Source organism: Flavobacterium poyangense, from assembly GCF_011751075.1.
Classification (GTDB): domain Bacteria; phylum Bacteroidota; class Bacteroidia; order Flavobacteriales; family Flavobacteriaceae; genus Flavobacterium; species Flavobacterium poyangense.
Genome location: NZ_JAALLN010000001.1, coordinates 1,047,828 through 1,105,498 on the forward strand (window position 1 = coordinate 1,047,828; position 57,671 = coordinate 1,105,498).

Here is a 57,671-nt window from a genome sequence, read left to right on the forward strand (position 1 = left end):
AACCAAAAAGCCATGAAACCACAATAAAAAACTACTTTTTATTTTTTCATTTCTTCTTTAGCTGCTGCCGGTTTAGCTTCTGCTTTTTTCGCTTTTTTATCTGCTTTTTTGTCTTTTTTAGGAGCTTTTGCTTCTTTTACGGGGGTTGTTTGAGCTGGGGCTGTCTGAGCGTTTACCATTCCTACTGTTCCTAAAACTGCTACTGCTAAAATTGCTAATTTTCTCATGACCTTAATTTTTATAGATTATTATTATTTGATTATTTATAGGTCAAAGATAGAATCACCAAATGAAGATTGAATGAAGATTTGTAGTACCAAAAAATTTTAACTTTTAATTGGGTTTTGTTATTTCAGGCAGCAAGAGTATAAAGGTCGTTCCGGAATTAATCTCTGAAACAACATCAATTTCGATATGATGAAAAGAAGCAATACTTTGGGCAATAGCAAGCCCCAGCCCTTGCCCATCCTGATCGGAACTGATACGGGTAAATCTGTTAAACACTTTCTCGATCTGCGAAGCACCCATCCCAATACCGGAATCTTTGATGGAGATAAAATACTGTTGGTTCACAAATCCGTCAGAGACTATAATTTCGCCTTTTACTTTATTGTACTTAATTGCATTTGTTATTAAATTGTAGATTAAAATATGAAGCAACGTTTTATTGCCTTTAAAACGAAAATCATGCTGCATGGCATTTCTAAAAATCAGCTCTTTGTCTTCAATTCTATCCTGAAGATCCTCCTGCATATCGTTTATAATTTCACCAAAATGAATTTCCTCATCTGCGGCATACTGATTGTTTTCTATGCGGGAAATCAACAACAGATTATTGATGATTTTTTTCAGCATATCTAAAGTCCGTAGCGAACCTGCAATTTTATCAACTGCCGTATCATCTAAAGATTCATTTTGCAATAAGTTTTCAAACTTATTCTTCAGCAGTGCAATGGGAGTCAGAAGTTCGTGCGAAACATTGGAAATAAATTGTTTTTCTTTTTTGAAAAGTTCCGCAATACGGTCCATCATTTGATTCAGCACAAAATCAAGTTCCCTAAAATCCCTTGATGTCGCTTTTATTGGAGTATGATCAAAGGCCTCGGGTTCGTTTACCCGTCTGATTTTGGTATCGATAATTTTATAAAAAGGCTTTAATAAATATTCAATAAAAAAAGTATCCGCCAAAAATGTAATTAGAAGAATCACCACAAACACAATGATAATAAAGAACCTGATAATAAAAGTAAGGTCTTTTATTTCGGCAAGACTGCTTCCAATCTCCAGTTTATAATTTTCATTGGCGTAGGTAAAATGATGCTGTAGAATTCGATATTCGTTTTCTTCACCTTCAATGACCCTATAATCATTACTAAAAGTCGATTTCTTTTGCGGAGACTTCGTTGCGGTTCTCGAAAGCACCAAAAACTCGCTGTGCAAAGTAGAAAACTGCGAATAAGTATCTGTCGTATCGGCCGTATTCTGAATAAAATCATTGATTTCTTCCTTATCCAAATGGTCCAGGAACTTTTTTTCCTTTTCAACTAAACTATTGTTGATGTGTCTGTAAACCACTTTCTCCACCAAAATAGGCAACATCAGCCACAAAATAACGATCAGTAATAATCTTGACAGCGCGTTAAAAATAGCCAGTTGGTGTTTTATTTTCAAAGTCGTTTCTTTTTAAACGTTAATGCGATATCCGACATTTCTAACGGTTTCAAACCAGCTGATATCGGTATGTTTGTCTAATTTTTTTCTAAGATTCCGAACGTGAACATCAATAAAATTCGAATCTGAATTTACCTCCAGAATATCACCCCAAATGTGTTCTGTTAATTGCAATCTGGTAATCACCCGATTTTTATTCAGCACCAAATACTGAAAAATGTCAAACTCTTTTTTAGTCAGATTGATTGGAATAGCATCGTAACTTACTTTATAATCCTGCAATTGCAGCGAGAAACCGTGCACTACCAAATCATTTAAGGTAAAACCATGCATCCTTCTGATCACCGCATAAAGACGTGCACTCAGTTCTGTTAAAGCAAAAGGTTTGGTCAGATAGTCATCGGCACCCAGATGCAAACCGTTAATCCTGTCGTCTAATTCTCCACGTGCTGTAATGACAATAACCGCCATTTTTGATTTTGTTTTTCGCACGGCGGTCAGAATTTCAAAACCATCCCCATCCGGCAAACCAAGATCCAGCAACATAGCGTCATACTCGTTACAACCAATTTCGTCTAAGGCATCTCCACAATTATGAACTACCTTGCAAACATAACCACCATTACATAAAAAATCATAGACCTCTACAGCCAGTTCTTTATTATCCTCAACAATTAAAACATTCATACTCTCCAATTCTTAAAGCAACTAAAATTAAGCATTTATAAAAAAATTAGTCCCCTATTATTTAAAAATTTAACGAATAAAAAAAGCTGATAAATTTCTTCATCAGCTTTCCCCATAATTATCCTTTCTGTTTTGCCTCCTTTACAATTCTTAAAAAGCAAAACAAAAACAACTTTTATTTTTTCATGTTTGATGCTTCAGCTTTCGGAGTTTCTTTTTTTCCGGATTTTGCTTTTTTTGCAGCTTTACTTTTTGGGTGTTTTGTTGCTTTTACCTCTTTTGCATGGCTGGTTTTAATTTCTTTAGCAGGTCCAACTTTTACAGGAGGAAATGCATTAACCATTGCTGTTGTCCCTAAAACTGCTACTAGTAACATTAAAAAATTTCTCATGATTTCTATAATTTAAATTAATAACCTTGTTTAATTACAGATCAAAATTACATCCGTCACATGAAGAGAAAATGAAGAAACCCACCTTCTTAAAACTTTAACCTGACCTTAACAGTCTAATGCATATTGGTAATTAAACCATATAAGTTATAGAAGTCCATTGAAGCAAATGGATCGCTACAAAAATTAAAAGTTACAAAAGAGAAAAACCTAATCTACAAGCCTCATTAAGTCCTGCAAAATAAAAATACCCCAATTATATGAACTTCTATAACTTATATGGTTTAAAAAAAAGTTCATTGAAGCAAATGGATCACTACAAAGATCAAAAATTACAAAAGAGAAAAACCTAATCTACAAGCCCCACTAAGTCCTGCAAAATAAAAACACCCCAATTATATGAACTTCTATAACTTATATGGTTTAAAAAAACTTTCCCCAATGCAAATCGTTTTTTAAACCCCAATTGATTATTTTTACAGACTAATATTTTTTCTATGTCAACTCAAAAACGTCTTTTTTTACTGGATGCTTACGCTTTAATATTTCGTGGTTATTATGCCTTCATAAAAAACCCAAGAATTAATTCCAAAGGAATGGATACATCTGCCATTATGGGTTTTATGAATTCCCTTTTGGATGTTATTAAAAGAGAAAAACCGGATCATCTGGCTGTTGCTTTCGACAAAGGAGGAAGTGCGTTGCGAAACGAAATATTTCCGGAATACAAAGCCAATCGTGATGTAACACCCGAGGCTATAAAAATTGCAGTTCCTTATATCTGCGAATTATTAAAAGCCATGCATATTCCGATTATTGAAGTTCCCGGTTTTGAAGCCGATGACTTAATTGGAACGATTGCCAAACAAGCCGAAAAACAGAATTACAAAGTTTTCATGGTCACTCCTGATAAGGATTTTGCTCAATTGGTTTCGGAGAACATTTTCATGTACAAACCGGCCCGAATGGGTAACGGAATAGAAATTTGGGGCGTTCCTGAAGTTTTGGCAAAATTTGAAGTTGAAAGACCGGAACAGGTAATTGACTTTCTGGGAATGATGGGCGATGCTGCCGATAATATTCCGGGACTTCCGGGAGTTGGTGAAGTAACTGCTAAAAAGCTTTTAAAAGAATTTGGCACCATGGAAAATCTTTTGGCTAACACCGATAAGCTGAAAGGAAAAATGAAAGAAAACATCGAGGCAAACAAAGAAAAAGGATTGCTCTCTAAAACTTTAGCCACTATTTTACTGGATTGCCCTGTTACTTTCGACGAAAATGACTATGAGTTAACACGGCCTGATATTGAAAAAACAGATGCTATTTTTCAGGAATTAGAATTCCGAAGAATGGCGGAACAATTTGATAATTTGTTTAAAACCGACGGAACACAAACGACAGTTGAAACTCCTGATCCCAAATTATACAAAAAACCACAACCTAAAAACGAAGATCAGTTTGACCTTTTTGGAGCTGGTGATGCTACCGAAAATCAGGAAACCACAAGAACTTCTTTTTATAATACTTTAGAAAACACACCTCACTCCTACCAAGCTATTCAAGGGGATTTGGGGATAAAATTGCTTTTACAAAATTTACAAAACCAAACTTCTGTTTGTTTTGATACCGAAACTACCGGTTTAGATGCTTTGCATGCCGAATTGGTTGGTATTTCATTTTCTTACGAAAAAGGAAAAGGACTTTATGTTCCGTTTCCGGAAAACCAGGAAGAAGCAAAAGCTTTGATCGCCAAATTTATTCCGTTTTTCGAGAATGAAAATATTGAGAAAATAGGTCAGAACTTAAAATATGATTTAAAGATCCTTTCTAATTATGGCGTTACGGTAAAAGGAAAACTTTTTGATACGATGATCGCGCATTATCTGATCAATCCGGATATGCGTCATAATATGGATATTCTGGCCGAGACCTATTTGAAATACTCCCCTAAACCCATTGACGATTTAATTGGTAAAAAAGGTAAAAATCAAATCTCGATGCGAGATGTTCCTCTTGAAGATATCAAGGAATATGCTGCTGAGGATGCTGATGTAACCCTACAATTAAAAGAAATTTTCACCACCGAATTAGACAAAACGGAAACCAAAAAACTATTTGACGAAATCGAAATCCCATTAGTAAGTGTTCTGGCTGCTATGGAAACAGAAGGTATTCGTCTTGACGTTGAATTTTTAAAATCAATGTCTGAAGAAATGGATGTTGAAATTAAAGCTTTAGAACAAAAAATATACGAAACTGCGGGCGAGAAATTCAATCTGGCATCACCTAAACAATTAGGCGATATCTTATTTGAAAAAATGAAAATTGGAGGTGCCAAACAAAAGAAAACCAAAACGGGTCAATATGCGACCGGCGAGGAAGTATTAACCTATTTGGCAAACGACAATCCGATTGTAAAAGAGATTCTGGAGTGGCGTCAAATGGTGAAATTGCAGAGCACTTACATCCTTGCTTTACCGGAACAGGTAGACAAAAAAACGTTGCGAGTTCATACCGATTATATGCAGACTGTTGCCGCAACGGGACGTTTGAGTTCTAACAATCCGAACTTGCAGAATATTCCGATTCGTACCGAAAGAGGCCGTCAGATCCGTAAAGCTTTTGTCGCTCGTGACGAAAACTACACGCTGGTTTCTGCCGATTACTCTCAAATAGAATTGCGAATTATTGCCGCTCTAAGTGGTGAAGAAAATATGATTAAGGCTTTCCAAAACGGAGAAGACATTCACAAAGCAACTGCCGCTAAGGTTTTTGATGTTCCTTTGGATGAAGTGAGCCGCGAACAAAGAAGTAATGCCAAAACAGTAAACTTCGGAATTATCTACGGTGTTTCTGCTTTTGGATTGAGCAACCAAACTTCGTTATCCAGAAGCGAAAGTGCCGCTTTGATTGAGGCTTATTACAAAACCTATCCAAAATTGAGATCTTATATTTCAGAACAAATTGAATTTGCACGTGAAAAAGGATATGTTCAGACCATTTTAGGGCGTCGTCGTTACCTGAAAGACATCAATTCAGCCAATGCTGTTGTGAGAAGTGCAGCAGAACGAAATGCCGTGAATGCTCCTATACAAGGAAGTGCTGCCGATGTGATTAAAATTGCCATGATCAACATTCATAAAAGATTGACAGACGAAAACTGGAAATCAAAAATGTTGCTTCAGGTGCATGATGAGCTTGTGTTCGATGTTCACAATGATGAACTCGAAAAAATTCAACCTATGATCAAACACGAGATGGAAAATGCTTTTGTAATGGCAGTACCGTTGGAAGTAGAATTGGGCTTAGGTAAAGATTGGCTAGAAGCGCACTAAGGGATTTTAGATTTTAGATTTCGTGATTCCTAGCGGTAAAACAAAATGACAGACAATTTTAAGCCTCCTATAAAAACACGAACAACACAGGAATTACTAAAAATTATTCGTGCTCCTAAAAAATGGAATCCGGAAGCGGTTCAACTGGCCAAATCTGAATTATCGAATAGAAATGTTACGGTTACAAAAATTAAAAATGTTCTTAAAAAAACAACCAAAAGAAAAGGAAGGGAAAGACCTAAAAAAGCAGACGAAAGCTATCGTATTTCAGATTTTCTTTTCGACCCTTTAGACACATTAATCGAACTTTTACTCTCTTGGGAATTACGGAAAAATGGCTATCTTTTGAAAGCAGAACAACAGAAAACATTTAGAATTATACTAATCCTCTCTATTCTGGCTATTTTTCTAATCTCACTATAAACTACAAAAAAACCATCAGTTAATGCTGATGGTTTTTTTATAATTTTATTTTTTTCTGGTAGATTCTCTCTCTTTTAAAACGGTTTTAATAACGATGGTTTCGTAATCTGAAGTTTCTTCTTCATCTTCTTCCAGTCTTTTGATTAACCTTTTGGCAGCAACTTCGCCAATCTCAACACCGTGTTGACTTACCGTTGTTAGACTTGGTGACAAACGTCTTGAGGCCAAAATTCCGTCGGCAAAACCAATAATCGAAATATCTTCCGGAACTCTGTATCCTTTCTTTAGTCCGATACGCAAAGCGGCAACAGAATCATTTTCATCCAAAGCAAAAATTCCGTCGATTTTTTGTTCAAAAATAGCATCGATTTTACTTTTCATATCCTCTTCAGAATCTGTTCTGAGAATGATTTTTTCATTGACCGGAATATTATTAATCTCTAAAGCTTTCAAATAACCATCAGCTCTCAATTTTCCAACGCTTAAATTATCTACAGAAGAAATTAAGGCAATATTTTTACATCCTAAATTAATTAAGTGCTGGGTCGAATCTAAAGCAGAATCATAATCATCAACCACCACTTTATCACATTCTACTCCTTCGGCAATTCGGTCAAACATTACGATTGGTGTTCCGTCATTTATAATAGCCGAAAAATGACTGTATTCCTGCAATTTTTGCGCCTCTTCTGAAACTGACAATATAAAACCGTCAATCGTTCCGTTGCTCAGCATCTCCAGTGTATGAATTTCTTTTTCTAAAGATTCATTAGAAATACAGGTGATTACATTATATCCTTTTTTATCTGCTACTTTTTCAATACCGCTAAAAACCTTCGCAAAAAATGAGTTTAATATATTAGGTATAATAACTCCAATTGTTTTTGTTTTGCGATTCTTCAAATTCAGACCAATAACATTCGGTTTGTAATTTTTCAGTTTCGCATACTCTTTAATTTTAATTTTAGTTTGCTCACTAATTTCAGGACTATCATTAAGCGCTTTAGAAACTGTTGATACAGAAACATTGAGTTCTTTTGCGATTTGCTTTAAAGTTGCTTTAGCTTTCATTCTATCATATTTTATGGAATTAATACAAATATAGTAGAATTACTGAAATTACAATAAAAATCATCTCAGACTCCATTAAAATCTTAACATGTTTTCCTTTATATTAAAGGAATTGTAAAGAAAATAAAAATTAAATCCAATTTTTAAAACTACTTCTCCAAAAAGCTCGTAAGTAACTTAATACGCAAAAATGCTATTCCTATTAACAACCATTTAAAAAGTAGTAATTATGAAAAACGAAGTACGAGTTCAAGAGGTTGACACTTCACTGAACAACAGAAGGAATTTTCTCAAACTTAGCGGACTAACAATTGCCAGTGCCGGATTACTTATGGCCGGGTGCAGTGACAACAATGACAATGACGATCCTATTGTAGACAATATGCTGCCGGGTATCAGAAACGGAAAATTTGATTTAGGAGCCGGAGACTTTGGCGTCTTAACTTACGCATACGCATTAGAACAATTAGAAGCTGACTTTTATACCAAAGTGGTAAACGCTTCCAATTTTAACACCACTTTTAATGCTATAGAAAAACAAGTACTTACTGATTTGTATTATCACGAAGTAGTACACAGAGATTTCTTTAAAGCTGCTTTAACCGGAAGCCTGCCAAATCCCGCTTCACAACTACTCCCAACATTGGCTTTTAATTACGGCGCTTTAAACTTTAATAGCCGTACAGAAGTTTTAGCTACTGCTAAAGCCCTTGAAGATACCGGCGTAGCGGCTTATAACGGAGCAGGAAAACTGATCAAAAATGCAGACTACTTAGTATTAGCCGGAAAAATTGTTTCTGTAGAAGCCAGACATGCCTCTGCTATAAGAAGTTTAATTAATCCGAATTCTAAAGATTTTGCCGGAGATGATATCGTCAATGCAACCACCGGATTGGATGATGCAAAAGATCCTTCTAAAATTTTAGCCATTGCAGGCGGATTCATCACAACAGAATTTACAGCTAAATTTTTACCTTAAATAATTACCCAACTTAAAAACTAGAAATTATGAATATACTAAAATTTATAGAGTCTTTTACCAACGAGGGTATGATGACTGCGACAAGTTCAAGAAGAGACAGTTTTACACAATTTGGAAATCTTGGAAAAAATTTAGCATTTGCGTCCATTCCGTTCGGACTATCGGCATTGGCTAACAAAGCGATGGCTCAGGATATAACTCCAACTCCGGCAACACCAATTGGAGCTTTACAATTTGCACTGACTTTAGAATATCTTGAAAATGAATTTTATGCGATGGCATTAGATTCAGGCGTAATTCCCGCATCAGAAAATAGTGGTCGCGATCTGAAAGTTTTTCAGCAAATTGCCGATCATGAAGCCGATCATGTAAAATTTCTAATTGCAGGATTAGGCGGAACAATGAGTCCGAATTTTGTTCCTAAACCCACTTTTGACTTTACCGTGGGTGGTGCTTTTGATCCTTTTGGAGATTATCCGACCTTTTTAGCCTTAGCACAGGCTTTTGAAGATACAGGTGTCAGAGCCTATAAAGGACAGGCCAAAAATCTGATTTCTACTCCCGATTTATTAACAGCTGCACTACAAATACACTCTGTTGAAGCTCGACATGCGTCGGAGGTAAGACGACTGCGTGGTTTAAAAGGATGGATTTCTAACAGCGATCGAGGTGCCGGAATGCCGGCTGCAACACAAGCTGTCTACGATGGCGAAGGCCTTACGACACAGGCAGGATTTAATACAGCTACCCTATTTGGTGCCGCAGCAGGATCTGAAGCGTATGACGAACCACTTACTACACAACAAGTTGTAGATATCGCCAATATATTTATCGTATAATTTACTTTTTTCATACCTCTAATCAGAAACCATCTTTACAAAATTAAGTAAAGATGGTTTTTTAATGTTTTAGATAAAAAAATAGCTCCTGAAAATCAGGAGTTAAAATAATCTTTTCAGGTATTTGGTTTTAAAATAATTAATTGTACTTTTGCATCCCCTTTATTGGGGATGGAATGTTTAATTAAAATAATATTATGGACGCATTAAGCTACAAAACAGTTTCAGCTAACAAAGCCACTGTAACTAAAGAGTGGATTGTTGTTGACGCTGAAGGTCATAACTTAGGACGTCTTGCTTCAAAGGTTGCAATGATCTTAAGAGGTAAGTACAAGCCAAGTTACACACCACACGTTGACTGTGGAGATAACGTAATTGTTATCAACTCAGAAAAAATTAACCTTACAGGTACAAAAATGAATGACAAAATTTACATGCGTCATACAGGTTACCCAGGAGGACAAAGAACTTTAACTGCTAAAGTATTGCAATCTAAAAACCCTGCATTATTAGTAGAAAAAGCTGTAAAAGGAATGTTACCTAAAAACAAATTAGGAGCTGAACTTTTTAGAAATCTAAATGTTGTTGTAGGTGCTGAGCATACTCACGGAGCTCAAAAACCTAGAACTGTTAACCTAAACGATCTTAAGTAATGGGAGTTATTCACAAAATCGGTAGAAGAAAAACCGCTGTTGCACGTGTATATGTTTCTGAAGGAACAGGTAAAATCACTGTAAACAAAAAAGAATTCGCAACTTACTTTCCAACTGCAACTTTACAATACAAAGTTTTACAACCAATGTCTATGACAGAAAATGTAAACAACTTTGATGTAAAAGTAAACGTTTACGGAGGTGGTTCAACTGGTCAGGCAGAAGCTGTAAGAATGGCATTAGCACGCGTTATGTGTGAAGTAAATGCTGAAAACAGAGCTATCCTTAAACCAGAAGGTTTATTAACAAGAGATCCAAGAATGGTTGAACGTAAGAAATTCGGTCAGAAGAAAGCTCGTAAGAGATTCCAATTCTCTAAACGTTAATATTACCTGTCTTGTTCATTTGGGACAAGGCATTATCAATTATTTATTGAAATTAAAAAACACAGTTGTTGTTGCTCTCCTATCGAGGTAGGAAATAGTTTAGCATCTAAATGGGTTAAGCGATTAAACGATTGAAAGAGTAAGGTTGAAGATTGAAAAATCTGAAATCTAAAATCTAAAATCTAAAATCCAAAAAGACACATTGCTAATCAACAGAACGTAAACTAGTACAAAAATGGCAAACAAAATAGAAGTAAAAGAATTACTAGAAGCAGGTGTTCACTTCGGACACATGACTAGAAAATGGGATCCAAACATGGCTCCTTACATTTATATGGAGCGTAATGGTATTCACATTATCAATCTATATAAAACTGCAGCTAAAATTGAAGAAGCTAACGAAGCTTTGAAAAAAATCGCTGCATCAGGTAGAAAAATATTATTCGTAGCTACCAAAAAACAAGCAAAAGACATCGTTGCTGATAAAGCAAAAGCTGCAAACATGCCTTACATCACTGAAAGATGGCCAGGTGGAATGCTAACTAACTTCGTAACTATCAGAAAGGCAGTTAAAAAAATGTCTTCTATCGATAAAATGAAGAAAGACGGTACTTTCATGACACTTTCTAAGAAAGAGCGTTTACAAGTTGATCGTCTACGTGCTAAATTAGAGAAAAACTTAGGTTCAATCGCTGATATGTCTAGACTACCTGCAGCATTGTTCGTAGTAGATATCAAAGCTGAACATATCGCAATAAAAGAAGCACAAAAATTAAACATTCCAGTTTTCGCAATGGTTGATACGAATTCTGACCCAAGAGAGGTTGATTACGTTATTCCTGCAAATGATGATGCTTCTAAATCAATTGACAAAATTTTATCTTTAGTGACTACTGCTGTAATCGAAGGTCTTTCTGACAGAGGTTCTGAAAAAGAAGTTGAAGTAGCTGAAGAGGCTGCTCCTGCTGCTGAGGCTGAGGCTGCTGCTACTGAAGAATAAATCAAATTTTAAATTCCAATTTTAAATCCCAAAATCCAAAATAAAATTAAAAACATTATGTTGATAATTTAATAAAATTGGAATTTGGAATTTAAAAATTGGAATTTTTACTTTTAACATTAAAATTCAAAATATTATGGCAACAATTACTGCTGCAGACGTAAATAAATTAAGACAATCTACAGGTGCCGGAATGATGGACTGTAAAAAAGCTTTAGTTGAAGCTGAAGGAGATTTCGATAAAGCTATACAAATCCTTAGAGAAAAAGGACAAAAAGTTGCTGCTAACCGTTCTGACCGTGAGTCTTCTGAAGGAGCTGCTGTTTCTTTTATCAATGCAGACAACACTAAAGGAGCTATCATCACTTTAAACTGTGAAACTGACTTCGTAGGTAAAAATGAAGCTTTCGTAACTTTAGCTAAAGATTTAGTTGAAAAAGCAATCAATTTCTCTTCTAAAGAAGAATTTTTAGCTTCTGATTTCAACGGACTTACTGTTGCTGAAAAATTAATCGAGCAAACAGGTGTTATCGGTGAGAAAATCGAAATCGGTGGTTTCGAAATTTTAGAAGGTGCTTTTGTTGGATCTTACGTTCACGTTAACAAAATTGCTGCATTAACAGCTATTTCTGCAAAAATTGACAACGCTGAGACTTTAACTAAAGACATCTCTATGCAAGTTGCATCTATGGGAGCTGATACATTATCTTACAAAGATTTTGATCCTGCTTTTGTTGCTTCTGAGCTTGCTGCTCGTATTGCCGTAATCGAAAAAGAAAACGAAGAAGCAGTACGTTTAGGAAAAACATTGAAAAATGTTCCTAAATATATCTCTTTCTCTCAATTGACTGAAGAAGTTTTAAAACAAGCCGAAGAAGATGCTAAAGCTGAATTAAAAGCTGAAGGTAAACCAGAACAAATCTGGGATAAAATCATTCCAGGAAAAGTACAACGTTTCATCTCTGACAACACTACTTTAGATCAAGAGAAAGCTCTTTTAGATCAAAACTTCATCAAAGATGACAGTAAAAAAGTAGGTGATTACGTTAAAGGATTCAACGTTGAAATTACAGGTTTCAAAAGAGTTACTTTAGGTTAATATATTATTTTTCAATACAAAAAAGCCCGAATATTAATTTATTCGGGCTTTTTTATTATAACTAGCTTTTGTTTTATGTGAGAAGTGAAATGTAAAAAGTAAGTACCAAAAGGGATGCGTTTTGATTTTTAGACTAGTCTATGTCCTAAAACTTACATTATTTATATTAAGATTATAATCAAACCAAATAACAAACCAGCAACTTGAATTAATTAAATTTAAGATGAACCAAGCCTTCAACTCAAAGTGACATTTTATAAATCAAGCCCAAATAACTTCAGACTTGATTCATTTCACTTTTTACTTTTTACTTTTTACCAGCAACAGGAAAATTTCTGGCTCTCATTAAAGCATCAGACTTAGGAGCTCTTCCTCTAAACTTTTCATATGCTTTTTCCTGATCAATTGTATTTCCAATACTAAACACATTATCATAAAGTCGTTTTGCAACCTCTTTATCATAAGGCCCTTTTCCTTCTAAGAAAGCTTCCCAGGCATCTGCATTTATGACATCTGCCCACAAATAACTGTAATACCCTGCCGCATATCCATCACTTGAAAAAATATGCCCAAACTGTGGAATTCTGTGACGCATTACAATCTCTGACGGCATATCCAGCGCGTCTAAGGTTTCTTTTTCAAATTTATGAGGATCAATAGTCCCTGTTGCTAAATGAAGCTTCATATCGATCAATGAGCTTGAAATCGTTTCAACTGTTGCAAAACCTTCACCAAAATCAGCCGCTTTCTCTATTCTGTCTACTAATGCCTGAGGCAATGGCTCATTTGTTTTGTAATGTAACGCAAATTTATTCAACACTTCAGGAGTTGCTAACCAATGCTCCAACAATTGAGAAGGAAACTCTACATAATCTCTGGCAACAGCTGTTCCTGCTAAACTCGGATAGGTAACATCTGAACACAAACCATGAAGTGCATGACCAAATTCATGGAATAAAGTAGTAGCATCTGACCACGAAATTAAAACCGGCTCGTTTGCAGTTCCTTTAATAAAATTACAATTGTTAGACACAATTGTCAGAACATCTTCGTCTAATTTCTGTTGATCACGGTAAGCATTCATCCATGCACCGGAGCGTTTACCTGCACGTGCATAAGGATCAAAATACCATAATCCCACAACTTTACCCGTTATTTTATTACTCACTTCCCAAACACGCACATCCGGATGATAAACCGGAACATCTGTGATTTGCTTGAATTTTAGATTAAACAATTCACCTGCAACCCAAAACATTCCCTCACGTAAATTTTCTAACTGCAGATAAGGTTTAACTTCATTTTGATCTAAGTCATATTTTGCTTTTCTAACTTTTTCAGCATAATAGCGATAATCCCAAGGCTCAATTTTAAATTTACCTCCTTCTGCATCAACAATTTTCTGCATTTCAGTCACATCCTCCTGCACTTTATTTACAGCCGGTTTCCAAACCGACATCATTAAGTCTATCGTTTTCTGCGGATCTTTTGCCATTTTATTAGACAAACTCCAATGCGCGAATGATGGAAAACCTAGTATTTTAGCTTTTTCTGTACGTAATTTCAAAATCGAAACTAAAGTCGAATTATTATCATTCGCATTCCCGTTATCACCACGTTTCACAAAAATAGCAAACGCTTTTTCTCTTAAATCTCTGCGATTAGAGAACGTCAGAAAAGGTTCAATAGAAGAACGCGTGTTCGCAATACAACCCAAAACATCTAATTTTCTTTCTTTCGCTTCTGCTATAGCAGCATTTTTTAGTTCAGCAGGAAGACCATCAAAATCTGCTTCGGTTTTTAAAGCCACATATTGATTATGTTCTTCTGCCAGTAAATTTTGGCTGAATCGGGTAAAAAGTGTTGCCAATTCTTTATTGATTTTAGCTACTTTTTCTTTGTCTGCATTATTTAACTTCGCCCCTTCACGAACAAAATCAGTATAGTACAACCAAATCAATCTTTGCTGCTCACCGCTAAGTTTTTTACTTTCTTTTGAGTTATACAAAGTCTCAATTCTTTCGAAAAGCTTTTTATTCTGATTGATTTTATCCGAAAACTCAGAAAATTTTGGAGACAATTCAGTATCCACAGCACTAAATTCCGGACTGCTAATGTTAGATCTGTAAATCCCATAAACCGTAAAAATTCTCGTGATGGTTTTTCCGGAACGTTCCAGAGCCGCAATAGTATTATCAAAAGTTGGCGCTTTTGGGTTATTGGCAATAGCATCAACTTCATTCAATTTTTCCTGAATGGCAAACTGAACTGCCGGTTTAAAGTCCGAAACCTTATACTCATTAAAAGCAGGAACACCTCCATAAGGACCTGTCCATTTTTTAAGTAACGGGTTTTCCGTATTGGTCTGTGCGTTCGACGCAAAAAAGGTTGTACTCATAAGAACAATTCCAATTATTTTTTTTGTAATCATTAATTTGCTGTGGTATTAAGTAAATTTTGTAATTCCTCCAAAAATAACCAAAAACAACATTGAAAAGAAAAATTTAACTTCTCACCTACTTTATGCTCTTATTTAATTCAAGTCGTCGGTTGTGAAATGTAAGATGATGAATATGGTAAGTTTTATTTGAATTGCCTCCCGTTTTAACTTGGAGGCAATCGATGTAAATCAAAATTTCTCATTTTTTGACACGGACTTTTTATTTTTTTAGACCAACAACTTAAATTAATTAAAATTTGACTCCCGTAAACAAAACTGACCTCTTCCCAGCCTTACATTTCACATTTTACATTTTACATTTTACATTTCACATTTTACAGCTCACAACCCACAACCCACAACTCACATCCCCCCACAACCCGAATTATTTAATTTAAATTCAAACGATCCAAATTTTAAAGAAATAACTTAAATTTGACACATTAATCACAAAACACATGTTTAAAACCCGAAAAGAAATTGTCTTTGTTGTTCTTGCAGGAATTTTTATCACCAATGCTGTAGTCGCTGAATTAATTGGAGGAAAACTAATCCAGATTGGTCCCTTTGTAATGAGTATTGGGATTCTGCCCTGGCCAATTGTCTTTCTTACCACAGATTTGATCAATGAATATTTTGGAGAGAAAGGCGTTAAAAAACTTTCTTTTATAACAGCCTGCCTGATTGCTTATGCTTTCCTTATCTTGTTTATGGCTATTGTAGTTCCGGCTGCAAAAGGCATCAGCCCTGTAAACGACCAACAGTTTCAAGCCGTCTTCGGACAGAGTATGTGGATTATTGTCGGTAGCCTTATCGCTTTTATGGTTTCTCAGCTGATTGACGTCTGGATCTTTTGGTTTTTCAAAAACAGAACAGGTGAAGGAAAAATATGGCTCAGAGCTACCGGTTCAACTGTAATCTCTCAACTATTTGATTCTTTTATTGTTCTTGGAATTGCTTTTTGGTTACCCGGAAAAATTGATTTTGATACTTTTATTTCATCGGGACTAACGGGCTATATTTTCAAACTTTCGGTTGCCATTTTGTTAACTCCGTTGATTTATCTGGGGCATCATTTAATTAAAAAATATCTCGAAAAAGACCACTCTGAACAACCATACAAAAAATAAGAAAATACAGGATTAACCTTTGGGTACGATTACTTTGTCAATTAGCTTCACTCGGGTCATAAAAATTATACTTAACATATAGAAACATAGATTTTATTTCTAAAAAAAAGAGTACAAAAAAAGAATGGAAAACAAAATACGATGTGGCTGGTGCTCTGCCAGTGATTTATACAAAAAATACCATGACGAAGAATGGGGCGTTCCCGTTTATGACGACGCATCCTTATTTGAATTCTTAATTCTTGAAACTTTTCAGGCCGGTTTAAGCTGGATTACCATATTAAATAAAAGAGAAAATTTCAGAATCGCATTTGATCATTTCGACTATAAAAAAATTGCCAATTATCCCGAAGACAAAATCGAATCTTTACTTGAAGATACAGGAATTATTCGCAATAAATTAAAAATTCGTTCCGCCGTTACAAACGCCCAAGCCTTTATAAAAATACAGGAAGAATTTGGCAGTTTTTCAGATTATATCTGGAAATTCACAGACGGAAAACCTATCATAAATACGCCAAAAACCTTAAAAGACGTTCCCGCCACCACTCCGCTATCTGACGAAATCAGTAAAGATTTAAAAAAAAGAGGCTTTAAATTTGTCGGTTCCACCGTGATTTACGCCCATATGCAAGCCACCGGAATGGTCAACGACCATGTCGAAGACTGCTGGACAAGGAATCGATAAAAAGGAAATTTGCAGTAGGTTTCAGGTTTCAAGTTTCAAGTTTCCTAACTAGACGTAATTGAGATATAAAACTTAACGTTCCCACAACCCACAACTCAAAACCCACAACTCAAAACTTTACCCCCGAAACCTTTTTAAACAAATTTTTATTATATTTGCTTCACACTTTAGGGGTGTCTGCAACATTGCAGGCTGAGATTTTACCCTCTGAACCTGATCTAGTTCATACTAGCGTAGGGAAAAGTAAGATGACTTTCTGATGCACTCCTATGTGCAATAGTGGCCATTCCTAGAGTAAGGAAACGCAGTAATACGTTTCTGTAACACACTAAATCTAAAAGGAATGGAACTAAAAATCAACCAACAAATCAAACATTTCAATGCTGAAACTCTTAGCATTCAGTCATTGCTCGATCTCGAAATTCCGAACAAACAAAACGGAATCGCCATTGCTATAAACAGCACCGTAATTCCAAAACCGGACTGGAATACTCATTTCATTCAGGAAACCGATGATATCCTGATTATTTCTGCTACACAAGGGGGATAAAAATTAAAATTCCAATACTGATTCTATCGGGGATAAATTCCAAATTCCAATCGTAGAAACGCACGTAGAGACGCACGTAGTAGAGACGCACTGCTGTGCGTCTCTACAGGAAACATCTCACAACACACAACACACAACATTTCACACATAAAAAAAATGACAAACGAAGAACAAATATCCAGAACGCCATTTCCAAATTCCAAGAAAATATATGTAAATGGTGAAATACACCCTATAAAAGTAGCTATGCGTGAAGTCTCTTTAAGCGACACACGACTTTCTAACGGTGGAACAGAAAAGAATCCGGCAATAACTATTTATGATACGTCTGGTGCTTATACCGATCCGGATATCAACATTGACATCCGCAAAGGTTTACCTCGTTTAAGAGAAGAATGGATTTTAGAACGAAATGATGTAGAAATCTTGTCTGAGATAACATCCGATTACGGGCAAATGCGATTGAAAGACGGAAACTTAAACCATTTACGATTCGAATATTTACATCAGCCGAAAAGAGCCAAAAAAGGAGCAAACGTAACCCAATTGTATTACGCCAAGCAAGGAATCATTACACCGGAAATGGAATATATCGCGATTCGTGAAAACCAACGAATCGAGCTTTTAAACGAACAAACTAAGGCCATGCAATGTCAGCACGCAGGACATAGCTTTGGGGCCAATACGCCGAAAAGCAAAATCACACCGGAGTTCGTTCGCAGTGAAGTAGCTATCGGACGTGCCATTATTCCGAACAACATCAACCATCCTGAAAGCGAACCGATGATCGTAGGCCGAAATTTTCTTGTAAAAATAAATGCCAACATTGGAAATAGTGCCGTGACTTCAAGTATCGAAGAAGAAGTAGAAAAAGCCGTTTGGGCTTGTCGTTGGGGAGCAGATACGATTATGGACTTATCTACGGGAAAAAACATTCACGAAACCAGAGAATGGATTATCCGCAACTCTCCCGTTCCGATTGGAACGGTGCCTATTTATCAGGCCTTAGAAAAAGTAAAAGGAATAGCCGAAGACTTAACCTGGGAAGTTTTCCGTGATACATTAATTGAGCAGGCAGAACAGGGAGTTTCATATTTTACGATCCATGCCGGAGTTTTATTGCGCTACATACACTTAACCGCAGACCGCGTGACCGGAATTGTTTCCCGAGGCGGATCTATTATGGCGAAATGGTGTTTATTTCACCACAAAGAAAACTTCTTATACACCCATTTTGAAGAAATCTGCGAAATCATGAAACAGTATGATGTGGCTTTTTCTTTAGGAGATGGTTTACGTCCGGGTTCTATTGCCGATGCCAATGATGCGGCACAATTTGCCGAGCTGGAAACTTTGGGAGAACTGGCAAAAATAGCCTGGAAACACGATGTACAAGTTTTTATAGAAGGCCCTGGTCACGTACCGATGCATATGATTAAAGAAAACATGGACAAACAGTTAGAACATTGTAACGAAGCTCCTTTTTACACCCTAGGCCCTTTAACAACAGATATTGCTCCGGGTTATGATCACATTACATCTGCCATTGGCGCTGCTATGATTGGTTGGTACGGTTGCGCCATGCTGTGTTACGTTACCCCAAAAGAACATTTGGGTTTACCAAATAAAAAAGACGTAAAAGACGGTGTAATCACCTACAAGATTTCAGCCCATGCCGCCGACTTAGCCAAAGGACATCCGGGTGCACAATACCGTGATAACGCTTTGAGTAAAGCCCGTTTTGAATTCCGTTGGGAAGATCAGTTTAATTTATCTCTGGATCCGGATACCGCCAGAGAATTTCACGACGAAACACTTCCCGCCGAAGGTGCTAAAATTGCCCATTTCTGCTCGATGTGTGGACCAAAATTCTGCTCCATGAAGATATCACAGGAAATTCGCGATGTTGCCGCTGCAGAAAAAGGCATGCAGGAAAAATCAGAAGAGTTTATCGAACAAGGAAAAGAAATCTACATCTAGAGCTTCTTGTGAAATGTGATTTGTGAGATGTCATTTGTGAGATGTAAAATGTGAAAAACGAGAGACTAATTAATTATCACGCTATCTTCACATCTTACATTATACATTTTACATCTTACATCTTACATTTTACATCTTACATTTTACATTATACATTATACATTTTACATTAATCAAAAATGATCGTCATATCAAATCCAGTTGCCGTAGCAAACGAAATCAGCATCATCCATTCTCTTTTTGAGGAAGGGCTATCGCTATTTCATGTTCGAAAACCGGAGTTTACTGAAATTGAAATGACTCATTTTATTCAGCAAATAAAACCTGAATTCAGGTCAAAGTTGATCTTGCATACTCATCATCAGATTGCCGGCGATTTTGGTATTGATAAAATTCATTTTTCTGAGAAAGAGCGAAATCGGGTTTTAGCTTTTCCTTTTAAAAATAAGACGGTTTCCACCTCTTCTCATTCGATTACCGATTTTAATCAATTGGATTCAAATTTTGAATATGCATTTTTAAGTCCTGTTTTTAAAAGTATATCGAAGAACAATTACGCTTCTGAAATTGATTTGTTTGAAGCAATAAAATCAAGAAGAAACCTTAAAACTAAGCTTATTGCCTTAGGCGGAATCTCTCCCGAAAATAGTAAAACAACGCTCGAAAACGGTTTTGATGGCATTGCACTTTTGGGCGCTATCTGGAATCATAAAAACCCTGTAAACCAATTTAAATCATGTCAGAAAATCGTCCTTTCGTACTCACTATAGCCGGCTTTGATCCCACTGGCGGTGCCGGTGTTCTGGCAGATGTTAAAACTTTTGAACAGCATCAGGTTACGGGTTTTGCTATTTCAACTGCCAATACCATTCAGACCGAAAGTCAGTTCTATCAAATTCAATGGACCGATTTAAGTTTTGTACTTCGCTCTATTGAAACTTTGTTCGAAAATTATAAAATCAAAGCAGTAAAAATCGGAATCACGCCAAGTTTACCTTATTTAAACCGCATTCTTTCGACCATAAAATTACTGTCCCCAACGACAAAAATTGTTTGGGATCCGGTCCTGAAATCAACTACAGAATTTGAATTTATGGAAGTTACAACTGATTTGGATTTTCATAAAATCTTATCTAAAATAGATTTAATTACGCCCAATTACAATGAAATCGAACTGCTGTTTCCCGGTTTCTTATCCAACAATCTTTGGATAAAAAACGAGATTGCAACAGCTATTTTACTCAAAGGAGGACACAATTCCACCAGAATTGGTACAGATTGCCTTTTTCTAAAAAATGAAATAATTGAGTTACCCCCTTCTGAAAAAAAATGCTTCGAAAAACATGGCTCCGGCTGTATTCTTTCGGCTGCTATTGCCTCAAATCTTGCATTGTGTCAAGATGAAAAAGAAGCTTGTATAAATGCCAAAACCTACATAGAACAATACCTGAGTTCAACTTCAACATTAATCGGATATCATTATGTACAATAAATTACAATACATCTCGCAGGGAAATACAATCGAAAAACAATTGTATAACATTCACGAAGCACTGGACAGTGGTTGTGATTGGGTTCAGATGCGTTTCAAAAATCAAAATACTAAAAACTGTTTTGCGCTGGCTGAAGCAGTAAAATTTTTATGTGAAGAATACCTGGCCAATTTTATTGTAAACGACAATGTATATCTCGCGCAACAAATTGCTGCCGACGGAGTACATCTTGGTCTTTTAGATACCAAAATCGAAGAAGCGAGAGCCATTTTAGGAGATACCAAAATCATTGGAGCAACAGCCAATACATTTGAAGACATTCAAAATCATATTACAAACGGTTGCGATTATATTGGTTTGGGACCACTCCGATTTACCACAACAAAAGAAAAATTAAGTCCTATTCTGGGCTTTGAAGGTTATGCTGAAATCTTTCAAAAATTAAAAGACAACCATTCTGAAATTCCGGTTTATGCTATTGGCGGCATTGTTTCGACAGATATTGAGAAATTAATGGAAATTGGGGTTCACGGCATTGCCGTTTCCGGACTCATCACAAAAAGCGATCAGAAAGAAAAGCTCATTCAACAATTAAACGAAAAATTATATGCAAACGTCGTTATTTAATATTGGTGATAAAACCTTAAGCTCCCGCCTATTTTTAGGAACAGGGAAGTTTGGTTCCAATCTCGAAATGGAACGTGCAATTCTAGCCTCAGAAAGCGAATTAGTAACCGTTGCCTTAAAACGAATTGATTTAGAAACCGATACGGAAACTATTTTAACGCATTTAAAACACCCGGGGATTCATTTGTTACCCAATACATCGGGTGCCAGAAATGCCAAAGAAGCCATCTTTGCTGCACAATTAGCACGTGAAGCCTTAGAAACAAACTGGCTGAAACTCGAAATACATCCAGACCCTAAATACTTAATGCCCGACGCAATTGAGACTTTAAAAGCAACCGAAGAACTGGCAAAATTGGGTTTCATCGTTCTTCCCTACATTCATGCCGATCCGGTTTTATGCAAACATTTAGAGGATGCCGGAACTGCCGCCGTCATGCCTTTGGGATCGCCAATTGGAAGCAATAAAGGATTAAAAACTATAGATTTCTTAGAAATAATAATAGAACAAAGTACGGTCCCAGTAATTGTTGATGCCGGTATTGGTGCTCCCTCTGATGCCGCAAAAGCAATGGAACTGGGTGCCGATGCTGTTTTGGTTAATACTGCTATTGCCGTAGCCGGAAATCCGGAACTAATGGCCGAAGCGTTTAAAGAAGCTGTAATCGCGGGCAGAAAAGCTTTTGAAGCCAAACTGGGAAAACAATACAATCATGCCATTGCTTCCAGTCCTTTGACTTCTTTTTTGTATGACTAATTTATTTATCACGCAGATTTTGCAGATTAAGCTGATTTTTTTATCTGCAAAATCTGCGTGTAACAAATTTCATTTAAAAAGAAAGAAAATTCTTAATTTTATGTATTGATATTTTAAATTTAAGAAGATGTTAGAAAATGAAATTTCATATAGAATAAGAGGATCAATTTTTAAAGTATACAATACGTTAGGGCCAGGTCTATTAGAATCAGTCTACGAAAGCGCTTTATTTTATCAATTAAAAAAGGATGGATTAAAGGTTACAAAGCAAATAGAATTGCCTGTTAAGTATGATAATATTCATTTGGACATTACACTTCGACTTGATTTATTAATTGAAGATAAAGTAATTATTGAATTGAAATCTGTTGAGGAATTAAAAGCAATTCATTTTAAACAATTATCGACTTACCTGAAATTAACAAACAAGAAATTAGGTCTATTAGTCAATTTTAATTGTGTAAATATTTTAGATAATATTAATCGAATAGTAAATAAAATCTAATCTGCTAAATCTGCGTGAAAAAAGAACAAAATGAAAACATTTAAATCGGTATTTAAAGACTACGATTGGAATTCCATTCAATCCAAAATATACCAAACTTCGGCCCGTGAAGTCGAACAGGCATTGGCTAAAACCAAACGCAATCTCGATGATTTTTTAGCATTGATTTCACCTGCCGCGCTTCCTTATTTAGAGGTAATGGCACAACAATGTCATGAGCTCACCAAAAAACGTTTTGGCAAAACGATTCAAATGTATGCGCCTTTGTATTTAAGCAACGAATGTCAAAACATCTGTACCTATTGCGGTTTTAGCTTAGACAACAAAATCAAAAGAAAAACACTTTCAGACGCTGAGATTAAAATTGAAGTAGAAGCCTTAAAAAAAACCGGTTTTGATCATGTTTTACTGGTGACAGGTGAAGCTAATTATACGGTAAACATTAACTATTTCCTAAATGCTATTTCGCAGATAAAAGAGCAATTTTCGATTATTTCGGCAGAAGTACAACCCCTTTCTACCGAAGAATATGAGCGTTTGCATGAAGCCGGTGTGTACTCGATTTTAGTCTATCAGGAAACCTACCATCAGGAAGTCTACAAAAAATACCACACCAAAGGAAAAAAGTCCAATTTCGATTTCAGATTAGAGACTCCCGACCGAGTGGGAACGGCTGGAATTCACAAAATAGGATTAGGAGTTTTACTGGGTTTAGAAGACTGGCGAACCGATAGTTTTTTTAATGCTCTACATATCGATTACCTACAGAAGAAGTATTGGCAAACGAAATACTCTGTTTCCTTCCCGAGATTACGCCCTGCCGAAGGAATTATCGAGCCTAATTTTATCATGGACGACAAAGACCTTACGCAACTAATCTGCGCTTACCGCTTATGGAATGAGGATCTGGAAATTTCCATTTCGACCCGTGAAAACGAAAAATTCAGAAATAATATCATCCCGATTGGAACAACAAGCATGAGTGCCGGCTCCAAAACCAATCCCGGCGGTTATGTGGTCGACCCACAATCCTTAGAACAATTTGAAATCAGTGACGAAAGATCAGCAGAAGAAATAGCCCAAATCATAAAAAAATCAGGCTACGAACCGGTTTGGAAAGACTGGGACCGAACCTTCAGCCAAACTTTCTAAACCCACTCCAAGTTTCACATCTCACATTTCACACTCCACATTTCACAAAAAAAATGAGCATCATACAAGAATTTCTACGTTACAACAGACAAACCATACTTCCGGAAATCGGCGATGAGGGTCAGGAAAAAATCAAAAATGCAAAAGTACTGGTTATAGGTGCGGGTGGTTTAGGCTGTCCGATTCTGCAATACATTGCAACGGCAGGAATTGGAACAATTGGTATTGTCGATTTTGACACCATTGAAATACACAATCTGCATCGTCAGATTTTGTATACCGAAGATCAGGTTGGACTGTCAAAAGCCTTAACCGCTAAACAAAAATTGGAACAGCTAAATCCTTTAATTAAGGTTATCGCTTTTGAAGAGAAACTTACTCCCAAAAATGCCTCGTCAATCCTTTCTCAATTTGACCTTATCGTGGATGGTTCCGATAATTTCACTACTCGTTATTTGGTCAATGATACCTGTGTCGACCTGGGAAAAACATTGGTTTACGGCAGTATTTTAAAATTTGAAGGACAACTTGCTGTCTTTAATCATAACGGCAGTAAAAATTTACGCGATTTATTCCCTGAAATGCCCGATCCTAAAGATGTCCCTAATTGCGATCTAAATGGTGTTTTGGGAACATTACCCGGAATGATTGGTACTATGATGGCGCATGAGACTTTAAAATTGATTTTAGAACTACTTACTTTAAGGAATGAATTGGTACTTTTTGATACCACAAACTGGAGCTTTACTAAACTGAAGTTTTGAGGAGTATTTCCATAAACACCTCCCGATCAATTTCACGGCAGCCCAAACTTTCTAAATGCGAATTATAAACCTGACAATCGAGGAGTTTATAATTTTCTCTTTTTAAATATTCAACCAAAGCAATAAAGGCAACTTTTGATGCATTGGATACTTTTGAGAACATACTTTCGCCGCAAAAAACATGTCCCATATCAATTCCGTATAAACCCCCAACCAAGACCTCATCCTGCCAAACCTCAACAGATTTTGCTATTCCGATATCGTGAAGAGTACAATAGGCATCAATCATTTCATTTGAAATCCAGGTTCCGTTTTGACCGTCTCGTTTTATCTTTTGGCAATTTGAAATAACCGCTCTGAAATCTTTATTAAGGGTCACTTTAAACTGCTTCCTGTTTAAAACATTCCGCATGCTTTTGGACACAATCAATTCATCCAGAAACAAAACCATTCTGGGATCCGGTGACCACCAAATAATAGGTTCACCTTCATTAAACCAAGGAAAGATTCCGCTTTTGTAAGCTAACTTTAAACGTTCCGGACTTAAGTCTCCTCCAATGGCCAGAATCCCCTCTTCGTCGGCTTCTGAGACCGGAGGAAAAACTAAATCTTTAGTTATATAATACATCTTTTTCAAAAAAAATCAAAACAAAAATTCCAAATTCCAATTATATGAATGAATTGGAATTTGGAATTTATTTTCTATTGGAATTTACTTTCTTTTAGAAAGGTAAATCGTCCGGTTCGTTGTCGTTTATGCTTGTAGCAGGAGCAAAAGATTCTGCAGCTGGCATTGGTGGCGCTTGTGAAGGTGCTTCATTACCTACTCTTTCGATTCTCCAACCTTGAATACTATTGAAATATTTAGCCTCTCCTTGTGGATTAACCCATTCTCTTCCTCTTAAATTGATAGAAACTTTTACTGCTTCTCCTTGCTTATAGCTACTTAACAAATCGCATTTATCTTGTGTAAATTCGATTAAAATATGTTGTGGATATTGCTCATCAGTAGTAACAACTAATTCTCTTTTTTTAAATGAGGCACTAACTTGTTGCTCCGGGTTAATCACTTTTACTCTTCCTGTAACTTCCATCTTCGTTTATATTAATTATTGTTTCTTTCTTATTTCTTAGCCAAAAGCACTTTCCAAGCTGATGTTATATCATCCTCATTTAGGTATTTTTTAGCCTCTAAATGTACTTTTTCCACATCATCAGAGCTTAAAACTCCTTTCACCGAAAAGTTTTCTTTTACAAATATACTAACTTCTTCTATTGTAGGCAAGGTTTCTATATTCCCGAGTTTACCCAGATCATTTCCATCAAAAACAGCACTTTCTTTGATAAAATCCGGAATCATATCTACTCCGATCCCTAAAGTGGTTAGGGGTTTTGGCACTTCAAAAAGTCCTTGGTTTGATCTTGAATACCAATTACTTCCCAGTCTTGAAACCAGGTCAATTTTATGTTGATCAATAGCACCATTTTCATCTAAAACAGCTTCGTGAATATGCATTTTCACTACTTCACATAAAATCAGATTCCCTGCTCCGCCTTCGGTTCCTAACGGAATTATCTGCGTGACTTTGCACTCAAATTGCACCGGAGATTCTTTTACGCGGTATGGTTTTACCAAATCTGACGGAATTTGTGTCAATCCGGCCTTTATAAACTCATTTACCCCTTCTCCATATTCTGTACTGGACAGAGATGTTTGTTGCACTAAATCATAATTCACCACATTGATTACCACTTCACGGGTTGCTTCAGCATTGATTAAAGTATGTTTAATCGTATTGTCGCGTACACGTCTTGAAGGTGAAAAAACCAAAATTGGCGGATTGGCACTAAACACGTTAAAGAAACTAAACGGTGACAAATTCGGAATTCCTTTTTCGCTAATCGTACTTGCAAAGGCAATAGGTCTTGGCCCAACGGCGCTCTGCAAATAACCATGCAATTTTGCTGTCGGAATCTCTTTTGGGTTAATACTAATCATATGTTTTTGTTTTAACCGAATCTCTTTTCGGGCGAGTACAAAAGTATAGAAATCGTTTTTGCCAAAGAAATACTTTAGACTTAAAAACAAAAAAACTTTTAAGCATCGCAAAATATTAAATGTGTTTATTTCGTTATATTTATACCACAAAAATTAAAATATGTTTTTTTCTGAAAGAAGAAATACTACCCGTTGGGTTATTATCTGCATCTCCTTTTTAATCATTTCCCTGATTCTCTGGAACACTTATACTTTTTTTCAAATTTTTAAAAATGAAGAAAGGATAAAAATGAAATTATTAGCCAATGCTCAGATTGCATTGATTAACGCCGATGAAAATACAGATCTTGAACTTCCGCTTCAGATTTCCAGTAACAACAATTCTATTCCGGTTATTCTCACCATGTATGACAAAATCCTGACGACAAGAAATGTTCCCGAAGCAGTCTTGCAGGATGAAAAAAAGTCAATGGCATTTTTAAATGGCTTAAAAAATGAAAATGAGCCTATTGTCTTTGAATATGCTCCCGGGAAATACCAAAAATTATATTATGGTAATTCGTCCTTACTGAATAAACTTAAGTACTATCCGATTGCTTTATTGCTCATTATCTTTCTTTTTGGCGCTCTGATTTATAATTTCTACAGAAGTACCAAAATGGCTATTCAGAATAAACTTTGGGCCGGGATGGCAAAAGAAACAGCACATCAGATTGGTACACCCTTGTCTTCTTTAATTGGCTGGGTCGAGATTTTAAAAACAGAAGAAATTGATCAGTCCATCACATCAGAAATCGAAAAGGATGTGGAACGTCTTCAAACTATTACAGATCGTTTTTCAAAAATAGGATCTGTTCCCGTTTTAGAAGTGCACGATATTGTTACAGAGACTTTAAATAGTTACAAATACTTAGAATCTCGTTTTTCTAAGCAGGTTGCTTTTTCACATCAGGTTCCGAAAGAACCCATTTTAGTTTCAATAAACCCTATTTTGCATAGTTGGACCATTGAAAATTTGGTCAAAAATGCAATTGACGCCATGAAAGGAAAAGGAAGTTTAGAGCTTCAAATTGAACAGGACGCTCATAACGTAAAGATAAATGTAAAAGATTCGGGTACAGGAATTCAGAAAAAACAATTTAAAACTATCTTTGAACCCGGCTATACTACTAAAAAACGCGGTTGGGGACTCGGTCTCTCTCTAACCAAAAGAATTGTAGAGGAATACCATAACGGTAAAATAAAAGTTTTACATTCTGAACTGGGAAAAGGAACTACTTTTCAGATTCAATTAAATAAAAAAGTGCAGTAAAAACTAAATTCAACTGCACTTTGACTATTTTTAAGACCCATTATAAATTCGCCTGAATACTTTTGGCTAAAGCTTCAAATTCTTCTTTAGAAAGTGATACTTTGTTTTGAAAACGCATTTCATCCATTTCATTCAATGGAATTAAATGCACATGCGCATGAGGTACTTCCAGACCTACTACCGCCATTCCGACTCTTTTGCAAGGAACTGTTTTTTCTAAAGCAATCGCAATTTTCTTAGAAAACTTCATTAAGCCTAAATACAATTCGTCTTCCATATCAAAAATCTTATCGATTTCCTGTTTCGGAATACAAAGTGTGTGTCCTTTGGCATTTGGATTTACATCTAAAAATGCCAAATAATTATCATCTTCAGCAATTTTATAAGCCGGAATTTCTCCGTTAACGATTTTAACAAATATGCTCATTCTTTACTATTCTTAAAGGGTTCAACAATTAGAACTAGTCTCTTGAGATTTCAAGAATCTCAAATTTCAAAACACCATTAGGTACCGTGATTTCTGCAACCTCTCCAACCGATTTTCCAAGCAACCCTTTCCCAATAGGAGATGTTACTGAAATTTTTCCGGTTTTAAGATCTGCTTCACTTTCTGCAACTAACGTATATTTCATTTCCATTCCGTTGCTTTGGTTCTTGATTTTAACATTTGAAAGCACCAATGCTTTAGAGACATCTAATTGTGATTCATCTATTAATCTTGCGTTTGAATATACTTCTTCTAATTTAGCAATTCTCATTTCTAACAGTCCTTGTGCCTCCTTAGCGGCATCATATTCTGCATTTTCAGATAAATCGCCTTTGTCTCTTGCCTCTGCTATATCCTGAGATGCCTTTGGACGCATTACACTTTTTAAGTGCTCCAATTCATCTTTTAGTTTTTTTAATCCTTCTGCGGTATAATAAGATACTTTACTCATAACTTCATCGTTTATATAAATACAAAAAATCCCATCGGAACGGGATTTCTTATTACAAATATACTATTATTTTTTATAGTACATAATTATATGTTAATCATATGGAATTCAAATCTAAATAATTTAATTTTGTTTCACTAATTCTTATTTAAATAATGAAAAAAATCTGGCTATTAACCCTCCTGGTTTCTGTACTTTTTTCCTGTAGTGACAGCGGAAGAAGCAACAAAAACCCAAACATACCAAATTACTCTGTAAATGCGTATCTGGACACTAGTTTGCCTTTGTACAGCAATTTGAAATTTGTTAGCAATCCTATTTTTGTTCCCAATTACGGTGCGCAAGGATTAATTGTTATCAAAACCGGTGAAGGAACTTACAATGCTTTTGATGCCGCTTGTCCTAATGAGCCTTTAAATGCCTGTACTGCCATGAAAATTGAAGGAATAAATGCTATTTGCTCTTGTGACAAAAGCTCCTACAATTTGTTCTCCGGACTTGGAGACAAAGAATACCCACTGAAACAATATCGTGTTCAACTAAACGGAACCGTAATTCATATTTATAATTAACTCAAGTTGTTAGATGTGAAATGTAAAATGTGATATGACAGTATGAAAGGGTACATGTTTTGTTTAGCGGATTCTTCTTGCCTTTAGACAAGCCGATAGAATCTAGATGAATTGTTACTGTATTTCAGTGATCCGCAGTAACTATACGTTCGTACAAAGTAAGATAGTAATCAATTAAACAAAACCTATTACTTTTCACATTTTACATTTTACAACTAGTAACCAGCAACTTGAATTAATTAAACTAAAAAGCCTGAAATAAAAACTTTCAGGCTTTTTGTTTTTTTGATCTCTAATTAGAATTTCAGCGTTAATCCTGCTAAGAAATTAATTCCTGCCTGAGGATAATACGATGGGTAAATATCCCACATTGCCCCATTCGACACATACTGTTTGTCTAAAATATTATTTACCAAACCGGTAATCATAATTGATTTAAAAACCGATTTTGGTTTTATTTCATAAGAAACATTGAAATCGTTTACAAAATAATCAACCAATTTAGCTTCCGGCAATTCGATGTTATTCATGTATTGCTCTCCGACAAATTTCTGTAATAAAGAAAGATGCAAACTTTTAATCGGGCTATACACAATAATGTTTCCTGCAATAACTGACGGAGAATAGGCAATATTTTTTGTTCCGTAATTTTGTCCGTCTACAGCCAAATCAACATTTTTGTTACTGCTCAAAGTAAAGTTCGGACGAAGAATTAATTGTTCCGAAAGCGCAATCGTTGCATCTACCTCAAGACCTAAGCGGTAGCTTTTCTCACTGTTTGAACGAATAGGAGCTCCAACATCATCTAATCTTCCTGTTAGAATCAATTGATCTTTGTAAGCCATATAATATACATTCGTATTCAGTTGGAATTTCTCGGAATTGAATCTCCATCCCAATTCGAAATCATTTAATTTTTCCGGTCTCACTTTTCCTCCTTCATAATCATTTCTGTTTGGCTCACGATTTGCTCTTGCATAAGAGAAGTACAAGATATTCTTATCATTGATTTCAAAATTCAAACCCGCTTTTGGATTGAAAAAATTAAAATCATCGTCAACTATACCGGTTTCCTTACTATTGGCTTTGTAAGTCACTCTTCTGTATTGTAAATCACCATAAAAACTCAATTTATCTGTTATTTGATAATTGGCTTTGGCAAAAACATTACCGTCTGTTTTTGTAGAAAAATTATCATAGTAACGATCTCCTAACTCTGTCTGACCTGAATTTCTTGCCCAGATTACTTTTCCATAATGCTCTCCATCGTATTTATTCCATCCGCCACCAAAGATAACATCGAGTTTTTCGTCTTTATATTTTGCAGAAAAAGTGGTTCCGTAAAAATCATTATCCAACCATTTCTGACGAATTAGGTCTGTCCCCGGAACTAATACCCCCATGTCATCTTCAACCATTTTAGTTGGATTAATTCCTCCATAACCTGCAACAGGCGTATCGTATTTATAATTCTCATAATACCCTAATCCTTTTGTATAATGAAATGCTAAATTAGTGCTCCATTTTTCAGAAACTGATTCACTCCAATGCAACTGGAAATGATCTTGTTTGTAATTGTCTGTTTCATTATCATAAAAATGAGTAATTCCTGCTGCATCCTTATATTTTCCTGCTGAATTGTAGGTACGATCTTTCTTTAATGTTTCACCATCAATTCCGTTCCATGACTGGTATGTTTTTTCTGTTCCACCAAAAACTAAGGCTTTAACTAAAGTAGTTTTACCAACATAGGTACCCTGCAAAAAGTACGATTTTAAATCTGAACTTGCTCTGTCTACATATCCGTCAGATTTTAAGACAGACAAACGTCCGGCGATTTCAAAATGATCATTAAGAAGTCCTGTACTGAATTTTACAGTATGTTTACGAGAATTAAAACTTCCGAAAGAATTTGAAATTTCTCCATTGGCTTTCGAAGCATACTTGTCTGTCAGCATATTTAAACTGGCACCAAAAGCTCCGGAACCATTGGTTGAAGTTCCAACCCCACGCTGCAATTGCAAACTTTCAACTGATGAGGCAAAATCGGGCATATTCACCCAGAATGTACCTTGACTTTCGGCATCGTTATATGGAATTCCGTTGATAGTAACGTTAACTCTTGTAGCATCACTACCACGCACTCGAATTCCGGTATAACCCATACCATTTCCGGCATCAGAAGTGGTAACTACTGAAGGTAAATAATTCATTAGAATAGGAATGTCCTGACCAAGATTTCTAAATTGAATTTCCTTTTTATCCATATTACTAAAGGATACCGGTGTTTTTGTGGTAACACGAACAGCCGAAACTAACACATCATCCAGCTGATTGACTTTGGTTGAATCTTGTTGTTGGGAAAAAGAAATCTGAGAAGAAAATAAAATAAAGGAAAAGAGCTGAAAGCTTCTTTTTCTTAAAAACTTAGAGCCTTTACAACTTAGTACCTCAGTACCTTTTTTAAAACTTGAAATAGTTTTCATCCGTAAAAAAATTACGAATAAAAGGGGGAATTATTCTTTTGTTAAATTAATAAAATTGTTTCACGCCAAAATAGAGTATTCACACTAAAATTTGTCGTTTTTCCCTTAGCAACATTACTCGCTCAGGTTCTTTGGGTATGATCTCAGCTCGTTATTTAGAGCACCCCTTTGAGACGGGGCAAATGTAGGGCTAAAAAGTTAAATTCCAAATCATAAAATTCCAAATTCCAACAAGGATAAATCAACACCCGTGTCATCCTAAGCGAAGCCGAAGGACAAATTCCAACAATGATAAATCAATAACCGATGTCATCCTGAGCGAAGCCGAAGGACAAATTCCACCAAAGTCAAATCAACGCCCGTTGTCATCCTGAGCGAAGCCGAAGGACAAATTCCACCAAAGTCAAATCAATACCCGATGTCATCCTGAGCGAAGCCGAAGGACAAATTCCAACAAAGGCAAATCAATACCCGATGTCATCCTGAGCGAAGCCGAAGGATTACTCTAAATTAGGTTTTCTTCTGGACTGCTTTATCTCTGAGACATTTTTTTTGTCTTTGATTCTTTTTTTAATAACGGCTTTAGGAATCTTAGTCGCTTTTCTTACTTTCGGAACAAACAATCCTTTTTTAATGATTTCTAAAAAGCGCTTTACAACGATCTCCTTATTCTTAATCTGACTTCTGTCTTCATCACAGTTTAAGATCAGCATATCTTCTGATGTTAAACGTGTAGCCAAATTAGTCTTTAAAAGCATTTTTTCTTCTTCAGACAAAGCACCGGATGCATTCAAATCAAAGGTCAAAACTACCTTTGAAGATACTTTATTTACATTTTGCCCGCCGGCACCACTACTTCTAACGGCTTTAAAATGTAATTCTGATTGTATTTTTTCGGTATTCATTACTGTGGTTGATGTGCCGGTTTTAATAAATCGTTTACTGTTTTTACAGGATTAAAAGTTATTAAAGGAACTGCAACAAAAATAGTCAGCCAATTTGCCATTGCACCATTCCACAAACCTGGCAGCTCATAACTCTTTACGGCTTTCCCATCCACACTTTTTTCGACTATAAAACCCGCTTTTGAATCTACAAACTCATTCAGATTGAATTTTTCGTTTTTATAATTCTTTATTCCACAAACCAAATCAACCGGATTGAAATGGGTCGCTTCTGCCAGAATTTCAAGTTGTTTTTTATTGGTTAAATCTACTTGTGATGCTTCTACAATCTGCAGCGAAACTTTCCCTTTCGCATTCATAACCCAGAATGGTCCGCCTCCGGGCTCTCCTTCATTTTTAACCATTCCGCAAACCCTGATCGGTCTGTTTAACAAACTTTCAATTTTAATAATTTTGTTTTCAAAAGTAAACTTATCAAAATCTTTGGTCATCTGAATATTGAGTTTTTGAGTTAAAAAATCAACCATTTCCGAAACCTCATTTTCTTTTATTTCCTGACTTTCAATTACTTTTAAATAACCAAAAACTTTTTGCTGAATTTCAAGTAAAATCCCCGCCAAAGCCTTTTTGTATAAGGTAATTTTATCAATATGATTTTGAATTACGTTGTCTATGTTTTTTATAAAGATAATATCCGCATCCAGTTCATTTAAATTTTCAATCAAAGCTCCATGTCCACCCGGTCTGAAAACCAATGCTCCTTTACTATCTCTTACAATCTTGTTTTTAACATCAACCGTAATCGAATCTGTACTTTTGTTTTGGTAACTATAACCGATATTAATTTGAACCCCAGATGCTTTTTCTACTTTCTCTTTGACTAAAGCAACCTTTTTTTCAAACTGATTCTGATGCACTTCTGAAACCGTAAAATGCAAATTTGAAACTTGATTTGCCGTAGCATAATGCACACATTCATTTAAATGCTCTTCTATCGGATTGGCAATATGGGTTGCATACTGATGAAACGGCAGAACTGCTTTGGGTTTATTTGCAAAATCAAAATATTCAGCTGAGAGTAACAATTTTATAAAATAATAGTTTTTATAATCTCTCTCTAAGGTTTCAAAATCAGGATAGATTTCCCGAAGCTTTTTATCTAAAGTCTCAAAAAAAGGAAACTTATCCATCGCTACAATAAAAATGGACAAATTACTGTCTTTCTTTCTATTTATATAAGCATTTATAGTTTCTGTTCGAATATCAAAATCATTCAGAAAAGCAGTCAAAAATTTAAACATCCTACTCGCAGCCCCTGAGGCCGGAACAAATTTCTTTAATTTCAATTCTGATTTTTGAAGGTCAAAAAAACTGGCTTTCTCTTCAAAATCCTTTTCCGTAAGGCTTAAAATGCCTTTATTTACGGTTGCCGGACTTATTAAATTACTCTTTGCAATTCCGTTTTTAAAAATTTTCAGTTGTTTCAAAATTTTCTCAAAAGGAATTCCATGCTCGTAAATCTCTACAAAATCAGCAGACGAAAATCCTCTTCCTTTAGCAATTGTCAGATTATTAATGATAGCTGTCGCTTTTGCTAAACGACTTTCTTTATCCCCCGAAAGTGTAATAAATGGTTTTTTAGTATCAATTAAAGTTTGTTTAAAAACAGAAAACACCGTTTCTCTTCCGTCAGCAGTATCTCTTAAGTCGTCTTTTTCCCATGGTACATCAATATCGGTCAGGAAAAACAGATCGTAATCGTGCTCCAATGCAGCTTCATTTAAAAGCACATCACAAAATCCGTAGTACATTTCAGAAAAAACCTTGGTAACCATCAGATTGGTATCGCAGAACAAATATTTGTTAGCCGCAGCAAGCTTTTCGTTTTCCAGCGCTACCTGTCCATAAGCAATGGGCATCATATCTTCAGCTACACAGATATGCTGATTCTCCTCCCATTTTTCCTGCAAATAATCGCGCGCAAACTCAGGAACCCACTCGGTGTCATAATACTGAGCAAGTTGTTTTGCCAATGTTGTTTTGCCTGTACTTTCAGGACCAAACAAAGCAATTTTTATGATAGTTGTTTTTTGCTGTCTAAGATTTTTCTCCATTCTAAATAAGCTGAAATAGCTAAAATTGTAAAAATTAAATACTGAAGTGACAACATCCCTAAACCACGATAAGCATAGAGAGGCACTACAATAATATCACCAATAATCCAAAGTGTCCAGTTTTCGATTTTTTTTCTGGCCATGTACCACATTCCTGCAAAAAATATTCCTGACGCAATCATATCGACATAATTGTCCTTTTTGATTTCATAATCGAAATATTTATAAATCCCGAAAACTACAAAAACAGTTATTAAAAACAATATAACTCCTATTATTTTTTCTTTAAAACTAGTTCGTGTAATGGGCAGATTATCCTCAACAGTTCCTCCTTTTCCCCACACATACCAGCCGTAAATACTCATTATAGAAAAATAACCGTTAATGATCATATCACCAATATAACCTGCAACGTATAACAGGTAAACCGAAATTACGGTGGCGATTAAACCCGTTGGATAGACCCAAATATTTTCTTTTTTGGCAAACCAAACACTCAAGATTCCACACACAAAAACCAAAAACTCCAAAGCGATGTGCCATTGCGGAACATTTTTATAACTCTCAAGAAAAAAATCAATCATTTTAGCAGGTTGTTTCCGTTTGTTATTTTTTACTTTTTAGGCTTCAAAAAAGTGGCTATTATTCTCAAAAGCAGTTCCAATTACTACTAAATCTGCACCTGCGGTATACGCCTTTTGAATTCCTTGCAAATCTACAATTCCTCCGCCAACAATAACCGGAATTTCAACATTTTGAGCCACTAACGTTATCATTTCTAACGGGACAGCTTCTTTTGCTCCACTTCCTGCTTCCAGATAAATTAATTTATTCCCCAGCATTTCGCCAGCCTGTGCTGTTGCCAAAACCAAGTCCAGATCCTGACGATCCAAAGGTTGTGTTTTGCTTACTCGTGCTACAGCTGTTTCATTACCGCTTTCTATTAAAATATATCCTGTTGAAATGACCTCAAGATTTGTTTTTTTCAGAATTGGTGCCGCCTGAACCTGATATTCGATTAGATAATCTGCATTTCGTCCGGATAATAAAGACAAAAACAAAATAGCATCGGCCTGAGAAGAAATCTGAGACGGATCACCCGGAAATAAGACAACGGGCAAATTTGTTTTTTGTTTTAACTCTGTCATTAATTCTTCCAGAATAGTAGTCTGAACAACACTACCTCCAACAAAAATGTGTGTTGCCGGTGATTGCTTTATTTTAAGTAAAAGGTGACCCAAATTCTCCCAAACAATCTTATCCGGATCCAAAAGTATGGCAAGTAATTTTTGTCCATCAATCTTGGCCTGAATAATTTGTTGGTAAATATCAGTTGTTTTTTGTTTCATAATCGGCAGTAAAAGTAAAAGTTTTTTAATCCAGAAGAACTATTTTGAATAAATTATATTTGCGTAACGGCTTTTGAAACAAAAGAAACAACTTATGATAGCTACTCCTCTTTTAGAAAAATATGGCGCCTCAAAGAAATTCTACGAAAAAACTACTACCGTTTTTGAAGAAGGAAAATTACCGACACATTATTATCAAATTGTTTCCGGCGAGATAAAAATGAACAATTACAATGATGAAGGACGGGAATTTATTCAGGGAATCTTTTACAAAGACCAATCTTTTGGTGAACCTCCTTTATTTTTAAATCAAAAATACCCTGCAAGTGCCGTTGCCGTTGAGGATACAGAAATTCTTTGCCTGTCTAAATCGGGTTTCATGAAGCTTCTGGAAGAAAATCCATCAATCAGCCTTAAAATAATTGAGAATTTAGCGCAGCGTTTGTATTACAAATCGGTTATGGCAGCAGAAATGTCGACTCAGGAACCCGAGCATCTAATTTTAAAATTGATGGATCACGGAATTGCTTATTTTAACTTCAAAAAGGAGGCCAATGGTTACCTCATCAATTTTACAAGACAACAAATTGGCGATTTAACAGGACTACGTGTCGAGACCGTTATCAGGACGATTAAAACCTTAGAAAAGAAAGGACTTTTAAAGATTATTAACAGAAAAGTATACCGCTAAAAAAGTTCTTATTTTATGATTTAAGTCATAAACCCATGGTGTATCATGGTCGTAAATTTGTTACTATAAAATTATACATCATGACACTTTATAACGCAACATTCGAAAATTTCAACAAAAGTTACTTTGGTTCTGCTACTATGGCAATAATTGGACAAAGCTGTCTGGGAGCTACCGCAGCGATGTTTGTACTTTCTAACGGAACATCAGTAACACAAATGATTCAGCTGGCTGTTATTGTATTTACCAATATATTTGCCAATACTTCTATCTTAGCTCAAATGAGTCACAAAACCGTTTTTAACTTAATCCTTACAAGTGTGTTCTTTAGCATCTTATTTATAATTATCAACAACATCATATCATGAGAAAACAACTAGAAAACAGAGCCGATATTGCTCTTTTGGTACAAACTTTCTATACTAAAATTAGAGCCGATGATGAAATTGGTTTTTATTTTAATACCATGATAAAAGACTGGGATGCCCACCTGGAAAAGCTGACGGACTTTTGGGAAACAAATCTGTTTGCCGTTAGAAAATACGACGGAAATCCTCTTGCAGTACACAATGAAGTTGACACCTACTTTGAGGGTAAAATCACATCAAATGAATTTGGAATCTGGCTCAACTACTGGTTTCAGACTCTAGAGGAGCTTTTTGAAGGCGAAAATGCAGAAATCCTAAAAAGACGAGCCAGAAAAATGGGAACATTTCTTTTTATGAGCATGTTTGAACATCGGAAAAAATTGGCCGAGGATAAAACTTACTGCTCAAAAGCATAAACGAGCGTAAAATTTTGCCCCGAAGCATTTGATTTGATCTCTTTGTAATGTACATCAAAATCTTTTACCAAATCGTCAAAATGAAGACTGGCCTGTGCGCTGTCTTCTTTTAAAGAAAAAGAATTTACCCGGATATGGTCTTTGAAACTAATCCCTTTTTCATTTCTAATTTTAAAGATAGCTTCTTTTGCTCCCCAAATCACCGTAAGCTTTTTTATATATTTTAATGTCGAGTCCGGTTTTAAATAACTGCATTCATAATCTGTAAACTTATCTGCAATGCGAAGGATTTTTTCGCGTTGCAGTTCCATATCAATCCCCACGGTTTCTTCGCTGATAATGATGGCAGCGAAGTTGTGCGAATGCGTAATCGAAATATAATTATCACAATAAAAATAAGGTTTCCCGAATTCGTCATAGTGTAAATCATGATCGGTAAAACCCATTTCCTGAATTAACATACGAACGCTCAAAAAAGCACGTTGATGCATCAGGGACTTCATTCCGTTGAGTCTCAATTGCGTTTTTTCTTTCAACACAACTTTATCCAGTAACTCTTCTAAAGATTCTGTTATTTCCCAAATTAAAATTTTGGTTGTTTCGTTGTGCTGTATGGTCTGAAATAAAGGCATTTTTTTATTATGAATTATAATTTGTAAATGATATGTACTGAACTATTTTGAAATCTCAGGATAAAATCCGTTACAGAATTCGAAATTCTTACAAAAACTTTACTGAGAACAGCATTCTTTTGTAACATCCGGATAAGTTGTCGGGAGCAGTAAAAGATACAATAGACAGCAGGATTAGCTGCTTACTCTGACTATGCCTGACATGACAACCAAATATTTATCTAAGACACAAAAGATTAAGTAATTAAACATTTCACAAATCTTACAGAAATTAGTAAAAATTTAAAGTTATTACGTAAATTTGCCAAAAATTTACAATTACAAATATACTATAAATGAGTACTACAACTACGCCTTTTGTGGCTTTCAAAGTAAAAGACATTTCTCTAGCAGCTTGGGGAAGAAAAGAAATTGAATTAGCTGAGGCTGAAATGCCAGGTTTAATGGCACTTCGTGCTGAATACAAAGACGAACAACCTCTTAAAGGTGCGCGTATTGCAGGATGTTTACACATGACAATCCAAACTGCAGTTTTGATCGAGACTTTAATTGCTCTTGGTGCTGAAGTTACTTGGAGTTCTTGTAACATTTTCTCTACTCAGGACCAGGCTGCTGCTGCTATTGCTGCTGCCGGAATTCAGGTTTATGCCTGGAAAGGTCTTGACGAAGAGTCTTTTGACTGGTGTATTGAGCAAACTTTATTCTTTGGTGAAGACAGAAAACCATTAAACATGATCTTGGATGATGGCGGGGATTTAACCAACATGGTTATAGACCGTTACCCGGAATTAGTTCCTGGTATCAAAGGTTTATCTGAAGAAACTACAACTGGTGTTCACAGACTTTACGAAAGAGTAAAAGCCGGAACTTTACCAATGCCTGCAATCAACATTAACGACTCTGTTACTAAATCTAAATTTGACAACAAATACGGATGTAAAGAATCTGCTGTAGATGCTGTACGTCGTGCTACTGACTTGATGTTGGCCGGAAAAAGAGTTGTGGTTTGCGGATACGGTGACGTTGGAAAAGGAACTGCTGCTTCTTTCAGAGGTGCAGGATCTATTGTAACGGTTACTGAAATTGACCCAATTTGTGCTTTACAAGCTGCAATGGACGGTTATGAGGTTAAAAAATTAAACACTGTAATTGCTAATGCTGATATCATCATTACCACTACAGGAAATAAAGATATCGTTCTTGGAAGTCATTTCGAACAAATGAAAGACAAAACTGTTGTTTGTAACATCGGACACTTTGATAACGAAATTGATATGGCTTGGTTAAACAAAAACCACGGTGCTTCTAAAATCGAAATCAAACCACAAGTTGACAAATATACAATCGCAGGAAAAGATATCATCATTCTTGCTGAAGGTCGTTTAGTTAACCTTGGTTGTGCTACAGGTCACCCAAGTTTTGTAATGAGTAACTCATTTACAAACCAAACTTTGGCACAAATCGAATTATGGAACAACAGTGCTGCTTACAACAATGACGTTTATATGTTACCTAAACATTTAGATGAAAAAGTAGCGGCTTTACACTTAGCTAAATTAGGAGTTGAATTGGAAGTTTTACGTGAAGATCAAGCTGCTTACATCGGTGTTGAAGTTCAGGGTCCATTCAAACCGGAATACTACAGATACTAAATAATTGTAGATTTAAGATTTACGATTATAGACTTAAACCCTTACAGCAATGTGAGGGTTTTTAATTTATAATTGTTGATTTTATTTATATATTAGCCAAGAAACGGTGAGAGAATAAACCCCATTAAAACGACAAGCTTCAAAAAAATATGGTTGAAAAAGTTCTATGTGAACAACATGGTTCACAGGATATGTCTTTTACCTGTGTTCATATTGCAACGGCAATAGACGCGAAAAGAAAAGTTGGTTTCTTTTATTCAGAAGCCGAAGAAGACCTTCCACAAATTGCCTGGTGCGGAGCATGCGAACAATGGTTACTGGATAATGGAGAAGAATGGAATGCCGCATTTGAATCACTAGCCGATTTTAAAATGTTATGCGCGAATTGTTATGACGAAGCCAAAGAAATTCAGTTTGGCACTGATAAAACTTAACCAAAAACATGATTTTTACGTCTTTACAAATACTAAATAATTGTAGATTTAAGATTGTTGATCTTAGATTTTATTACCTATTCAAGTCAGACAGCTTTTAAAACCTGTCGGGGCATCTTTATAACATTCTCCAAAAAAATTGTACTTTTATACCCTACTGCTTACTTTTAAGAATCAAGATAAGTCACCATTTCTCAACGACATAAATACTATAGCCTTGAAAAAAACATCTTATTTATTTGCCTTCTTATTTTTGCTAAGCTTTCCGCAAATTACTTTTTCTCAGGAGAAGAAACCAAAAGTTGTATTGGTATTAAGTGGTGGTGGCGCAAAAGGAATTGCGCATATCCCGCTTTTACAAAAACTCGATTCTCTACACATTGTTCCCGATCTGATTGTTGGAAATAGTATGGGAAGCATCATCGGAGGTTTGTACGCGATGGGGTATTCAGGAGATAGTATCGAAAAAATAACCAAAAACATTTATTGGGACAAATTACTTGGCGGAGGCCAGTCCTTAAAAGCCGTAAGCGCAGAAGAAAAAAGAGAGTTTCAGAGATATTTGGTTGGAATTGGCATTAAAGATGGAAAACTAAACAGTGTGGGCTCGCTCTTAAATGATCAAAATCTACGGGATTACCTCTCTGAATTGACCTTTCCTGTATACAATGTGAAAAATTTTGACAGTTTACCGATACCGTTTAGAGCCATGGCTACTGATCTGGTTGAAGGAAAAGAAGTGATCTTAAGCAAAGGCAATTTAGCCTATGCCATGCGAGCCAGTATGTCTTTGCCTGCTATTTTTAAACCTATGCCCTATGAAAAAACGGTATTGGTTGATGGAGGTGTAATGAATAATTTCCCAACAGATGTTGCTAAACAAATGGGGGCGGATATCATTATCGGTAGCGATGTAGGTGGAGGAATGCAACCCATGGATAAACTGAATAATCTTGCAACCGTATTGATGCAAACCAGTATGTTTCCGAGTAACATTAAAAATCCGGCTAATCGGGCACTCTGTACGATCCTGGTAGATCATCCGCCGAACTTACGTTTCTCGACCGCTGATTTTGGCAAAAGTAACGAAATATACAAAGATGGTAAAATTGCAACGGAACAAAACCTACCGGCTTTAATTGCACTGGCAGAAAAATTAAACGCATATCCGCAACGGATTCATGTGTTACCAAAAATGCCGCAGGAATTTATTCTTGATACCATTGTTTATAGAAGAATCAGCGAGGAAAATCTTCCTTTAGTAATTGCCCGGGCAAACCTCAAACCACATATAAAATATACCAACAAAGATTTAATAGCGGGTATAAACAGAGCCATGGGCACCAACCTCTTTGATCAAATATCATACACCTATTTCATAAAAAACAAAGAGAAACTCGGAATTGCATTAATTGGATATGAACGTGCCAAAAACCAAATTAACACATCTGTACATTTTGATAATTACAGAGGTGTGGGGCTTATTTTTAATTATACCGCCAGAAATGTTCTTGCGGAATCATCTCGTCTTCTGGTAACATTAGACATCGCGGAGCAACCCAAAGCGAGAATCAATTTTCAGAAAAATTTTGGAAGAAAAAAAGACTGGTGGTGGACCTCTGAACTTTATGCTGCGTTTTTAGAGCAAGAAATTTTTATAGGTGGAAAATCTACAGATAACTTACTTTATAATACTTTAGAATTTAACAATGAGGCGAATAAAAATTTAAATTCACTTAAAAGTTACGTAGGTTTTGGTTTATACTACCAATACACCCAATTAAAACCAAAATACAAAACCGAATATAATCCTAATGTATTTACTCTTAACAATTACCATTTTAATTCGATAGAGCTAAACATGCATTATTCGTACAATGACATGAACAATGTTTTTTTCGCAACCACCGGAACTATTGTAAAGGCCAATATAAACAGATCCTTTCTTGCGGATGTTTCTTTTTCTACCGCCGATCCAAACAGAATAAATATTTCCAGCCCAACAAATAGTTACACCAGATTTGGCTTTGCATTTGAAAAAAGAATGTTTTTACGAAAAAGAATAACAGGACTAGTGGGGTTTGATGCTAATTTTACATTCCTGGACAAACTTAAAGGCAATCAAGAGTACTTTCCTGGTTATGGAGTTGCCGCAAAATATTTTTTAGGAGGTGTCATACCTAATTCCGGCAGTAATCGCTTTTGTTTTCCCGGACTACATGAAGACGAACTCGCAGTTACTCAATTTATGGGAATGAAGCTTGGCGCTCAGGTAAACCTAACAAGAAAAGTCTACCTAACCCCTCATTTTAATTTTGCAACTGTTGGTTTTGACGAGTTTAATAATTACATCGATAAAGCACTTACCCCAAAAGGAAAATGGGATCAAAATGAAGAACCCAGTCTGATCCTTTCAGGTGGAGCCACCATTTCTTATCAATCTATTTTAGGACCTATTCATTTTGATGCTTCATGGGTCAATGATATAGACAAGGTGAGATTGTTTTTTAGTGTTGGTTTATCACTCAATCCATAAAAAATTAGACGGTTTTAAAGCCGATCGGGGTTATTTTTTAAGAAAGCTTAACTTTGTAAAAAACAGAAATCATGAAAAATTTTATATTTTTAGGCATTGCCATTATCTTCGAAATCATTGCAACTTCTGCATTAAAAAAATCGGAAGAGTTCACAAAACTCATCCCCAGCATTATTACGGTTATCGGATATTGTGGTGCATTTTACTTTTTAAGTTTTGCCATCAGAACTATTCCTGTCGGAATTGCATATGCCATTTGGTCCGGAGTCGGAATTGTTTTAATTACTATTATCGGAGCTGTTTTTTTTAAGCAAATCCCCGATTTACCTGCTATTATTGGTTTATTATTAATTCTTATTGGTGTTGTTGTTATTAACGTTTTTTCTAAAACTGTGGCACACTGATTAAAAAACAGTACTTTTGATAGTATCAAATGATACTATCATGAAGCCCCCTTATGAAATAACACCGGCCATTCTAAAACTTGTAAGTTCTATATCTGAAAAAATTGGTGAAATAAATGCGACCTATTTAAATAAGCAATCACCACAACTTAGAAAGCAAAACCGCATAAAAACAATACATTCTTCCTTACAAATTGAAGGAAACACTTTGTCTGAAGAACAGATAACAGCTTTAATAGAAAACAAGCGAATTATTGGTCCTGAAAAAGATGTTCTAGAAGTTCTTAATGCAATAAAAATTTACGAGAATCTAAATGAATATAAATTTTCTTCCGTCAAAAGCTTCCTAAAGGCACATTCCGCAATGATGAATGGATTGATCAAGAATCCAGGGAAATACAGAAACCAAGGCGTTGGAATAGTTAAAGGTACAAAGGTTACACATTTAGCACCACCGCATGAAAACGTTTCTTATTTAATGAATGATTTATTTGAATACCTAAACGATAAAAATGAATTAACATTAATTAAAAGTTGTGTTTTTCATTACGAAATGGAATTTATTCATCCGTTTTTAGATGGTAATGGCAGAATGGGAAGATTATGGCAGACTTTAATCCTTATTTCTGAATATCCTGTTTTTGAATTTTTACCTTTCGAAACTTTAATCAGCCAGACACAGGAAAGCTATTACAAAGCGCTTGCATTAAGCGATAAATCAGGAAAATCGACAATTTTTATAGAATACATGCTCAATGTAATCAATAAATCGCTTGAAAGTCTACTCAATTATAACAACAGAACATTAACAGACATTGATAGATTAAATTATTTTTCGATGTTGGGCATAAAAGAATTTAGTCGAAAAGATTATATGAATATTTTTAAAGATATTTCGTCTGCTACAGCCAGCCGGGATTTAAAAAAAGCAATTGAACTAAAATTAGTTACTACTGAAGGAACCCAGAATAAAACAAAATATATTTTATTATAAAATTCCAAAGAAATGAATTTCAAAAAAGCCACTCTTTCAGACTTAAAAGAAATGCAGGAACTGTACGTGGATACCATTAGATCTGTCTGCCAAAAAGAATACAATCCGCAACAAATTGACGTTTGGATTTCTGGTGTAAACAACACTGATCGGTGGATTGAAGTTATTCGCACACAATTTGTTTTATTAGCCCTTATCGAAAATAAAATAGTGGGTTACGGAACATTGAAAGAGGCAAATTATATTGATTTCTTCTACATTCATAAAGATTTTCAAAGACAAGGAATTGCCGATTCCATTTTAACTCAGATAGAACTCGAAGCTCAAAAAGAAGGTTCAAAAACAATAACATCCGACATTAGCATAACAGCAAAACCTTTTTTCGAAAAGAAAGGGTTTATCGTAAAAGCCAAACAGAAAAACATCAAAGAAGGAGTTGAACTCATCAACTACAAAATGGAAAAGAATCTGAAGTAGAGAAAAGGGTTTCAAATTTTGCAGAACCTGAAACCTGAAACAAAAAATGATTGACTTGCGCAAGTTTCGGATTTTATAACCACAAAACCCAACCGATATTTGTAGTATAAAATTAAACGAAATGAACACACAGGAAAACATCAATTATAATCGCATTGCAGAAGCAATAGATTATATCAAAACCAATTTTCGGGAACAACCGAATCTTGATGTCGTTGCCGAAAAAGTGCATTTAAGTCCGTTTCACTTTCAGCGGTTGTTTACGGAATGGGCAGGAACAAGTCCGAAGAAGTTTTTACAGTATATAAGTGTCGAACACGCCAAAAAAATCCTGAAAGAAGACAATCAGGCTACTTTGTTTGATACCGCTTACGAGACAGGACTTTCAGGTACAAGTCGTTTGCACGATTTATTTGTAAACATTGAAGGAATGACACCCGCAGAATACAAAAACGGAGGAAAAAACCTCTTTATAAACTACAGTTTTGCCGAAAGTCCGTTTGGGAATATTATTGTTGCGTCGACTAAAAAAGGAGTTTGTTTTATGGCTTTCGCCGAAAGTGAAGCCGTTGGTTTTGAAGATTTAAAACACAAATTTCCAAATGCTACATTCGCCAGAAAACTAGATTTGGTACAGCAAAATGCGCTGTTCATTTTTCAAAATGACTGGAGTAAATTATCCGAAATAAAACTGCATTTAAAAGGTACCGATTTCCAGTTAAAAGTTTGGGAAACACTGCTTAAAATCCCAATGGGGCAGCTTTCTACTTATGGTTCAATTGCAAAGCAAATCGAAAAACCAAATGCCTCACGAGCGGTTGGAACTGCCATTGGGAGTAATCCTGTAGCCTTTTTAATTCCTTGTCACCGCGTGATTCAATCTACCGGAACGTTTGGTGGTTATATGTGGGGAAATACCCGAAAAACGGCTATCATTGGCTGGGAAGGTGTACAATCTGATTTATAATTGCGCAAGAAACAGATTGTATTCATCTGCTTTCAAAAGTAATTTCGTCTTCTGAATTTAAACATCTAAAACATGAAGACATTTATTTTAATCCACGGATCCTGGCACAGTTCATGGAATTGGCACAGAGTAATTCCGATATTAGAAAGCAGAGGACATCGGGCAATTGCTGTAGATTTACCGGGAATGGGAAGAGATAAAACACCCATACAGGAGGTGAAATTTGAGAAATCAGTTCAGGCAATTTGCTCTTTGATTGACAGCTTAAACGATAGAGTTATACTTGTAGGACACAGCAAAAATGGAATTATGATTTCACAAGCTGCTGAATATCGATCAGAAAAAATTGAGAAACTGATTTATCTGGCTGCCTATTTAATTCCAAATGGTAAAACGCAAAGCGAATATTCTGCTGCAGACAGTAATGGTGTATTAAAACCTTATATAACAAGGTACCCCGAATTGAACGCACATACTTTACAACCCGAAATTTACAAAGAAGGCCTGTACCACGATTGTGATGACACCATAACCGAATTAGCAAAATTATTGTTGAGTCATGAATCTGCCGAATCGGGAATTACACCTTTAAATCTATCCGAAGAAAAATATGGAAGTGTTCCCAGATTTTATATAGAATGTACTGAAGACAAAGCGGTAACCCCTTTCATACAAAGAAAAATGTACACCGAAACAATCTGCGAAAAAGTATACCGCATGGAAACGAGCCACTCCCCTTTTTTCAGCCAACCGGAAGAACTATCTTCTATCTTTTGTGAAATAGCAACACTTTAAAAAATGAAAAACTTACAATCTAAAATTGCATCTCTTAACTGGGACAGCATCACCGAATCTATGCATGATAGAGGATTTGCCCTAATCCCAAATCTTCTTGAAAGTGAACAATGTGAAGCTTTAAAAACAGCTTATTCAGACCCGGCTTTATACCGCAAAACGGTGGTCATGGAGCGCTATCGTTTTGGTTTGGGTGAATACAAATATTTCAATTATCCGCTTCCGGAATTAATTCAAACGATTCGGACTTTGGTTTATCCCAAATTAGCTCCTGTTGCAAATGCCTGGATGAAAGCACTGAACATCAATACCGTTTTTCCAAAAACACACGAAGAACTCTTAGATCAATGCCATCAAAACGAACAACTAAAGGCCACTGTTTTAATCTTAAAATACGGAAAAGGCGGACACAATACTTTACATCAGGATTTGTATGGGGATATCTATTTTCCGATTCAAACTGTACTTTTCTTAAACGAACCTGACGAAGATTTTACCGGCGGCGAATTTGTTCTCACCCAACAAACACCGCGAGCACAGTCTAAAGCAATCGTTCTTAAACCCAAAAAAGGCGACATGCTTATTTTTACGACTAATTTCCGTCCGATAAAGGGCACAAAGGGCTATTATCGGGTCAATATGAAACATGGTGTCAGCGAGATTCACGAAGGTGAACGACATACATTGGGGATTATTTTTCATGATGCATTGTCATAAATACACCGTCGTTGTCGTAGAGACGCACCGGGTAGAAACACACCGGGTAGAGACGCACTGCTGTGCGTCTCTACTCACGCAGATTTGGCAGATCATGCAGATATTTTTGTCTTCTGTTTGCGGTAAAATTAATCTGCTAAATCTCCAAAATCTGCGTGAAAAAAATTTTCGCACGATAGAGACGCACTGCTGTGCGTCTCTACGGCACACGCAGATTTAGCAGATCATGTGGATATTTTTATCTTATGTTTCCGGCAAATTTAATCTGTTAAATCTCCAAAATCTGCGTGAAAAAAATTTTCGCACGATAGAGACGCACAGCAGTGCGTCTCTACGGCGGGTTTTTGAAAGAATCAATTATACAATTAACAATGATCATACAACACAATAAAATTTCCGATTCTGATTTACGGAATAGAATTAAAAATGGCGAAATTTGCCTTGGTGGCAACCAAAAATTAAAAATTTACGGGACGCTTCGATGTTCCTCAGGGAAACGAATGAAACGCGAAAACCGGGTTTTCTTTCTCTCCGAAAAAGAAGCCATACAAAATGGTTTCAGACCTTGTGGACATTGCATGAAAACCGAATATCAAAAATGGAAAAATGGACTTATTTAACCCCCATACAGACGAAAACACCAATTTATTACCCAAAGACGGTACGGTAAATTATTACGGTAAATTGTTTTTAAGAGATAAAGCCAATTTCTATCGTGATAATCTTTTAGAAACCATCGAATGGAAAAACGATCAGGCCATTATCTTCGGAAAATTAATTTTAACCAAACGAAAAGTAGCCTGGTACGGTGACCTGGAATTTGAATATACTTATTCTAATACTACCAAAAAAGCCAAACCTTGGACAAAGGAATTACTGGAACTCAAAGCCCTAATTGAAGAGAAAACCGGAGAGACATTTAATTCCTGCCTACTGAATTTATATCACAACGGTGATGAAGGAATGGCCTGGCACAGCGATGCAGAAAAGGATTTAAAGAAAAATGGAGCAATCGCTTCTGTAAGTTTTGGTGCTGAACGTAAATTTGCCTTCAAACATAAAGACACCAAAGAAGTGGTCTCTTTGATTCTCGAACATGGAAGTTTATTGGTTATGAAAGATACCACGCAAACGCATTGGCTGCATCGTTTACCGCCTACAAAAACAACGTCAAAACCCAGAGTAAATCTAACTTTCAGGACTATTGTGTAAATTATCTTTTTTTAGGTGCTACGGTATTATAGGAAATCGATAAAGCATCCTGAAACATATCGGCCGGAACCTTGTCAAGATCTACAAAGGTCCAACCTTGCTTTCCCCATTTGTTTGGAATTGGATAAAAAATCATTTCACTCGAAGCACAAAAAACAGATTGGTCAATTTCATTAAATTTAAAAACGCCTCTGTTGGTTTTCTCATCAATCGTGGCAAATATTTTTTTCTTTATCCGAAAAGAGATTTTCTCAAAATGAGGCTCTTCTGTTGCTTCCGGAAGAGCCAAAGCCAAAGCTCTAAATGTCTCAATAGTAACCATAATCGTTTATTTTAGAATTAAACTTTTATTTCACCAAACCTGATTTTATAATTTTAAAAACTTCTTTAGTATTTATCTTTATCAAAGGTAAACAAACTTAGCTTTGTATGTTATGTTACTCTTTTTTCCTCCAATTTGATCTTCTGTTCCGTCTGCAAAACAATTGGTGCTGTAGATCTTATAACTAAGTTGCTGAAAGCGGTCAAAAAACTTTTATAAAATCCACAACACCAATTTTATTGACTCTAATGTACTAATTCAAAGTCAGATTTTAGTTTAATATCTGCTGACGAAGCTCCAATCATAACTTCGAAATCTCCCGGCTCGGCATTCCATTCTAGTTTATCATTGTAGAAAGAAAGTTTTTCTTTGTCAATTGTAAATTCGATTTTTTTAGATTCTCCCGCATTTAATTTTACTTTTTGAAAATCTCTTAATTCTAAAACAGGTCTTACTACTGATCCGAATTTGTCTTTTAAATACAACTGAACCACTTCTTCTCCGGCAACTTTACCAACATTCGACAGTTGAAAAGAAACTTTAATTGTTTCGTTGTTCTTCATTTTTTGAGACGATAATTTCAAATCGGCATAATTAAATTTTGTATAACTCAATCCATACCCAAAAGGAAACTTTGGCGAATTTTTTAAGTCAATATAAGACGAAACATAACCTGTAGCATTCTCGTCCGGAGCAGGTCTACCGGTGCTAAAGTGATTGTAATAAATGGGTATTTGCCCTACTTCTCTCGGAAAAGTCATTGGCAATTTCCCCGAAGGGTTATAATCGCCAAATAAAACATCGGCGATCGCATTTCCGGCCTCGGTTCCTAACCACCAGGTATAGACAATGGCAGGAACGTTATCTGCTGTCCAATTAAAAATAAGCGGTCTGCCTGCATTTATCAAAACAACAACCGGTTTTCCTGTAACCTGAATTGCTTTTACTAAATCTTCCTGAACTCCCGGAAGGTGAAGGTCGCTTCGGCTTTTGGCTTCCCCGCTCATATCACGTCTTTCGCCAATACTCAGAATAACGACATCTGCTTGTTGAGCTGTCGCAACGGCTTCTGCAAAACCGTCTTTATTGTCTCCGTCAACCTCACAGCCTTTAGCGTAAAGCAATTTTGTGTTTTTACCCACTTTATTTTGCAATCCGTCCCATTGGGAAACTACCCATTTATTATAATCTACATCGGGTAATTCAACCGACCAAAATCCCATATTGGCTTTGTATTCTTTTACCATTGGTCCGATGAATGCAATTGTTTTCAGGTTTTTGGAAAGTGGTAATGTTTCGTTATCATTCTTTAATAAAACGATACTTTTTTGCGCTACCTCTCTTGCTGCTTTTCTATTCTCGGGATTATTCAAAGCTTTCTCCGCTCTTTTTTCATCTGAATATCGGTAGGGATCTTCAAATAATCCCAGTTCGAATTTCTTGCGTAGAATTCGTTTTACGGCATCATCAATCAGATCAACATTAACCTTTCCTTCTTTTACTAAGTCCGCTAAATGATAGCGGTAGGCATTGCTTTCCATATCCATATCACTTCCTGCCATAATTGCGGAAAGTGCCGCGGCCTTAAGATCTTTTGAATAACCGTGCGCCACCATTTCTCCGATAGAACCCCAATCTGAAACTACAAATCCCTGAAAGTTCCATTTTCCTTTTAAAATATCGCGTTGTAAATGAACATTTCCGGTAGCGGGAACTCCGTTTAAATCATTGAATGAGTTCATAAATGTTGCAGCTCCTGCATCTAAAGCGGCTTTAAAAGGAGGCAAATAGGTTTCAAACAACATTCTTTCGCTCATATCAACCGAATTGTAATCTCTCCCGCCAACAGCTGCTCCATAAGCTGCAAAATGTTTCACACAAGCCATCACGGCATTTAAATCTCCTAATTTATTTCCCTGAAATCCTTTTACTCTCGCATACGCAATTTTAGATCCCAGATAGGTGTCCTCTCCTGCACCTTCCATAACTCTTCCCCAACGCGGATCACGTCCAATATCAACCATTGGAGCAAATGTCCAGTGAATTCCATTCGCAGCAGCTTCAGTAGCTGCAACTCTTGCCGCTAATTCTATAGCTGCTAAATCCCAACTTGCGGCTTCTGCTAAAGGAATCGGAAAAGTAGTTTTATAGCCGTGAATAACATCCTGACCAAATAACAACGGGATTTTTAAACGGGACTGTATGGCCAATTCCTGATACTGTCGGGTATATTTTGTTCCCACAACATTGAGCATTGAACCTACAATTCCTCCTTTTATTTCGGCTTGTTTGTTTGAGTTGATGGTAATTGGTCCTGTTGCAGCGTTATCTCCTGTATATTGATTCAGCTGGCCGATTTTTTCCTCAAGTGTCATCTTTTTCAATAAATCATTTACTTTCTGATCTATCGACTGCTGTTGTGCCAGCGCAAAAAAGGAAACCATCAACAAAGTAATTGTTGTTATGCTCTTCATAGTATTTTAATTAACTTCTATTAAAACCGGTAAATGATCTGACGGGTATTTTAAATCTTTAGAATCACTCAGAACGGCATGTTTCTGAACTTTTAACCCGCTGTTTTTGGAGATAAAAATGTAATCTATAAGCAAAGTAACGGCTTGATTGTGTTTAAATTCATTGAAAGTCCCTGATGGTCCAAAAGGTTTTTCTTTAGAAACATCCTTCGTATCATCCATCACTTTTTTTATCTCCACAATTTGTTTGGTATTGGGTTCTGAATTCAAATCGCCCATGAAAAACACAGGGTAATTCTTCGTATTTACTTCCTTTATTTTCGAAAGAACAAGCTGTACTCCTTTTTCTCTGGCCTCTTTCCCAATATGGTCCAGATGCACATTAAAAACCCAAAATGTTTTTTTTGTTTTTAAATCTTTAAACAAACCATACGTACAAACTCTGTTACAAGCCGCATCCCAACCTCTTGAAACAACATTTGGCGTTTCGGACAACCAGAATGTATTGGACTGTTGTATTTGAAAACGATCTTTTTTATAATAAATAGTACACGCTTCTCCTTTCCCCTCTGCCTCTCTCCCGATACCGAATTTATTGTATTCCGGCAAACCCAAAGCGACATCAACGACCTGATTGGGAGTCGCTTCCTGAACACCAAAAATATCGGGGCTGTAAAATTGAATTTGCGACATAAAAAAATCCTTCCGGTTGGGCCATGCATTTTCTCCGTCGGAAGCAATATCCAAACGAATATTATACGTCATGATTTTTAAATTCTGTCCATAAAATGAACAGCTAGCAAAAAGTAGCATTAGTACCGAAACAATCGTGTTTATCTTTTTCATATTAAAAAATTTATTCTTCCAAAGCTAACATTTTAAGCACTTTAAGAGAGAAAAACTTAGTTAAAAAAAATGTGAAATGTCGAATGTAAAATGTGAAATGTGAATTACTGACTACCGATTGTGAATTCTGCTTTCATTTTTAATTACTTTTTGAATGTCTTTTTTTATCAACGGTTAATTCCAAATAATTCAAATTGAAGTTTCCTTTATCAAAAATTACTTTGATTTTATTGGGGCCTTTATTCAGTTCTACATCAGATAGAACAACCGTTTTCCAGTTCTCTTTTCCTCCTGTTGACGGAAGCAAAATACCTTGTGTTCGCTTTCCGTTTTCAAGTTCCATGTAAAGCGCTCCTCCTTCTTTTTCAGCCGAATAACGAATCGCTGCCTTATAGCTGTTTTGTTTTGCAACCTCAACCGTATATTGCAACCATTCTCCGTCTTCGATAAACGAAACCTGATAACCATTTGAACCGGAATCCTTACACGGCAGGATATCAACACCATCATTTCGCATCGTGTTTCCTTTGTTCCACTCGTCAAAATTTCCTGTTTCAACTCTGTAATTTACAAAATCTTTATCCGAATAAGCAAAGCCATTGGTTCCCAGATCATAATGTGTTGCCGCAATCTTTCCCGGAACTGCATTTTTCTTGTACGGTTTAGTATCGTTTGTTTGCACCTGTCGGAACATCGCATCAATTACATCCGGTTTTACGGTTAGGTTTTCCATTTTGTAATTAGCAGCTATTTTCATCAACGTCTTTTTCGCAAAATCAGCTGATGGTTTTTCACCACCGTCTTTCCAGTATTTTAATAAAACATCATAGTCCGGAATTTTGGTTACGGAAGTTACTCCGGCAATATTTTCAATTTTTTTCATCGGCCAAAAGGCCCAGCCGATATTATGTCCTTCCACCAGTGAAAGCGCATCTTTGAACCAGACATTTGAGTTTTCCCCACTTTCACCCAACCAAATCGGAACATTATATTGTGTCCTGTAATCCAACATTTTCTGAATCGATGCGGTTGTGTTGTAATTCCAATATTTATGAAAACTCAAAGCCATATTTTCATCCCATAGCGGAAAAATTCCGTTGTAATTATTACCCCAGCAATTTCCTTCAATAAAAATTAAGTGGTTCGTATCTACCTCCCGAATTGCTTTGGTAACCGCTACCATCAATTCTCTTAAGGGGCCGTTTCCGTTTTCGTCGCAACCGTTTTTATTCGTTCCGGTAAAATTCCAGTTAGGCTCATTAATAATATCATAAGCTCCGATCCATACATTGTCTCTGTAACGAGAGGCCAACTTTTTCCATAAAGCAATCATCTTTTTCTGATTGGCTTCGCTTTGCCATAAAGAAGGTTTGGTTGTATCATAATCCGAAATAGCGGCGTCATTTCCTTGTCCGCCCGGAGCTGCATGCAAATCTAAAATTAGATACATTTTGTTTTCAGCACACCATTTCAGCAAGTTATCGGTCATGGCAAAACCCTCTTCAATCCAGGTAATTTCACCATTTTTTTCGGCTTCAATTGGTGGTGTATATAAGTTGTAATGCATGGGCAAACGAATCGAATTGAATCCCCAGGCAGCTAACGAATCAACGTCTCTTTTTGTAATTCCGTTGGCTTTGTAGGCCGCATAAAATTCCTTTGTTCCCTCTTCCCCAATTAGATCCTGAATTTTCTGTTTAATAACATACTGCGGACTGGCAAAGGGCTGCGTTTGTAACATATAACCTTCCTGAACCATCCAACCTCCGGTTCCTAATCCTCGTAATAGTATATTTTTTCCGCTGCCATCCACAATTTTCTGCCCATCCCGATGCAGAAATCCCTGTCCGAATGAAGCGATTGACAGCAATAATTGTACTGCTAAAATTAATTTTTTCATATCCTAAATATTCAAAAAACTGTATTTACCTGATGTTAAAATCTAAACCTACAAGGCTTGCAGGTTTCTGTAAGCAAAAAAAGCTTGCCACAACTCGAGCGATAGCGAACAGACGAAGCAATTGCACGAATTTTCACGAATTGTTTTTTTTACTAAGAAATAATCATTTTAATTCTTCTAATCTGTGGCAAAAAAAAGTAGCCACAGGTTGCACTGATTTAAAGGATTTTTTTCTAATTCAATAATCTAGTTACGCCTTTTTCCGTTTTCAAAACTATGTTTCTATGTGTTAAAAAATAAACACACCCAATCTGTTTTATCTTAACAAAAAGTCCTTTTTTAGATTTGAAATCTGAATCGTAAAAGTTCCTTTTTCAGAAATCCATTTCAGATTTTCGTTTACAAATTGCAGGTCTTTTTGGTTTAAAATAAACTCCACAGTTTTTGTTTCGTTAGGCTCCAGACTAATTTTTTCAAATCTTTTTAATGTTTTGACTTCCGGTGTTATAGATGCGAAATTGTCCGACAGATAAAGCAAAACGGTTTCCTTTCCGGCTCTTTTTCCTGTGTTTGTTACAGCAACAGAAACTGTTACCTCATCTGTATTACTGATTTCCGTTTTGTCAATTTTTAGATTTGAATACGTAAAAGTGGTATAAGATAACCCGGTTCCAAATTCGAATTGTGGGGAATAGCTTTTTTCATACTTGGCATCGTTATTCTGCTCTTCGTCAGCTAAACTTTCTGTGTATTTTCTGTTGTACTTTTCTAATGAATTTGGATATCTCGGGTAATTATAAGGTAATTTTCCACTCGGGTTTACGTCTCCGTACAAAATATCTACTAACGCTCTTCCTCCTTCATTCCCCGGTAAATAACATTGTACCACAGCACTCATTTTATCTTCAAAATCACTAATTAATCTTGGTCGGCCTTCGTTTAAAACCAGAACAATCGGCTTATTTACTTTTGCTAATGCGAGAGCCAGTTTGATCTGAGACTTACTCATAAAGATATTACTAATATCTCCGGGAGTTTCTGTATAGTTTTTCTCTCCAAGGCACAATACAATTTTTGACGCGCTTTTTGCCAGCTCTACAGCTTTTTGAATTTCGGCATCGTCTTCTTTTTCAATATCAGCACCGGCGGTATACAATACATTTTCTTTTCCCAGTTTAGCCTGGAAAGCCTCTAAAATGGTTAGTTTATCAGCTGCATAGGTATCCGAATTTTCCCCTTGCCAGGTATAAGACCAGCCTCCGTTCAAATTTTTCATACTGTTGGCCGTTGCTCCTGTTACCAGGATTTTTTCGTTTTTATTTAAAGGTAAAACGGCATCGTTGTTTTTTAATAAAGTAATCGATTCGGCTGCCGTTTGATACGCTTCCTGAATGTGTTCGGCAGAACCAAATTTTGGATAGTCTTTTAGATCAGCAACATTTTTCTGAAACAGATTCAGTTCGAATTTCATTCTTAAAATTCTCGTTACCGCATCGTCGATACGAGACATTGGTACCTCTCCTTTTTTCACCAAATCAACCAAATCCGTATAAAAAGTAAATTCTTCAGGTACCATGCTCATATCTATTCCGGCCATAACAGCAATACGTACGGCATCTCTTTTGGTTTCCGCTACTTTATGTCTTGTATGCAAATAAATAATGTCTTTCCAGTCTGTCAGGACAACACCTTCAAATCCCAGTTCGTTTTTAAGAATATCTGTAATGATATGTTTACTGGAATGTACCGGAGTCCCGTTAATTTCTCCGGAACTCACCATAACACTTTTTGCACCGGCTTTTATGGCAGCCTCATAAATCGTTAAATCGTATTGTCTTAAAATACGTTCGGGAATAATACTTGGCGTTCTGTCTTTTCCGGTTGTTGTGCTTCCGTAACCAATGTAGTGCTTCATACAGGATGCGACGCTGTATTTAGAACCTACATTGTTTTGCTCAAAACCATCTACTAAAGCCACCGCCATTTTTGACGATAAATAGGCATCTTCTCCAAAGGATTCCCACATTCTGGACCAGGCCGGATTGCGTGGAAAATCCAGATCGGGAGAAAAAACCCATGGGATAGAAGAGGCTCTGGTTTCATAAGCCGAAATCTCGGCACCACGTTTTACTAAATCGGTATTAAAAGTGGCTGCCAAACCAATTTGCTGCGGAAATAAGGTTGCCCCGACAGTATAACTCGCTCCGTGTATCGCATCAATACCATACAAAATCGGGATTTTAAGCCTTGATTTATTGGCTTCATTTGAAATAGCCGTCATCAATTCCTGCCATCTTTGTATCGTTGGCGCTCCCGGATTTGGCACATTCAGAATAGAGCCGATGTGATAGTCCTGAATGCCCTGTTTTAACTTTGCAGCATCAACATATCCTACTCTTTTTGAGTCTTCAAAAACAGTAATATTTATTTGAGTCATTTGCCCAACTTTTTCTTCCAATGTCATTTTAGACAATAACTCCGAAACCTTAGCGTCTATTTGTGCTCTCGTCTTTTTAACTTCCTGACTCCATGTTGCTCCACAAAAAAGAAAAGCAATCACTAAAAATTTTGTGTTTTTCATTTGATCTTATTAAATTAATGTCTCATTGAAACCCTGATACACCAGAGTTTGTATTATGTGTCGGCATTGCAATTTAAAAATTGGGGCTAAGATGGATGATTCAAATTAACCCCAAACTAACTTAGAAGCTATTTTGCATATAATTCATAAAAATGATGCTTCTCTAGTAGACACGTAAAGTTTTTTTGCAAGCAGATTTGGCAGATCAGGCTGATCTTTTTGTTTTAGATTCCCAATAAAAAGCAATCTGCAAAATCTGCGTGAAAAAAATTCCCGGCAAACAATTTGTAGAATTCCTTTTTATTTTCACAGCTATAATTCTATCTATCAAATAATAATTACATCCAACAAACTAATTCACAACTTCTTAATACACTAGCGTCTGTATCGCATGTGCCGGAATCTTTACAATGGCTTGTTGGGTTGCGATAATAAAATTGTATGTAATCTCATTGTCTGTATTATTCATTACTACCGTCGCCATTTTACCATCGGTATTCAAAAAAGAAGTACTTGACAGATAACTACGGCTTACCGATGTACTCACTCTAACCGCATTTGGACGAATAAATTTAGAAAAATGTCCGATATAATAATAGGAAGGCGTATAAATGAGTTCTCCTGTAGTGGTGTCGGCATGTATGGGCGCAAAACAAAAATTCCCTACATGATTTGGTCCGCCAAACTGGTCTAAAAGAATGTTCCAATCTGTCCAGCCCACGGTTCCGTTATTAAAGTCATTAATCATAGAAGTTCCATATTTTTCTGCATTGGGCCAGAATTGGTATTTTGCGGTATCAAATCTTTCGACGCAGCCTTCTGTAAAAATTAATTTTTTGTCGGGATAAGCTTCGTGTACTCTTGCCACATTGCTAAACATAGGCTGGGCACCTGTCCAGGTCTCGTACCAATGAAAACCTAGTCCCCAAACATATTTAGAAGCTTCGGGATCAGA

General features: G+C 36.0%; 58 protein-coding genes and 1 riboswitch (1 of these 59 only partly in view). Of the genes, 35 read left to right on the top strand and 23 right to left on the bottom strand.

The window, feature by feature from the left end:
• Window positions 1-38: 38 nt before the first annotated feature.
• The 4 genes from G3A47_RS04300 to G3A47_RS04315 all read right to left on the bottom strand — a co-directional run bounded on the left by G3A47_RS04300 (window position 39) and on the right by G3A47_RS04315 (window position 2,749).
• Window positions 39-227, bottom strand: coding sequence for a hypothetical protein (locus tag G3A47_RS04300; protein ID WP_166920739.1), 189 nt, complete (start codon window positions 225-227; stop codon window positions 39-41).
• Window positions 228-333: 106 nt separating this feature from the next.
• Window positions 334-1,671 carry a sensor histidine kinase gene (locus G3A47_RS04305; protein ID WP_243860377.1) on the bottom strand — a complete coding sequence of 446 codons (1,338 nt, stop codon included), beginning with the start codon at window positions 1,669-1,671 and terminating at the stop codon, window positions 334-336.
• Window positions 1,672-1,683: 12 nt separating this feature from the next.
• On the bottom strand, window positions 1,684-2,358 hold the full coding sequence (locus G3A47_RS04310) for a response regulator transcription factor (RefSeq protein ID WP_166920741.1): 675 nt from the start codon (window positions 2,356-2,358) through the stop codon (window positions 1,684-1,686).
• A gap of 175 nt (window positions 2,359-2,533) precedes the next feature.
• Window positions 2,534-2,749, bottom strand: a complete 216-nt coding sequence (locus G3A47_RS04315) for a hypothetical protein (RefSeq protein WP_166920743.1) — start codon at window positions 2,747-2,749, stop codon at window positions 2,534-2,536.
• A 497-nt stretch (window positions 2,750-3,246) separates the two neighbouring features.
• On the opposite strand from G3A47_RS04315, the gene polA reads away from it, so the two are divergent.
• Both polA and G3A47_RS04325 read left to right on the top strand, forming a co-directional pair.
• On the top strand, window positions 3,247-6,084 hold the full coding sequence (gene polA / locus G3A47_RS04320) for a DNA polymerase I (protein ID WP_166920745.1): 2,838 nt from the start codon (window positions 3,247-3,249) through the stop codon (window positions 6,082-6,084).
• 45 nt (window positions 6,085-6,129) lie between these two features.
• On the top strand, window positions 6,130-6,507 hold the full coding sequence (locus tag G3A47_RS04325; protein WP_166920747.1) for a hypothetical protein: 378 nt from the start codon (window positions 6,130-6,132) through the stop codon (window positions 6,505-6,507).
• A 45-nt stretch (window positions 6,508-6,552) separates the two neighbouring features.
• On the opposite strand, the gene G3A47_RS04330 is transcribed toward G3A47_RS04325, so the two are convergent.
• Window positions 6,553-7,578, bottom strand: coding sequence for a LacI family DNA-binding transcriptional regulator (locus tag G3A47_RS04330; protein WP_166920749.1), 1,026 nt, complete (start codon window positions 7,576-7,578; stop codon window positions 6,553-6,555).
• Between the two features lie 229 nt (window positions 7,579-7,807).
• Between G3A47_RS04330 and G3A47_RS04335 the strand changes: the two genes are divergently transcribed.
• From G3A47_RS04335 to tsf, 6 genes are all read left to right on the top strand, one after another.
• Window positions 7,808-8,557 (top strand): ferritin-like domain-containing protein, encoded by a 750-nt coding sequence (locus G3A47_RS04335; protein ID WP_166920751.1) that lies wholly within the window; start codon window positions 7,808-7,810, stop codon window positions 8,555-8,557.
• A 29-nt stretch (window positions 8,558-8,586) separates the two neighbouring features.
• Complete coding sequence (locus G3A47_RS04340; protein WP_166920753.1) at window positions 8,587-9,399, top strand: ferritin-like domain-containing protein; 813 nt, start codon at window positions 8,587-8,589, stop codon at window positions 9,397-9,399.
• A 197-nt stretch (window positions 9,400-9,596) separates the two neighbouring features.
• Window positions 9,597-10,052 carry a 50S ribosomal protein L13 gene (rplM, locus tag G3A47_RS04345; RefSeq protein WP_017497946.1) on the top strand — a complete coding sequence of 152 codons (456 nt, stop codon included), beginning with the start codon at window positions 9,597-9,599 and terminating at the stop codon, window positions 10,050-10,052.
• Window positions 10,052-10,438 (top strand): 30S ribosomal protein S9, encoded by a 387-nt coding sequence (gene rpsI, locus G3A47_RS04350; protein WP_007808909.1) that lies wholly within the window; start codon window positions 10,052-10,054, stop codon window positions 10,436-10,438. Before rplM ends, rpsI begins: the two co-directional genes overlap by 1 nt.
• A gap of 235 nt (window positions 10,439-10,673) precedes the next feature.
• Window positions 10,674-11,438 (top strand): 30S ribosomal protein S2, encoded by a 765-nt coding sequence (rpsB, locus tag G3A47_RS04355; RefSeq protein ID WP_166920754.1) that lies wholly within the window; start codon window positions 10,674-10,676, stop codon window positions 11,436-11,438.
• A 136-nt stretch (window positions 11,439-11,574) separates the two neighbouring features.
• Complete coding sequence (gene tsf, locus G3A47_RS04360) at window positions 11,575-12,537, top strand: translation elongation factor Ts (protein WP_166920756.1); 963 nt, start codon at window positions 11,575-11,577, stop codon at window positions 12,535-12,537.
• A gap of 307 nt (window positions 12,538-12,844) precedes the next feature.
• Here the strand turns inward: tsf and G3A47_RS04365 are convergent, their stop codons facing one another.
• Complete coding sequence (locus tag G3A47_RS04365) at window positions 12,845-14,968, bottom strand: M3 family metallopeptidase (protein ID WP_166920758.1); 2,124 nt, start codon at window positions 14,966-14,968, stop codon at window positions 12,845-12,847.
• Window positions 14,969-15,435: 467 nt separating this feature from the next.
• Between G3A47_RS04365 and G3A47_RS04370 the strand changes: the two genes are divergently transcribed.
• The 11 genes from G3A47_RS04370 to G3A47_RS04420 all read left to right on the top strand — a co-directional run bounded on the left by G3A47_RS04370 (window position 15,436) and on the right by G3A47_RS04420 (window position 24,623).
• On the top strand, window positions 15,436-16,107 hold the full coding sequence (locus tag G3A47_RS04370; protein ID WP_166920760.1) for a queuosine precursor transporter: 672 nt from the start codon (window positions 15,436-15,438) through the stop codon (window positions 16,105-16,107).
• A 124-nt stretch (window positions 16,108-16,231) separates the two neighbouring features.
• Complete coding sequence (locus tag G3A47_RS04375; protein ID WP_166920762.1) at window positions 16,232-16,795, top strand: DNA-3-methyladenine glycosylase I; 564 nt, start codon at window positions 16,232-16,234, stop codon at window positions 16,793-16,795.
• Window positions 16,796-16,954: 159 nt separating this feature from the next.
• Window positions 16,955-17,052, top strand: a riboswitch (TPP riboswitch).
• A gap of 86 nt (window positions 17,053-17,138) precedes the next feature.
• Window positions 17,139-17,345 (top strand): sulfur carrier protein ThiS, encoded by a 207-nt coding sequence (gene thiS / locus G3A47_RS04380; RefSeq protein ID WP_166920763.1) that lies wholly within the window; start codon window positions 17,139-17,141, stop codon window positions 17,343-17,345.
• A gap of 156 nt (window positions 17,346-17,501) precedes the next feature.
• Window positions 17,502-19,325 carry a phosphomethylpyrimidine synthase ThiC gene (gene thiC / locus G3A47_RS04385; RefSeq protein WP_166920765.1) on the top strand — a complete coding sequence of 608 codons (1,824 nt, stop codon included), beginning with the start codon at window positions 17,502-17,504 and terminating at the stop codon, window positions 19,323-19,325.
• 179 nt (window positions 19,326-19,504) lie between these two features.
• The gene (locus tag G3A47_RS04390; RefSeq protein ID WP_166920767.1) at window positions 19,505-20,095 is read left to right on the top strand and encodes a thiamine phosphate synthase; all 591 of its coding nucleotides are present in this window, start codon (window positions 19,505-19,507) and stop codon (window positions 20,093-20,095) included.
• Window positions 20,062-20,817, top strand: a complete 756-nt coding sequence (locus tag G3A47_RS04395; RefSeq protein WP_166920768.1) for a hydroxymethylpyrimidine/phosphomethylpyrimidine kinase — start codon at window positions 20,062-20,064, stop codon at window positions 20,815-20,817. Before G3A47_RS04390 ends, G3A47_RS04395 begins: the two co-directional genes overlap by 34 nt.
• Entirely contained in the window at window positions 20,807-21,445 is a 639-nt protein-coding gene (locus G3A47_RS04400; protein WP_166920770.1) for a thiamine phosphate synthase, read from the top strand. The genes G3A47_RS04395 and G3A47_RS04400 overlap by 11 nt, the downstream gene beginning before the upstream one ends.
• The gene (locus tag G3A47_RS04405) at window positions 21,426-22,202 is read left to right on the top strand and encodes a thiazole synthase (RefSeq protein ID WP_166920771.1); all 777 of its coding nucleotides are present in this window, start codon (window positions 21,426-21,428) and stop codon (window positions 22,200-22,202) included. Before G3A47_RS04400 ends, G3A47_RS04405 begins: the two co-directional genes overlap by 20 nt.
• A 127-nt stretch (window positions 22,203-22,329) precedes the next feature.
• Window positions 22,330-22,707 (top strand): GxxExxY protein, encoded by a 378-nt coding sequence (locus G3A47_RS04410; protein WP_166920773.1) that lies wholly within the window; start codon window positions 22,330-22,332, stop codon window positions 22,705-22,707.
• A 30-nt stretch (window positions 22,708-22,737) separates the two neighbouring features.
• The gene (thiH, locus tag G3A47_RS04415; protein WP_166920775.1) at window positions 22,738-23,859 is read left to right on the top strand and encodes a 2-iminoacetate synthase ThiH; all 1,122 of its coding nucleotides are present in this window, start codon (window positions 22,738-22,740) and stop codon (window positions 23,857-23,859) included.
• Between the two features lie 53 nt (window positions 23,860-23,912).
• The gene (locus G3A47_RS04420) at window positions 23,913-24,623 is read left to right on the top strand and encodes a HesA/MoeB/ThiF family protein (protein ID WP_166920777.1); all 711 of its coding nucleotides are present in this window, start codon (window positions 23,913-23,915) and stop codon (window positions 24,621-24,623) included.
• Here G3A47_RS04420 and aat read toward each other — a convergent pair.
• From aat to G3A47_RS04435, 3 genes are all read right to left on the bottom strand, one after another.
• Entirely contained in the window at window positions 24,607-25,251 is a 645-nt protein-coding gene (gene aat, locus G3A47_RS04425) for a leucyl/phenylalanyl-tRNA--protein transferase (protein ID WP_166920778.1), read from the bottom strand. The two genes, G3A47_RS04420 and aat, sit on opposite strands and share 17 nt — an antisense overlap.
• A gap of 94 nt (window positions 25,252-25,345) precedes the next feature.
• On the bottom strand, window positions 25,346-25,717 hold the full coding sequence (locus G3A47_RS04430; RefSeq protein WP_166920780.1) for a DUF3127 domain-containing protein: 372 nt from the start codon (window positions 25,715-25,717) through the stop codon (window positions 25,346-25,348).
• 29 nt (window positions 25,718-25,746) lie between these two features.
• The gene (locus G3A47_RS04435; protein WP_166920781.1) at window positions 25,747-26,622 is read right to left on the bottom strand and encodes a flavin reductase family protein; all 876 of its coding nucleotides are present in this window, start codon (window positions 26,620-26,622) and stop codon (window positions 25,747-25,749) included.
• Between the two features lie 160 nt (window positions 26,623-26,782).
• Here G3A47_RS04435 and G3A47_RS04440 point away from each other — a divergent pair, with 160 nt between their 5' ends.
• Window positions 26,783-27,934: a sensor histidine kinase gene (locus G3A47_RS04440; RefSeq protein WP_166920783.1), complete on the top strand. Its 1,152-nt coding sequence runs from the start codon at window positions 26,783-26,785 to the stop codon at window positions 27,932-27,934.
• Window positions 27,935-27,974: 40 nt separating this feature from the next.
• Here the strand turns inward: G3A47_RS04440 and G3A47_RS04445 are convergent, their stop codons facing one another.
• Both G3A47_RS04445 and greA read right to left on the bottom strand, forming a co-directional pair.
• Window positions 27,975-28,361 (bottom strand): HIT family protein, encoded by a 387-nt coding sequence (locus G3A47_RS04445; RefSeq protein ID WP_166920785.1) that lies wholly within the window; start codon window positions 28,359-28,361, stop codon window positions 27,975-27,977.
• 34 nt (window positions 28,362-28,395) lie between these two features.
• On the bottom strand, window positions 28,396-28,872 hold the full coding sequence (gene greA / locus G3A47_RS04450; protein WP_029271926.1) for a transcription elongation factor GreA: 477 nt from the start codon (window positions 28,870-28,872) through the stop codon (window positions 28,396-28,398).
• 155 nt (window positions 28,873-29,027) lie between these two features.
• Between greA and G3A47_RS04455 the strand changes: the two genes are divergently transcribed.
• Window positions 29,028-29,444, top strand: a complete 417-nt coding sequence (locus tag G3A47_RS04455) for a Rieske (2Fe-2S) protein (protein WP_166920787.1) — start codon at window positions 29,028-29,030, stop codon at window positions 29,442-29,444.
• 296 nt (window positions 29,445-29,740) lie between these two features.
• Here the strand turns inward: G3A47_RS04455 and G3A47_RS04460 are convergent, their stop codons facing one another.
• The 5 genes from G3A47_RS04460 to G3A47_RS04480 all read right to left on the bottom strand — a co-directional run bounded on the left by G3A47_RS04460 (window position 29,741) and on the right by G3A47_RS04480 (window position 36,298).
• On the bottom strand, window positions 29,741-31,930 hold the full coding sequence (locus tag G3A47_RS04460; RefSeq protein WP_166920789.1) for a TonB-dependent receptor: 2,190 nt from the start codon (window positions 31,928-31,930) through the stop codon (window positions 29,741-29,743).
• A 500-nt stretch (window positions 31,931-32,430) separates the two neighbouring features.
• Window positions 32,431-32,835, bottom strand: a complete 405-nt coding sequence (gene arfB, locus G3A47_RS04465; RefSeq protein WP_166920791.1) for an alternative ribosome rescue aminoacyl-tRNA hydrolase ArfB — start codon at window positions 32,833-32,835, stop codon at window positions 32,431-32,433.
• Complete coding sequence (locus G3A47_RS04470) at window positions 32,835-34,949, bottom strand: DUF4301 family protein (protein WP_166920793.1); 2,115 nt, start codon at window positions 34,947-34,949, stop codon at window positions 32,835-32,837. The genes arfB and G3A47_RS04470 overlap by 1 nt, the downstream gene beginning before the upstream one ends.
• Entirely contained in the window at window positions 34,910-35,533 is a 624-nt protein-coding gene (gene pnuC / locus G3A47_RS04475) for a nicotinamide riboside transporter PnuC (RefSeq protein WP_166920795.1), read from the bottom strand. Before pnuC ends, G3A47_RS04470 begins: the two co-directional genes overlap by 40 nt.
• A 36-nt stretch (window positions 35,534-35,569) precedes the next feature.
• Window positions 35,570-36,298 (bottom strand): phosphoglycerol geranylgeranyltransferase, encoded by a 729-nt coding sequence (locus G3A47_RS04480; RefSeq protein ID WP_166920797.1) that lies wholly within the window; start codon window positions 36,296-36,298, stop codon window positions 35,570-35,572.
• Between the two features lie 94 nt (window positions 36,299-36,392).
• Between G3A47_RS04480 and G3A47_RS04485 the strand changes: the two genes are divergently transcribed.
• The 3 genes from G3A47_RS04485 to G3A47_RS04495 all read left to right on the top strand — a co-directional run bounded on the left by G3A47_RS04485 (window position 36,393) and on the right by G3A47_RS04495 (window position 37,773).
• Entirely contained in the window at window positions 36,393-36,989 is a 597-nt protein-coding gene (locus G3A47_RS04485; RefSeq protein ID WP_166920799.1) for a Crp/Fnr family transcriptional regulator, read from the top strand.
• 80 nt (window positions 36,990-37,069) lie between these two features.
• The gene (locus G3A47_RS04490) at window positions 37,070-37,357 is read left to right on the top strand and encodes a hypothetical protein (protein ID WP_166920801.1); all 288 of its coding nucleotides are present in this window, start codon (window positions 37,070-37,072) and stop codon (window positions 37,355-37,357) included.
• Window positions 37,354-37,773, top strand: a complete 420-nt coding sequence (locus tag G3A47_RS04495) for a group III truncated hemoglobin (RefSeq protein WP_166920803.1) — start codon at window positions 37,354-37,356, stop codon at window positions 37,771-37,773. Before G3A47_RS04490 ends, G3A47_RS04495 begins: the two co-directional genes overlap by 4 nt.
• Here G3A47_RS04495 and G3A47_RS04500 read toward each other — a convergent pair.
• Complete coding sequence (locus G3A47_RS04500) at window positions 37,755-38,405, bottom strand: 4'-phosphopantetheinyl transferase family protein (protein ID WP_166920805.1); 651 nt, start codon at window positions 38,403-38,405, stop codon at window positions 37,755-37,757. The genes G3A47_RS04495 and G3A47_RS04500 overlap by 19 nt on opposite strands.
• Before the next feature lie 335 nt (window positions 38,406-38,740).
• Here G3A47_RS04500 and ahcY point away from each other — a divergent pair, with 335 nt between their 5' ends.
• From ahcY to G3A47_RS04555, 11 genes are all read left to right on the top strand, one after another.
• Window positions 38,741-40,057 carry an adenosylhomocysteinase gene (gene ahcY / locus G3A47_RS04505; RefSeq protein WP_166920807.1) on the top strand — a complete coding sequence of 439 codons (1,317 nt, stop codon included), beginning with the start codon at window positions 38,741-38,743 and terminating at the stop codon, window positions 40,055-40,057.
• 149 nt (window positions 40,058-40,206) lie between these two features.
• Window positions 40,207-40,491 carry a hypothetical protein gene (locus G3A47_RS04510; RefSeq protein ID WP_166920809.1) on the top strand — a complete coding sequence of 95 codons (285 nt, stop codon included), beginning with the start codon at window positions 40,207-40,209 and terminating at the stop codon, window positions 40,489-40,491.
• A 217-nt stretch (window positions 40,492-40,708) separates the two neighbouring features.
• The gene (locus G3A47_RS04515) at window positions 40,709-43,027 is read left to right on the top strand and encodes a patatin-like phospholipase family protein (RefSeq protein ID WP_166920811.1); all 2,319 of its coding nucleotides are present in this window, start codon (window positions 40,709-40,711) and stop codon (window positions 43,025-43,027) included.
• A 71-nt stretch (window positions 43,028-43,098) separates the two neighbouring features.
• Complete coding sequence (locus G3A47_RS04520; protein ID WP_166920813.1) at window positions 43,099-43,431, top strand: DMT family transporter; 333 nt, start codon at window positions 43,099-43,101, stop codon at window positions 43,429-43,431.
• 40 nt (window positions 43,432-43,471) lie between these two features.
• Window positions 43,472-44,425, top strand: a complete 954-nt coding sequence (locus tag G3A47_RS04525) for a Fic family protein (RefSeq protein WP_166921024.1) — start codon at window positions 43,472-43,474, stop codon at window positions 44,423-44,425.
• A gap of 12 nt (window positions 44,426-44,437) precedes the next feature.
• Window positions 44,438-44,902: a GNAT family N-acetyltransferase gene (locus G3A47_RS04530; RefSeq protein WP_166920815.1), complete on the top strand. Its 465-nt coding sequence runs from the start codon at window positions 44,438-44,440 to the stop codon at window positions 44,900-44,902.
• Window positions 44,903-45,023: 121 nt separating this feature from the next.
• Complete coding sequence (locus tag G3A47_RS04535) at window positions 45,024-45,869, top strand: methylated-DNA--[protein]-cysteine S-methyltransferase (RefSeq protein ID WP_166920817.1); 846 nt, start codon at window positions 45,024-45,026, stop codon at window positions 45,867-45,869.
• A gap of 72 nt (window positions 45,870-45,941) precedes the next feature.
• The gene (locus G3A47_RS04540; RefSeq protein ID WP_166920819.1) at window positions 45,942-46,664 is read left to right on the top strand and encodes an alpha/beta fold hydrolase; all 723 of its coding nucleotides are present in this window, start codon (window positions 45,942-45,944) and stop codon (window positions 46,662-46,664) included.
• A 3-nt stretch (window positions 46,665-46,667) separates the two neighbouring features.
• Complete coding sequence (locus G3A47_RS04545; RefSeq protein WP_166920821.1) at window positions 46,668-47,381, top strand: 2OG-Fe(II) oxygenase; 714 nt, start codon at window positions 46,668-46,670, stop codon at window positions 47,379-47,381.
• A 374-nt stretch (window positions 47,382-47,755) separates the two neighbouring features.
• Window positions 47,756-48,001 (top strand): Ada metal-binding domain-containing protein, encoded by a 246-nt coding sequence (locus G3A47_RS04550; RefSeq protein ID WP_166921026.1) that lies wholly within the window; start codon window positions 47,756-47,758, stop codon window positions 47,999-48,001.
• Complete coding sequence (locus tag G3A47_RS04555; protein WP_166920823.1) at window positions 47,988-48,593, top strand: alpha-ketoglutarate-dependent dioxygenase AlkB family protein; 606 nt, start codon at window positions 47,988-47,990, stop codon at window positions 48,591-48,593. The genes G3A47_RS04550 and G3A47_RS04555 overlap by 14 nt, the downstream gene beginning before the upstream one ends.
• A gap of 1 nt (window position 48,594) precedes the next feature.
• Here the strand turns inward: G3A47_RS04555 and G3A47_RS04560 are convergent, their stop codons facing one another.
• The 6 genes from G3A47_RS04560 to G3A47_RS04585 form a co-directional block, all read right to left on the bottom strand.
• Window positions 48,595-48,915 carry an MmcQ/YjbR family DNA-binding protein gene (locus tag G3A47_RS04560; protein WP_166920825.1) on the bottom strand — a complete coding sequence of 107 codons (321 nt, stop codon included), beginning with the start codon at window positions 48,913-48,915 and terminating at the stop codon, window positions 48,595-48,597.
• A gap of 245 nt (window positions 48,916-49,160) precedes the next feature.
• Window positions 49,161-51,389, bottom strand: coding sequence for a glycoside hydrolase family 3 N-terminal domain-containing protein (locus tag G3A47_RS04565; protein ID WP_166920827.1), 2,229 nt, complete (start codon window positions 51,387-51,389; stop codon window positions 49,161-49,163).
• A gap of 6 nt (window positions 51,390-51,395) precedes the next feature.
• On the bottom strand, window positions 51,396-52,235 hold the full coding sequence (locus tag G3A47_RS04570) for an endonuclease/exonuclease/phosphatase family protein (protein WP_166920829.1): 840 nt from the start codon (window positions 52,233-52,235) through the stop codon (window positions 51,396-51,398).
• Window positions 52,236-52,374: 139 nt separating this feature from the next.
• Entirely contained in the window at window positions 52,375-54,135 is a 1,761-nt protein-coding gene (locus tag G3A47_RS04575) for a cellulase family glycosylhydrolase (protein ID WP_166920831.1), read from the bottom strand.
• A 316-nt stretch (window positions 54,136-54,451) separates the two neighbouring features.
• On the bottom strand, window positions 54,452-56,716 hold the full coding sequence (locus tag G3A47_RS04580; RefSeq protein ID WP_166920833.1) for a glycoside hydrolase family 3 N-terminal domain-containing protein: 2,265 nt from the start codon (window positions 56,714-56,716) through the stop codon (window positions 54,452-54,454).
• A gap of 367 nt (window positions 56,717-57,083) precedes the next feature.
• Window positions 57,084-57,671, bottom strand: the end of a protein-coding gene (locus G3A47_RS04585) for a glycoside hydrolase family 30 protein (protein WP_166920835.1). 873 nt of this gene lie beyond the right edge of the window; only the last 588 of its 1,461 coding nucleotides appear in the window; its start codon lies beyond the right edge, outside the window; it ends in the stop codon at window positions 57,084-57,086.

Bases quoted from the DNA above. Each gene is read 5' to 3' on its own strand.
- G3A47_RS04405 (WP_166920771.1), top strand. From the start codon at position 21,426: ATGCAAACGTCGTTATTTAATATTGGTGATAAAACCTTAAGCTCCCGC.
- G3A47_RS04310 (WP_166920741.1), bottom strand. From the start codon at position 2,358: ATGAATGTTTTAATTGTTGAGGATAATAAAGAACTGGCTGTAGAGGTC.
- G3A47_RS04420 (WP_166920777.1), top strand. From the start codon at position 23,913: ATGAGCATCATACAAGAATTTCTACGTTACAACAGACAAACCATACTT.
- G3A47_RS04330 (WP_166920749.1), bottom strand. From the start codon at position 7,578: ATGAAAGCTAAAGCAACTTTAAAGCAAATCGCAAAAGAACTCAATGTT.
- G3A47_RS04565 (WP_166920827.1), bottom strand. From the start codon at position 51,389: ATGAAGAGCATAACAACAATTACTTTGTTGATGGTTTCCTTTTTTGCG.
- G3A47_RS04325 (WP_166920747.1), top strand. From the start codon at position 6,130: ATGACAGACAATTTTAAGCCTCCTATAAAAACACGAACAACACAGGAA.
- G3A47_RS04580 (WP_166920833.1), bottom strand. From the start codon at position 56,716: ATGAAAAACACAAAATTTTTAGTGATTGCTTTTCTTTTTTGTGGAGCA.
- arfB (WP_166920791.1), bottom strand. From the start codon at position 32,835: ATGAATACCGAAAAAATACAATCAGAATTACATTTTAAAGCCGTTAGA.
- G3A47_RS04435 (WP_166920781.1), bottom strand. From the start codon at position 26,622: ATGATTAGTATTAACCCAAAAGAGATTCCGACAGCAAAATTGCATGGT.
- G3A47_RS04560 (WP_166920825.1), bottom strand. From the start codon at position 48,915: ATGGTTACTATTGAGACATTTAGAGCTTTGGCTTTGGCTCTTCCGGAA.
- G3A47_RS04540 (WP_166920819.1), top strand. From the start codon at position 45,942: ATGAAGACATTTATTTTAATCCACGGATCCTGGCACAGTTCATGGAAT.
- G3A47_RS04495 (WP_166920803.1), top strand. From the start codon at position 37,354: ATGAGAAAACAACTAGAAAACAGAGCCGATATTGCTCTTTTGGTACAA.
- G3A47_RS04480 (WP_166920797.1), bottom strand. From the start codon at position 36,298: ATGAAACAAAAAACAACTGATATTTACCAACAAATTATTCAGGCCAAG.
- G3A47_RS04410 (WP_166920773.1), top strand. From the start codon at position 22,330: ATGTTAGAAAATGAAATTTCATATAGAATAAGAGGATCAATTTTTAAA.
- G3A47_RS04510 (WP_166920809.1), top strand. From the start codon at position 40,207: ATGGTTGAAAAAGTTCTATGTGAACAACATGGTTCACAGGATATGTCT.
- G3A47_RS04365 (WP_166920758.1), bottom strand. From the start codon at position 14,968: ATGATTACAAAAAAAATAATTGGAATTGTTCTTATGAGTACAACCTTT.
- G3A47_RS04575 (WP_166920831.1), bottom strand. From the start codon at position 54,135: ATGAAAAAATTAATTTTAGCAGTACAATTATTGCTGTCAATCGCTTCA.
- G3A47_RS04460 (WP_166920789.1), bottom strand. From the start codon at position 31,930: ATGAAAACTATTTCAAGTTTTAAAAAAGGTACTGAGGTACTAAGTTGT.
- G3A47_RS04395 (WP_166920768.1), top strand. From the start codon at position 20,062: ATGTCAGAAAATCGTCCTTTCGTACTCACTATAGCCGGCTTTGATCCC.
- thiH (WP_166920775.1), top strand. From the start codon at position 22,738: ATGAAAACATTTAAATCGGTATTTAAAGACTACGATTGGAATTCCATT.
- G3A47_RS04375 (WP_166920762.1), top strand. From the start codon at position 16,232: ATGGAAAACAAAATACGATGTGGCTGGTGCTCTGCCAGTGATTTATAC.
- G3A47_RS04430 (WP_166920780.1), bottom strand. From the start codon at position 25,717: ATGGAAGTTACAGGAAGAGTAAAAGTGATTAACCCGGAGCAACAAGTT.
- aat (WP_166920778.1), bottom strand. From the start codon at position 25,251: ATGTATTATATAACTAAAGATTTAGTTTTTCCTCCGGTCTCAGAAGCC.
- G3A47_RS04545 (WP_166920821.1), top strand. From the start codon at position 46,668: ATGAAAAACTTACAATCTAAAATTGCATCTCTTAACTGGGACAGCATC.
- thiS (WP_166920763.1), top strand. From the start codon at position 17,139: ATGGAACTAAAAATCAACCAACAAATCAAACATTTCAATGCTGAAACT.
- G3A47_RS04315 (WP_166920743.1), bottom strand. From the start codon at position 2,749: ATGAGAAATTTTTTAATGTTACTAGTAGCAGTTTTAGGGACAACAGCA.
- G3A47_RS04340 (WP_166920753.1), top strand. From the start codon at position 8,587: ATGAATATACTAAAATTTATAGAGTCTTTTACCAACGAGGGTATGATG.
- G3A47_RS04445 (WP_166920785.1), bottom strand. From the start codon at position 28,361: ATGAGCATATTTGTTAAAATCGTTAACGGAGAAATTCCGGCTTATAAA.
- G3A47_RS04525 (WP_166921024.1), top strand. From the start codon at position 43,472: ATGAAGCCCCCTTATGAAATAACACCGGCCATTCTAAAACTTGTAAGT.
- G3A47_RS04490 (WP_166920801.1), top strand. From the start codon at position 37,070: ATGACACTTTATAACGCAACATTCGAAAATTTCAACAAAAGTTACTTT.
- rpsB (WP_166920754.1), top strand. From the start codon at position 10,674: ATGGCAAACAAAATAGAAGTAAAAGAATTACTAGAAGCAGGTGTTCAC.
- G3A47_RS04485 (WP_166920799.1), top strand. From the start codon at position 36,393: ATGATAGCTACTCCTCTTTTAGAAAAATATGGCGCCTCAAAGAAATTC.
- pnuC (WP_166920795.1), bottom strand. From the start codon at position 35,533: ATGATTGATTTTTTTCTTGAGAGTTATAAAAATGTTCCGCAATGGCAC.
- greA (WP_029271926.1), bottom strand. From the start codon at position 28,872: ATGAGTAAAGTATCTTATTATACCGCAGAAGGATTAAAAAAACTAAAA.
- G3A47_RS04390 (WP_166920767.1), top strand. From the start codon at position 19,505: ATGATCGTCATATCAAATCCAGTTGCCGTAGCAAACGAAATCAGCATC.
- ahcY (WP_166920807.1), top strand. From the start codon at position 38,741: ATGAGTACTACAACTACGCCTTTTGTGGCTTTCAAAGTAAAAGACATT.
- G3A47_RS04335 (WP_166920751.1), top strand. From the start codon at position 7,808: ATGAAAAACGAAGTACGAGTTCAAGAGGTTGACACTTCACTGAACAAC.
- G3A47_RS04555 (WP_166920823.1), top strand. From the start codon at position 47,988: ATGGACTTATTTAACCCCCATACAGACGAAAACACCAATTTATTACCC.
- rplM (WP_017497946.1), top strand. From the start codon at position 9,597: ATGGACGCATTAAGCTACAAAACAGTTTCAGCTAACAAAGCCACTGTA.
- rpsI (WP_007808909.1), top strand. From the start codon at position 10,052: ATGGGAGTTATTCACAAAATCGGTAGAAGAAAAACCGCTGTTGCACGT.
- G3A47_RS04400 (WP_166920770.1), top strand. From the start codon at position 20,807: ATGTACAATAAATTACAATACATCTCGCAGGGAAATACAATCGAAAAA.
- polA (WP_166920745.1), top strand. From the start codon at position 3,247: ATGTCAACTCAAAAACGTCTTTTTTTACTGGATGCTTACGCTTTAATA.
- G3A47_RS04570 (WP_166920829.1), bottom strand. From the start codon at position 52,235: ATGAAAAAGATAAACACGATTGTTTCGGTACTAATGCTACTTTTTGCT.
- G3A47_RS04455 (WP_166920787.1), top strand. From the start codon at position 29,028: ATGAAAAAAATCTGGCTATTAACCCTCCTGGTTTCTGTACTTTTTTCC.
- G3A47_RS04300 (WP_166920739.1), bottom strand. From the start codon at position 227: ATGAGAAAATTAGCAATTTTAGCAGTAGCAGTTTTAGGAACAGTAGGA.
- G3A47_RS04370 (WP_166920760.1), top strand. From the start codon at position 15,436: ATGTTTAAAACCCGAAAAGAAATTGTCTTTGTTGTTCTTGCAGGAATT.
- G3A47_RS04500 (WP_166920805.1), bottom strand. From the start codon at position 38,405: ATGCCTTTATTTCAGACCATACAGCACAACGAAACAACCAAAATTTTA.
- G3A47_RS04470 (WP_166920793.1), bottom strand. From the start codon at position 34,949: ATGGAGAAAAATCTTAGACAGCAAAAAACAACTATCATAAAAATTGCT.
- G3A47_RS04535 (WP_166920817.1), top strand. From the start codon at position 45,024: ATGAACACACAGGAAAACATCAATTATAATCGCATTGCAGAAGCAATA.
- G3A47_RS04530 (WP_166920815.1), top strand. From the start codon at position 44,438: ATGAATTTCAAAAAAGCCACTCTTTCAGACTTAAAAGAAATGCAGGAA.
- G3A47_RS04520 (WP_166920813.1), top strand. From the start codon at position 43,099: ATGAAAAATTTTATATTTTTAGGCATTGCCATTATCTTCGAAATCATT.
- tsf (WP_166920756.1), top strand. From the start codon at position 11,575: ATGGCAACAATTACTGCTGCAGACGTAAATAAATTAAGACAATCTACA.
- G3A47_RS04440 (WP_166920783.1), top strand. From the start codon at position 26,783: ATGTTTTTTTCTGAAAGAAGAAATACTACCCGTTGGGTTATTATCTGC.
- thiC (WP_166920765.1), top strand. From the start codon at position 17,502: ATGACAAACGAAGAACAAATATCCAGAACGCCATTTCCAAATTCCAAG.